The 55,773-nt window shown below is 70.6% G+C and carries 55 protein-coding genes and 3 pseudogenes (1 of these 58 only partly in view); 38 read left to right on the top strand and 20 right to left on the bottom strand.

Translation table 11 applies throughout. The annotated features are described in order from the left end of the window. The 6 genes and pseudogenes from ACVCAG_RS39595 to ACVCAG_RS39620 form a co-directional block, all read left to right on the top strand. Positions 1-829, top strand: a pseudogene (locus tag ACVCAG_RS39595) (phospholipid carrier-dependent glycosyltransferase); the annotation flags it as partial. 110 nt (positions 830-939) lie between these two features. Next, a complete protein-coding gene (locus ACVCAG_RS39600; RefSeq protein ID WP_440088225.1) occupies positions 940-2,154 on the top strand; it encodes a hypothetical protein in 1,215 nt (404 codons plus the stop codon). A 575-nt stretch (positions 2,155-2,729) separates the two neighbouring features. Continuing rightward, positions 2,730-3,752, top strand: coding sequence for an AI-2E family transporter (locus tag ACVCAG_RS39605; protein WP_440088224.1), 1,023 nt, complete (start codon positions 2,730-2,732; stop codon positions 3,750-3,752). Positions 3,753-3,908: 156 nt separating this feature from the next. Further along, on the top strand, positions 3,909-4,553 hold the full coding sequence (locus tag ACVCAG_RS39610) for a hypothetical protein (protein WP_447191346.1): 645 nt from the start codon (positions 3,909-3,911) through the stop codon (positions 4,551-4,553). 375 nt (positions 4,554-4,928) lie between these two features. Beyond that, positions 4,929-5,081, top strand: a pseudogene (locus ACVCAG_RS39615) (UTRA domain-containing protein); the annotation flags it as partial. Further along, a complete protein-coding gene (locus tag ACVCAG_RS39620; protein ID WP_440088221.1) occupies positions 5,078-6,076 on the top strand; it encodes an ABC transporter substrate-binding protein in 999 nt (332 codons plus the stop codon). The pseudogene ACVCAG_RS39615 and the gene ACVCAG_RS39620, both read left to right, overlap by 4 nt. A 58-nt stretch (positions 6,077-6,134) precedes the next feature. Here ACVCAG_RS39620 and ACVCAG_RS39625 read toward each other — a convergent pair whose 3' ends face one another. Continuing rightward, a complete protein-coding gene (locus ACVCAG_RS39625; RefSeq protein ID WP_440088220.1) occupies positions 6,135-6,587 on the bottom strand; it encodes an SRPBCC family protein in 453 nt (150 codons plus the stop codon). A 36-nt stretch (positions 6,588-6,623) separates the two neighbouring features. Further along, positions 6,624-6,944: a metalloregulator ArsR/SmtB family transcription factor gene (locus ACVCAG_RS39630; RefSeq protein WP_440088218.1), complete on the bottom strand. Its 321-nt coding sequence runs from the start codon at positions 6,942-6,944 to the stop codon at positions 6,624-6,626. A 100-nt stretch (positions 6,945-7,044) separates the two neighbouring features. On the opposite strand from ACVCAG_RS39630, the gene ACVCAG_RS39635 reads away from it, so the two are divergent. Beyond that, the gene (locus ACVCAG_RS39635) at positions 7,045-7,842 is read left to right on the top strand and encodes a MerR family transcriptional regulator (RefSeq protein ID WP_440088216.1); all 798 of its coding nucleotides are present in this window, start codon (positions 7,045-7,047) and stop codon (positions 7,840-7,842) included. Then, the gene (locus tag ACVCAG_RS39640; RefSeq protein WP_447191347.1) at positions 7,842-8,681 is read left to right on the top strand and encodes a hypothetical protein; all 840 of its coding nucleotides are present in this window, start codon (positions 7,842-7,844) and stop codon (positions 8,679-8,681) included. Before ACVCAG_RS39635 ends, ACVCAG_RS39640 begins: the two co-directional genes overlap by 1 nt. A gap of 96 nt (positions 8,682-8,777) precedes the next feature. Here ACVCAG_RS39640 and ACVCAG_RS39645 read toward each other — a convergent pair whose 3' ends face one another. Continuing rightward, a complete protein-coding gene (locus ACVCAG_RS39645) occupies positions 8,778-9,593 on the bottom strand; it encodes an NAD(P)H-binding protein (RefSeq protein WP_440088212.1) in 816 nt (271 codons plus the stop codon). A 132-nt stretch (positions 9,594-9,725) separates the two neighbouring features. Here ACVCAG_RS39645 and ACVCAG_RS39650 point away from each other — a divergent pair, with 132 nt between their 5' ends. From ACVCAG_RS39650 to ACVCAG_RS39720, 15 genes are all read left to right on the top strand, one after another. After that, complete coding sequence (locus tag ACVCAG_RS39650) at positions 9,726-10,706, top strand: cupin domain-containing protein (RefSeq protein WP_440088210.1); 981 nt, start codon at positions 9,726-9,728, stop codon at positions 10,704-10,706. Positions 10,707-10,788: 82 nt separating this feature from the next. Then, complete coding sequence (locus ACVCAG_RS39655) at positions 10,789-11,574, top strand: hypothetical protein (RefSeq protein ID WP_440088209.1); 786 nt, start codon at positions 10,789-10,791, stop codon at positions 11,572-11,574. 23 nt (positions 11,575-11,597) lie between these two features. Then, positions 11,598-12,752, top strand: coding sequence for a histidine kinase (locus tag ACVCAG_RS39660; protein WP_440088208.1), 1,155 nt, complete (start codon positions 11,598-11,600; stop codon positions 12,750-12,752). Next, positions 12,749-13,396 carry a response regulator gene (locus ACVCAG_RS39665; RefSeq protein ID WP_440088228.1) on the top strand — a complete coding sequence of 216 codons (648 nt, stop codon included), beginning with the start codon at positions 12,749-12,751 and terminating at the stop codon, positions 13,394-13,396. The genes ACVCAG_RS39660 and ACVCAG_RS39665 overlap by 4 nt, the downstream gene beginning before the upstream one ends. 167 nt (positions 13,397-13,563) lie before the next feature. Further along, positions 13,564-14,079 carry a hypothetical protein gene (locus ACVCAG_RS39670; protein WP_440088207.1) on the top strand — a complete coding sequence of 172 codons (516 nt, stop codon included), beginning with the start codon at positions 13,564-13,566 and terminating at the stop codon, positions 14,077-14,079. Beyond that, the gene (locus tag ACVCAG_RS39675; protein WP_440088205.1) at positions 14,079-15,485 is read left to right on the top strand and encodes a hypothetical protein; all 1,407 of its coding nucleotides are present in this window, start codon (positions 14,079-14,081) and stop codon (positions 15,483-15,485) included. The genes ACVCAG_RS39670 and ACVCAG_RS39675 overlap by 1 nt, the downstream gene beginning before the upstream one ends. Continuing rightward, on the top strand, positions 15,482-16,915 hold the full coding sequence (locus ACVCAG_RS39680; protein WP_440088204.1) for a vWA domain-containing protein: 1,434 nt from the start codon (positions 15,482-15,484) through the stop codon (positions 16,913-16,915). Before ACVCAG_RS39675 ends, ACVCAG_RS39680 begins: the two co-directional genes overlap by 4 nt. A gap of 10 nt (positions 16,916-16,925) precedes the next feature. After that, the gene (locus ACVCAG_RS39685; RefSeq protein WP_440088202.1) at positions 16,926-18,041 is read left to right on the top strand and encodes an AAA family ATPase; all 1,116 of its coding nucleotides are present in this window, start codon (positions 16,926-16,928) and stop codon (positions 18,039-18,041) included. Between the two features lie 8 nt (positions 18,042-18,049). Further along, a complete protein-coding gene (locus ACVCAG_RS39690; RefSeq protein ID WP_440088200.1) occupies positions 18,050-20,938 on the top strand; it encodes a DUF5682 family protein in 2,889 nt (962 codons plus the stop codon). A 288-nt stretch (positions 20,939-21,226) separates the two neighbouring features. Then, on the top strand, positions 21,227-22,417 hold the full coding sequence (locus ACVCAG_RS39695; RefSeq protein WP_440088199.1) for a histidine kinase: 1,191 nt from the start codon (positions 21,227-21,229) through the stop codon (positions 22,415-22,417). Next, the gene (locus ACVCAG_RS39700; RefSeq protein WP_440088197.1) at positions 22,414-23,082 is read left to right on the top strand and encodes a response regulator; all 669 of its coding nucleotides are present in this window, start codon (positions 22,414-22,416) and stop codon (positions 23,080-23,082) included. The genes ACVCAG_RS39695 and ACVCAG_RS39700 overlap by 4 nt, the downstream gene beginning before the upstream one ends. Positions 23,083-23,251: 169 nt before the next feature. Further along, entirely contained in the window at positions 23,252-24,559 is a 1,308-nt protein-coding gene (locus tag ACVCAG_RS39705) for a cytochrome ubiquinol oxidase subunit I (RefSeq protein ID WP_440088196.1), read from the top strand. Beyond that, entirely contained in the window at positions 24,538-25,488 is a 951-nt protein-coding gene (locus tag ACVCAG_RS39710) for a cytochrome d ubiquinol oxidase subunit II (protein WP_440088194.1), read from the top strand. Before ACVCAG_RS39705 ends, ACVCAG_RS39710 begins: the two co-directional genes overlap by 22 nt. Before the next feature lie 499 nt (positions 25,489-25,987). Further along, complete coding sequence (locus tag ACVCAG_RS39715) at positions 25,988-27,418, top strand: aldehyde dehydrogenase family protein (protein ID WP_440088193.1); 1,431 nt, start codon at positions 25,988-25,990, stop codon at positions 27,416-27,418. A 635-nt stretch (positions 27,419-28,053) separates the two neighbouring features. Further along, the gene (locus ACVCAG_RS39720) at positions 28,054-29,331 is read left to right on the top strand and encodes a glycosyltransferase (RefSeq protein ID WP_447191348.1); all 1,278 of its coding nucleotides are present in this window, start codon (positions 28,054-28,056) and stop codon (positions 29,329-29,331) included. A 141-nt stretch (positions 29,332-29,472) separates the two neighbouring features. Here ACVCAG_RS39720 and ACVCAG_RS39725 read toward each other — a convergent pair whose 3' ends face one another. The 3 genes from ACVCAG_RS39725 to ACVCAG_RS39735 form a co-directional block, all read right to left on the bottom strand. Continuing rightward, entirely contained in the window at positions 29,473-30,612 is a 1,140-nt protein-coding gene (locus ACVCAG_RS39725) for an FAD-dependent oxidoreductase (protein WP_447191349.1), read from the bottom strand. Positions 30,613-30,850: 238 nt separating this feature from the next. Next, positions 30,851-32,524 carry a hypothetical protein gene (locus ACVCAG_RS39730; RefSeq protein ID WP_447191350.1) on the bottom strand — a complete coding sequence of 558 codons (1,674 nt, stop codon included), beginning with the start codon at positions 32,522-32,524 and terminating at the stop codon, positions 30,851-30,853. Between the two features lie 237 nt (positions 32,525-32,761). After that, positions 32,762-32,980, bottom strand: a complete 219-nt coding sequence (locus ACVCAG_RS39735; protein ID WP_440088188.1) for a hypothetical protein — start codon at positions 32,978-32,980, stop codon at positions 32,762-32,764. Between the two features lie 218 nt (positions 32,981-33,198). On the opposite strand from ACVCAG_RS39735, the gene ACVCAG_RS39740 reads away from it, so the two are divergent. Beyond that, positions 33,199-33,369 (top strand): hypothetical protein, encoded by a 171-nt coding sequence (locus ACVCAG_RS39740; RefSeq protein WP_440088186.1) that lies wholly within the window; start codon positions 33,199-33,201, stop codon positions 33,367-33,369. A 653-nt stretch (positions 33,370-34,022) separates the two neighbouring features. On the opposite strand, the gene ACVCAG_RS39745 is transcribed toward ACVCAG_RS39740, so the two are convergent. Next, entirely contained in the window at positions 34,023-34,439 is a 417-nt protein-coding gene (locus tag ACVCAG_RS39745) for a nitroreductase family deazaflavin-dependent oxidoreductase (protein ID WP_440088185.1), read from the bottom strand. Beyond that, on the bottom strand, positions 34,439-35,062 hold the full coding sequence (locus ACVCAG_RS39750; RefSeq protein ID WP_447191351.1) for an NAD(P)-dependent oxidoreductase: 624 nt from the start codon (positions 35,060-35,062) through the stop codon (positions 34,439-34,441). The genes ACVCAG_RS39745 and ACVCAG_RS39750 overlap by 1 nt, the downstream gene beginning before the upstream one ends. A gap of 102 nt (positions 35,063-35,164) precedes the next feature. Here ACVCAG_RS39750 and ACVCAG_RS39755 point away from each other — a divergent pair, with 102 nt between their 5' ends. Then, positions 35,165-35,551: a winged helix-turn-helix transcriptional regulator gene (locus ACVCAG_RS39755; RefSeq protein WP_440088182.1), complete on the top strand. Its 387-nt coding sequence runs from the start codon at positions 35,165-35,167 to the stop codon at positions 35,549-35,551. A gap of 78 nt (positions 35,552-35,629) precedes the next feature. Here ACVCAG_RS39755 and ACVCAG_RS39760 read toward each other — a convergent pair whose 3' ends face one another. Next, the gene (locus ACVCAG_RS39760; RefSeq protein WP_440088180.1) at positions 35,630-35,839 is read right to left on the bottom strand and encodes a hypothetical protein; all 210 of its coding nucleotides are present in this window, start codon (positions 35,837-35,839) and stop codon (positions 35,630-35,632) included. A gap of 53 nt (positions 35,840-35,892) precedes the next feature. Between ACVCAG_RS39760 and ACVCAG_RS39765 the strand changes: the two genes are divergently transcribed. Further along, positions 35,893-36,087, top strand: a complete 195-nt coding sequence (locus tag ACVCAG_RS39765) for a CGNR zinc finger domain-containing protein (RefSeq protein ID WP_440088178.1) — start codon at positions 35,893-35,895, stop codon at positions 36,085-36,087. A 23-nt stretch (positions 36,088-36,110) separates the two neighbouring features. Here the strand turns inward: ACVCAG_RS39765 and ACVCAG_RS39770 are convergent, their stop codons facing one another. Then, positions 36,111-37,064, bottom strand: coding sequence for a LysR substrate-binding domain-containing protein (locus ACVCAG_RS39770; protein ID WP_440088177.1), 954 nt, complete (start codon positions 37,062-37,064; stop codon positions 36,111-36,113). A gap of 88 nt (positions 37,065-37,152) precedes the next feature. Here ACVCAG_RS39770 and ACVCAG_RS39775 point away from each other — a divergent pair, with 88 nt between their 5' ends. Together ACVCAG_RS39775 and ACVCAG_RS39780 are read left to right on the top strand one after the other, a co-directional pair. Beyond that, positions 37,153-38,283 (top strand): saccharopine dehydrogenase family protein, encoded by a 1,131-nt coding sequence (locus ACVCAG_RS39775; RefSeq protein WP_447191352.1) that lies wholly within the window; start codon positions 37,153-37,155, stop codon positions 38,281-38,283. Positions 38,284-38,294: 11 nt separating this feature from the next. Then, positions 38,295-39,125: a class I SAM-dependent methyltransferase gene (locus ACVCAG_RS39780; protein ID WP_447191353.1), complete on the top strand. Its 831-nt coding sequence runs from the start codon at positions 38,295-38,297 to the stop codon at positions 39,123-39,125. Between the two features lie 287 nt (positions 39,126-39,412). Here the strand turns inward: ACVCAG_RS39780 and ACVCAG_RS39785 are convergent, their stop codons facing one another. Beyond that, positions 39,413-40,771, bottom strand: a complete 1,359-nt coding sequence (locus ACVCAG_RS39785; protein ID WP_447191354.1) for a hypothetical protein — start codon at positions 40,769-40,771, stop codon at positions 39,413-39,415. A gap of 682 nt (positions 40,772-41,453) precedes the next feature. Here ACVCAG_RS39785 and ACVCAG_RS39790 point away from each other — a divergent pair. After that, positions 41,454-42,257 carry a hypothetical protein gene (locus ACVCAG_RS39790; protein ID WP_440088171.1) on the top strand — a complete coding sequence of 268 codons (804 nt, stop codon included), beginning with the start codon at positions 41,454-41,456 and terminating at the stop codon, positions 42,255-42,257. Between the two features lie 236 nt (positions 42,258-42,493). On the opposite strand, the gene ACVCAG_RS39795 is transcribed toward ACVCAG_RS39790, so the two are convergent. From ACVCAG_RS39795 to ACVCAG_RS39810, 4 genes are all read right to left on the bottom strand, one after another. Next, positions 42,494-43,198, bottom strand: coding sequence for a response regulator (locus tag ACVCAG_RS39795; RefSeq protein ID WP_447191355.1), 705 nt, complete (start codon positions 43,196-43,198; stop codon positions 42,494-42,496). Between the two features lie 11 nt (positions 43,199-43,209). Next, on the bottom strand, positions 43,210-44,412 hold the full coding sequence (locus ACVCAG_RS39800; RefSeq protein ID WP_440088168.1) for a histidine kinase: 1,203 nt from the start codon (positions 44,410-44,412) through the stop codon (positions 43,210-43,212). Between the two features lie 17 nt (positions 44,413-44,429). After that, a complete protein-coding gene (locus ACVCAG_RS39805; RefSeq protein WP_447191356.1) occupies positions 44,430-44,879 on the bottom strand; it encodes a transposase family protein in 450 nt (149 codons plus the stop codon). 343 nt (positions 44,880-45,222) lie between these two features. Further along, positions 45,223-45,648: a cellulose binding domain-containing protein gene (locus tag ACVCAG_RS39810; protein ID WP_440088166.1), complete on the bottom strand. Its 426-nt coding sequence runs from the start codon at positions 45,646-45,648 to the stop codon at positions 45,223-45,225. Between the two features lie 610 nt (positions 45,649-46,258). On the opposite strand from ACVCAG_RS39810, the pseudogene ACVCAG_RS39815 reads away from it, so the two are divergent. The 5 genes and pseudogenes from ACVCAG_RS39815 to ACVCAG_RS39835 form a co-directional block, all read left to right on the top strand. After that, a pseudogene (locus ACVCAG_RS39815) lies at positions 46,259-46,390 on the top strand (IS5/IS1182 family transposase); the annotation flags it as partial. Between the two features lie 4 nt (positions 46,391-46,394). Beyond that, entirely contained in the window at positions 46,395-46,787 is a 393-nt protein-coding gene (locus ACVCAG_RS39820) for a tetratricopeptide repeat protein (protein ID WP_447191362.1), read from the top strand. 73 nt (positions 46,788-46,860) lie between these two features. After that, positions 46,861-47,070: a hypothetical protein gene (locus tag ACVCAG_RS39825; protein WP_440088163.1), complete on the top strand. Its 210-nt coding sequence runs from the start codon at positions 46,861-46,863 to the stop codon at positions 47,068-47,070. Positions 47,071-47,111: 41 nt separating this feature from the next. Then, on the top strand, positions 47,112-48,080 hold the full coding sequence (locus ACVCAG_RS39830) for an ankyrin repeat domain-containing protein (RefSeq protein WP_440088162.1): 969 nt from the start codon (positions 47,112-47,114) through the stop codon (positions 48,078-48,080). Between the two features lie 83 nt (positions 48,081-48,163). Then, positions 48,164-48,757 carry a hypothetical protein gene (locus ACVCAG_RS39835; protein WP_447191357.1) on the top strand — a complete coding sequence of 198 codons (594 nt, stop codon included), beginning with the start codon at positions 48,164-48,166 and terminating at the stop codon, positions 48,755-48,757. Positions 48,758-49,087: 330 nt separating this feature from the next. On the opposite strand, the gene ACVCAG_RS39840 is transcribed toward ACVCAG_RS39835, so the two are convergent. Next, positions 49,088-49,675, bottom strand: coding sequence for a hypothetical protein (locus ACVCAG_RS39840; RefSeq protein ID WP_447191358.1), 588 nt, complete (start codon positions 49,673-49,675; stop codon positions 49,088-49,090). 759 nt (positions 49,676-50,434) lie between these two features. Between ACVCAG_RS39840 and ACVCAG_RS39845 the strand changes: the two genes are divergently transcribed. Further along, positions 50,435-50,686, top strand: coding sequence for a hypothetical protein (locus ACVCAG_RS39845; RefSeq protein WP_440088158.1), 252 nt, complete (start codon positions 50,435-50,437; stop codon positions 50,684-50,686). A gap of 77 nt (positions 50,687-50,763) precedes the next feature. Further along, entirely contained in the window at positions 50,764-52,455 is a 1,692-nt protein-coding gene (locus ACVCAG_RS39850; protein ID WP_447191359.1) for a YncE family protein, read from the top strand. A 64-nt stretch (positions 52,456-52,519) separates the two neighbouring features. Here the strand turns inward: ACVCAG_RS39850 and ACVCAG_RS39855 are convergent, their stop codons facing one another. Further along, the gene (locus ACVCAG_RS39855; RefSeq protein ID WP_447191360.1) at positions 52,520-52,702 is read right to left on the bottom strand and encodes a hypothetical protein; all 183 of its coding nucleotides are present in this window, start codon (positions 52,700-52,702) and stop codon (positions 52,520-52,522) included. 36 nt (positions 52,703-52,738) lie between these two features. Between ACVCAG_RS39855 and ACVCAG_RS39860 the strand changes: the two genes are divergently transcribed. After that, on the top strand, positions 52,739-52,909 hold the full coding sequence (locus ACVCAG_RS39860) for a hypothetical protein (RefSeq protein ID WP_440088154.1): 171 nt from the start codon (positions 52,739-52,741) through the stop codon (positions 52,907-52,909). A gap of 245 nt (positions 52,910-53,154) precedes the next feature. Here the strand turns inward: ACVCAG_RS39860 and ACVCAG_RS39865 are convergent, their stop codons facing one another. Beyond that, a complete protein-coding gene (locus ACVCAG_RS39865; protein ID WP_440088152.1) occupies positions 53,155-53,682 on the bottom strand; it encodes a hypothetical protein in 528 nt (175 codons plus the stop codon). Positions 53,683-54,144: 462 nt separating this feature from the next. Between ACVCAG_RS39865 and ACVCAG_RS39870 the strand changes: the two genes are divergently transcribed. Beyond that, positions 54,145-54,759 carry a hypothetical protein gene (locus ACVCAG_RS39870; RefSeq protein WP_440088151.1) on the top strand — a complete coding sequence of 205 codons (615 nt, stop codon included), beginning with the start codon at positions 54,145-54,147 and terminating at the stop codon, positions 54,757-54,759. Here the strand turns inward: ACVCAG_RS39870 and ACVCAG_RS39875 are convergent. Beyond that, entirely contained in the window at positions 54,723-55,406 is a 684-nt protein-coding gene (locus ACVCAG_RS39875) for a response regulator (protein ID WP_440088149.1), read from the bottom strand. The genes ACVCAG_RS39870 and ACVCAG_RS39875 overlap by 37 nt on opposite strands. A gap of 167 nt (positions 55,407-55,573) precedes the next feature. Then, positions 55,574-55,773: the 3' end of a histidine kinase gene (locus ACVCAG_RS39880; RefSeq protein WP_440088147.1), read on the bottom strand. 1,144 nt of this gene lie beyond the right edge of the window; 200 of the gene's 1,344 nt are visible here — the last part of the coding sequence; its start codon lies off the right edge, out of view; the stop codon is at positions 55,574-55,576.

The following is a 55,773-nucleotide window of genomic DNA, read 5'->3' on the forward strand; positions in this document are numbered from 1 at the left end:
CCTGGTCGCCTTCGCGGTGATGTCCCTGGTCTGGGACGCCGGGGCCCGCCGCGCGATCGGCCTGCGCAAGCCGTACGCCGGAACCTTCGGCAAGGATCTGCCGAGCGCCCTGGCGGCGATGGCCCTGCTGCCCGCGGTGACCTACGTCGTCTCCTGGGCCGGCTGGTTCGCCTCCGCCGGCGGCTGGGGCCGCAACTGGGCGCAGGCGACCTCGCAGGGCCCGGGGTTCTTCGTCTTCGACTCGCTCCGGTCGTGGCTGAGCTACCACTTCCAGGTGCTCGGCTTCCACAACGGGCTGGCGACGCCGCACAACTACGAGTCAGACCCCTGGAGCTGGCCGCTGCTGCTGCGCCCGGTGGCGTTCTTCTACGAGAGCCCCACGGGCGCCTGCGGCGCCGACAGCTGCTCTCAGGCGGTGCTCGGGGTGGGCACCCCGGTCATCTGGTACGGCGGCCTGGTCGCCCTCATCGCCATGATCGCCTGGTACGTCGCCACCCGCGACTGGCGAGCCGGGGCCGTGCTCCTCGCCTACGCCGCCGGCTGGCTCCCCTGGTTCTACTACGCCATCGTCCACAACCGGACCATGTTCCTGTTCTACGCGGTCCCCATGGTCCCCTTCATGATCCTGGCGATCGTGCTCGCGGCCGGGCTGATCATCGGCCCGGCGAGCGCCCCGCAGGGACGCCGGATCGTCGGCGCCGCGGTCGTGGGGGCCTTCACCCTGCTGGCGCTCGTCAACTTCTGGTGGCTCTACCCGGTGCTCACCGCCGAGATCGTCCCGTACGCCGAGTGGAGTTCACGAATGCTTTTCAAGAAGGGCTGGATCTGAGCGTCCGCATATGAGCCACTTAGAAGACATTTCCTAGGGTAGGCACCGTGCAGGATCCATTACGTCACGTCCATCGTCAGAGCAGGCCCGCATACGGCAGACTTCGAAGCATGCCTGCACCGGACGTGGCCGCACTCCTGTCGGAGCTGGAGCGTTCCGAGCCAGCCTCCGCCGAGCACGCCCGTAGCGCGATCGACTGGCTGACCGGCGGCGAGCCACTGGAAACGATCACCGAGCTCAACGTGTGCGAGTTCCTCTGGTACACCCTGCCCTCCAAGGTCGCCGGAGACCGCCCGGCGATCGCCCGCGCGCTGGGCCGGTTGCTGCGGCTGGGCGGCCTCGAGCGCTACGCCGCCCTGTGCTCGTCGGCCACGACGGCCCAGATCCTGCGCACCTACGCCCGGCTGGGCGAGGACGCGGGAATGGCCGCGTACCAGACCGCCCTGGACGCGACGGGCGTGCTCCCGCCCGACGTCCCCGAGCTGCGGTGGAGCTCGATCATGGGCCCCGAGGAGCTGGGCGCGCACGGCGCCTGCTCGGCCGCGCTGGAGCTGGCCATCGTCTCCGGTGAGCTCGTCCCCGGCCCCGAGGAGCGGCAGAAGCTCACCAGCCACTGGCTCACCACGCCCCGTCCCGAGCTGGGCGGCGACAACTGGCTGCACCGGGTCCAGGGCGAGCGGCTCAACCGCTGGGTCCTCGGCCGGGGCACCGCCTGGCGCGAGCTCGCCCAGCCCTTCGAGGTGCGGTTGCACGCGCCCATCCCCGCGCCGGACGAGGACCACCTGGGAGCGCTGCGCTGGCTGCTGACCGTGGGCCGCCGCCCTGGAGGCATCCCGCTGACCCAGCGGTACAACCTCGCCCGGTCCGTGCTCGCCGAGAGCACCTGGAGCGGCGCGGAGCTGGCGGCCGTCCGCGAGGTGGCCCAGGACCAGATGGGCGCGCTGCGCCGGACCGGCAGGCGCCTGGTGACCACCCCGGCCGGCGAGCGCCTGCTCGCCGACGCCGACCTGCTCTGGGAGACCGCGGCCGCCGCCCTGCTCGCCCCCGCGTCGGGGGAGAACGGCTTCCGCGCCTCGGCCAGGGAGGTGGCGCTGATGCTGCTCGCCGACGGCGCCCCCGCCGACCGCGACCACGTCACCGCCGTGATCGACTGCGCGGAGTGGCAGACCGTGGAGGTCGACGCCTCGCTCACCGAGCTGGGCAGGCGCCTGGACGCCTTCGGCCTCCGCGTCGACGGCCGCCTCACCCCGGCGGGCCGCTCCGCCGCCCTGGCCGCCCTGCGCAGCCACGCCCTGCGGCCCCGCCAGTACGTCAACATGCCCTGACGGCACCATCCGTCACTCCTGTGCCCCTCCCGTCCCCCCGGCGCTTCGAACCGTACGGTGACCAGGGAAAAGCAGGGTGACGGAAGCCGACTATCTCTCTCTGGAAAGGGCAGTGGCCGCTGGTGCCCGAGCCCATCTCCGCTGACCGCGCCACAGCGGCGGCAGCGTCCCCGCCCGCCCCCGGCGTCCCGTCCGCGGAGACGTCCGCACCGGCCGCATCGACCGGGCCGGCCTCACCGGACGGAACCACGGGACCCCTCACCTCAGCCGGACCGGCCGCGCCCGCCACGTCAACCGGACCGGCCGGTTCCGCCACCTCGGCCGCGCCGGCCGCCGAACCCGCGGACCCCACGGACCCCAAGGCGCCCGAGGCGCCCGCGGCGCCCGAGCCGATCCTGACCTCCGCGGGCCCCCTGGTCCTGCCGCCCACCCCGCCGGCGGACCCCGGCGGCCCCGCGAGCGGGGCCGTAGCCGCGAGCACGGCCACCGCGTCCTCCGGTGCGGCCCCGCCCTCGGGTGCGGCCTCGCCCTCGGGGGTGGCGCCGAACCTCCCGTTCGGCCGTCCAGGGCGCTCGATGAGCAACAACCCCTTCGTGTTCGGCTTCACCGCCGCCCTGGGCGTGCTCACCGCCTGGTGGCTGGTGCAGGCCGTCGCGAGCGCGAGCTCGGTGCTGATCCTCATCGTCGTCTCGCTCTTCCTGGCCATCGGCCTGAACCCGGCCGTCGAGTTCCTCCAGCGGCGCAACGTCCCGCGCGCGATCGCCATCACCATCGTCTTCCTGGGCGTCATCCTCGTCTTCGTCGTCTTCGGCCTGGCCGTGGTCCCCCCGCTGACCACGCAGTCCGCCCAGTTCGTCGACCAGCTCCCGCAGTACGTCCAGGAGCTGCAGAACAACCCGGTGATCCGTGACCTCGACCAGCGCTTCCAGCTGCTGGAGAAGCTCCAGACGTACGTGACGAGCGGCGACTTCGGCACCCAGATGTTCGGCGGCGTGCTCGGCATCGGGACGGTCCTCATCGGGGCGGTCTTCAACTCGCTGACGGTGCTGGTGCTGACCCTCTACTTCCTGGGCTCGCTGAAGTCGCTCAAGCGGATGGCCTACCGCCTCGTCCCCCGGACCCGCCGGACCCGCGCGACCCTGCTCGGCGACCAGATCATCGACAGCATCGGCGGCTACGTCGCCGGGAACCTGATCATCTCGCTCATCGCCGGCGTGACGACCTTCATCTTCCTGAGCATCATGCAGGTCCCGTACGCCCTGGCGCTCGCCCTGATCGTGGCGCTCACCGACCTCATCCCCCTGGTCGGCGCCTTCATCGGCGCGGGGGTCGCCTCCCTGGTGGGGTTCTTCGTCTCCCCGACCGTCGGCATCGTCTGCCTCGTCTTCTTCACGATCTACCAGCAGATCGAGAACTACTGGATCGCCCCGGCCGTGATGAAGAGCTCGGTCGACGTGCCGCCGCTCGCCACGATCGTCGGCGCCCTGCTGGGTGGCGCGCTGCTCGGCGTGGTGGGGGCGCTGCTGGGCATCCCGATGGCCGCGGCCATCCTGCTCATCCTGCGGGAGGTGGTCCTGCCCCGGCAGGAACGCGCCTGACCGTCACGGGACGGGACCGCGCCGGGCTTCTCGGCGCACCCATACGTACATAACGACATAAAAAGATTTTTTAGCCTCTTCGCCGCAAAAGTACCGAGATGACGACAACATGCGGTAAAAGATCACTTGTACTTACTGCCTCCCTTTGGGGTACACGTGAAGAAGCATCTCCGACTCCTCGCGGCCCAGCTGCTCGCTGCGGTCCTCGTCCTTACCGCCTTCTCGGGCTCGGCCGGCGCGGCCACCTCCGACACCGACCCCCAGCTCGCCGCCGAGTGGCAGTCCGCCTGGGACACCCACAAGTTCTACGAGAACATTCCTCCCCTCCCGGAATCGGGGCGGAGCCGGGCGCAGGAGAGCATCTCGATCACGATCGACGCCCCCGTCAGCCGCGTGTTCCCGGCGTACTCGAACATCAACAACCACCTCGGCCTGCACTCGTTCCTGAAGCGGGTCGTCACCCACAAGGACTGCTTCCAGGACGGTAAGCGCCACATCAACTTCACCGCGGTCGAGGAGATCCCCTACGAGGGCTCGATCGTCGTCAGCAACACGCACGCGCAGCAGCGCATCGACTACGCGGACCTCTCCTACGAGACCGACACCTGGTCGCTGCCCGGCGTCGTCACGCACCAGAAGATCGTCTTCAAGAGGCTGAGCACGGGGAAGACCCAGGTCACCGAGTACCTCACCTTCGACGCGGACACCACGCTGATCGACTTCGTCGTCGCGGGCGGCGTCTCCTCCCACCAGGCGACGCAGGCGGGCCTGAAGCAGGCCATCGAGAACGGCGACATCTGACCGCACCCCGGCCGGAGCCCGCTCTCACGGGCGGTGTTCCCGCCGGGGAATGTGGCGGGAACGCCGTGGTGACCGGATGACTCCTCGCCCGAGGCGTCATCCGGTCACACCTCGTCCCGCCGCGACCTTCCACCGGTAGGACCCGAGGCAGGTGTCCGGGGAGTGGCCCCGGCCGAGGGCGACGGCGGGCTCCGGCCGGAGGGTCTGGCGCCGGTACTCGGGAGGATCCGGCAGCAGGACGAGAGGCGACCGGGCGGGTAGAGAACCGGAGCATTAGGGTTGTTCACGGGGTCAGGAGAGCCTTCCTGATCAAAGGTCCGGTACGGCGTTCGCAGCGCCCGCCGTGCCCGGCCTGTTTCAGACCGGCCGACCGGGGAGGAAACGGCCGAACTCGGCCTCATGCCAGGCATGCCGGTGGTCCGGATCCCGCGGACGGTCTACGACTCCGAGAATCGGCCGCCGGAGGTTCAGGAGTCGATCGTGGCCGCGGACAGCCACGAGTTCCGATACGAGGTGAGGATGCGGTGACGACACTCACCATCGGTGCCTGCCTGTCCCTCTCCGGCAAGCATGCCCGCTTCGGCGAGCAGGCCCGTCTCGGCTTGGAGATCTGGCACGCCTCGAACAGCGCGCTGGACCTGGTGATCCAGGACGACCGGAGCGACCCCGCAGTCCTGCGGGCATCCCTCCGCGAGCTGTCGAATCGCTGCGACATCCTGCTCGGCCCGTACTCGACCCGGCTGATGCGCGGGGCCGGCGATGTCGCCGCCGAGCTCGGCCGCCTGATCTGGAACCACGGCGGATCAGGTGACGACGTCGAGGCGGCCCACCCCGGACACGTCGTCTCGATCCCGACGCCTACCAGCCGGTACGCGGAGCCGTTCCTGCGGCATCTGGCCGAAACCGAGGCGCTCCCCGTACGGATCGTCTGCGGCAAGGGCGGTTTCGGCCGGCAGGTGGCCGCCGGCGCCGAGGCGATCGCGCGTTCCCTCGGCATCGACACGGTCCGGTTCGGTCCCGGTGACGACCTACCACGAACAGCCGAAGGCGCTTGGGCCCTCCTGTGTACCGGCGCCTTCGAAGAGGACATCGAGACGATCAGCCGGGCCAGATCACTGCCCGCGCCACCGCGGACGGTGTGCGCGGTGGCGGCGGGCGTCCGCGAGTTCGGCCAGGTGCTCGATGCCCCCTACGGCGCCTACGGGGTCGGGCAGTGGTTCCCCGGCACCGGAGACTCGGCCGAAGTGGGCGTCCGCGAATCTGACCTCCTCGCCGCCTATCAAGATCGAATCGGGACGCTTCCCGACTATCCAGCCGTTCAGGCGGTGGCCGCCGCGATCATCGCGACCCACTGCGCGGCGGCGGCCGGTGGCACGGGACGCGACGCATTGTGGTCGGCTGCCGCGTCGTTGGAGACGACCACGCTGTTCGGCGCATTCAAGATCGACCCCCACACCGGTACGCAGCTCGGCCACCGATCGACGCTCATCAGGTGGGAGTCCGACGGGCCTGTGGCGGCCTGAAGCCCGACAGCGGGTGACCCGGCGTGGAGAACCGGATGCCGACCGGCCGTGCTCGTTGTCACGAGCCCGGCCGCAACTCCCCGTCCAGCGCGTCGAGCCACTCGCCGGTGCCCCGCTCCCGCCACTCCGGCTCCTCGTGGCCGTCGAGGAAGGCGTCGTGCTCGGTGAGGACCAGCCGGGTGCCCTCGCCCTCGGGGACGAACTCCACCGTGGTGAACGACACCGTGACCAGGTCATCCCCTGCGGAGAGGGTGGAGGTGTAGACGATCCGCTCGTCCGGGACGATGTCCTGGTACGAGGACTCGAACGTCATGCCCGGACCGTGCTCGGGACCGCCGCGGTTGACCTCCCTGCCGCCGACCTTGAAGTCGAGGTGGTGCTCCCCGCCGGGAACGGCGAACCACCGGGCCTTCGCCACGGGGTCGGCCCAGGCGGCGAACACCCGCGACGGCGGAACAGCGTACGCCCGCTCCAGGGTGAACGTGGCATGCCTGACAGAACGATCGGCCATGGTCTTCTCCTTGTTCTGGGTTCCGAACATCCCGGCTCACTCGTCCAGGAGGTCGCCGAGCCGGTCGAGCCGGTGCTCCCAGGTGGTGCGCTGCCCGGCGATCCAGTTCTCGGCCGCCCGCAGCGCGCCGGGCTCGATGTGACAGGTGCGGACCCTTCCCGCCTTCTCGGTCCTGACCAGGCCGCACGCCTCGAGCACCTGCAGGTGCTGCATCACCGCCGGCAGTGACATGTCCAGGGGCCGGGCCAGCTCGCCGACCGACGCGGGCCCGCGAACCAGCCGCTCGACCATCTCACGCCGCGTCGGGTCCGCCAGCGCCTGGAACAGCCGGTCCAGCGAACCACCTTGGTTAAGCATGTACTTAAGTATTGCGCGCAAGGCGCCAACAGTCAAGCATCCACTTAAGTATTGATCGCGGGTTTGACCTTGCCGTAGCGTCAACGTTTCTAATGAGGGCATGCGGATCGGCGAGCTTGCCGCGCTGGTCGGGGTGTCCGCCCGGACCGTGCGCCACTACCACCACCTGGACCTTCTCCCCGAACCCGTGCGCCTGGCCAACGGCTACCGGGAGTACGGGCTGCGCGACGCGGTCATCCTGGCCCGGGTGCGACGGCTGGCCGAACTCGGCCTGTCGCTGGACGAGATCCGCGACGTGCTCGCCGACGACCGGGGCAAGGAACTGCGCGAGGTGCTCCTGGAGCTGGACGCGGACCTGGCCAGGCAGCAGGAGGCCATCGGCGCCAGGCGGGACCGGCTGGCCGCGCTGCTGGCGGAGGCGGACCCGCACCCCGACTCGATGGTCTCCCCCGACATGGCGGCGGTGCTCCGCGACCTTCCCGCCACGGGTTCGAGGTTCGCCGAGATCGACCGCGAGCTGCTGGCGCTGCTGGACACCGTGGCCGACCCGTCCGGCCGGGCACAGATGATCGACCTGATGCGCCCGCTCACCGAGCCCGACGCGCTCGCGCGGGGACACGACCTCTACCGGCGGCTGGACGAGCTCGCGGACGCGGACCCCGGCGATCCCCGCGTCGCGGCGCTCGCCGCCGACCTCGTCGCCCACATCCCCGGCGAGATGGCCGCGGTGATGGTCGCGAACCTGGATCCGCCCCCCGACCCCTCGCGCCCGCCCGGACCCGGCCCGGAGGAGCGGCCGGACGGCGGGCGGTGGCTGGAGACGATGTACGCCGAGGTGTCCCCCGCCCAGGCCGAGGTTTTCCAGCTGGTCATGACGACACTCAAGGAGAGAGCCTGATGCTCAGGGCCGCCCGCGCCGCGCTGTTCGCCGTCATCCCCATGGAGATGCTGCTCGTGGTCCTGCTGGTGTCGGGGGTGCCGCTGCCCGGCCCGGTGATCGTGGTGGCGGAGCTGGCCGTCGCGTCGATGCTCGTCCTGGAGGCGGTGACCGCGTACCGGCTTTTCAGGGCCGAGCGCCGGGGCGGCGCCGACCGGCGGGCGGCGCTCGTGGCGACCTTCCACCTCCTGGTGCCCGTGCAGGTGCGCAGGCTCGTGGGATTCGAGCTGAAGGGCCTGGTGAGCATCGCCCTGTGGATCGCGCGCCGCGACGGCGTGCCGCCCGGCGCCACCGCCGCGCCGTACTCGCGGGAGCAGTCGTCGATCCTTCTGGTGTTCCTGTTCGTGATGGTCGTGGAGACGGTGGGGATCGATCTGCTGCTGAAGGCGCTCGACGTGCCGCACGGGGTGCGCCTCGCCGTGCTGGTGGCCGACCTCTACGGGATCCTGTACGTGTTCATGCTCGGCGCGGCCGGCGTCACCCGGCCCCACGTCGTGACTCCCGGGGAACTGCGCATCCGCTCCGGGGTGTACTTCGACCTGCGCGTCCCCCGCGATCTGATCTCCTCGGTACGGCTGTCGCGCGCCTACAACGAGAGCGGCATGATCACCCTGACAGGCTCGCGGCTCAGCGTGGTGGTGTCCTCCCAGACCAACGTGGTCGTCGAGCTGACCGAGCCGGTCACCGTGGTCCGCCCCCTCGGCGGCCGCGCCGAGGCCACCACGATCCGCTTCTTCACCGACACCCCCGACGCCCTGCTGAACGCCCTGCGATCCTCCCCGCACCACAGCGCACCCTGACACCCCGGAACCGCCGTCGCCCGTGACCCCCTGCCGGGTCCGGCCGGGTGCCGTGGCCGGACCCGGCCGGAGCCCACGACCGGGTCCGGCCTGGTGTCACGACCAGGCGCCGGTGGCGGCGATCCGGGTCGCGTAGTCCTCGAACGCGACCGGGGGGCGGCCGAGCACCCGCTGGACCCCGTCGGCGGGCTCGGCGGTGTGACCGGCGCGGTGCAGGGCGAACAGGGCGTTCAGCGCACTGACCGCCGCCCCCGGGTACCCCTGGGCGAGCAGCTCGGTCCGGTAGGCCTCCGGGGTCAGTTCGACGTACTCGACGGACCGGCCCGCGGCCCGTGCGACGACCTCGACGGCCGCGCCGAAGGTCAGCCCGCGCGGCCCCGACAGGTCGTACGTCCGCCCCGCGTGCCCGTCCCCCGTCAGCACCGCCGCGGCGACCGCGGCGACGTCGTCGACGTCGACGAACGGCTCGGGCACGTCGCCGATCGGCAACGCCAGCCGCCCCGCCCGCAGCGGCGCGTGCCACAGGTCCTCGTCGAAGTTCTGGTTGAAGTTGTTCGGCCGCAGGATCGTCCACTCCGCCCCCGAGTCGCGCACGGCCCGCTCCGCGGCGGCCATGCCCTGCCCGAAGTCCTCGCCGACCAGGTCCAGTCCCCGGCCGGACAGCACCACGAAGCGCCTGACGTCCGCGGCCCGCTTGACGAAGTCGTGAACCGGGGCGGGGTCGTCGGGCGCCACCAGGTACACCGCTTCGACGCCTCGCAGCGCGTTCTCCCAGGTGGCGGGCTCCGACCAGTCGAAACGCACCTCGCTGGAACGGGACGCGGGCCGTACCCGCTCTCCCTCCGCGCGCAGCCGCCGCACCACCCGGCGTCCGGTCTTGCCCGTCGCGCCCAGAATCAGGATCTCTCTCATGTCACAGAGCCAACCGCGCGGGGAGCCGGCCGCCCATGGCCGGGCGTACGCCGCGCCTGTCCGATCGTCCCGTTGTCGTGGCATTCCAGGCGTACGCCGCGCCTGTCCGATCATCCCGTTATCGTGAGCGGCATGGACCCGTACGACGACCTGTTGCGGGGGGTGCGCGGCGAGGGCTCCGTCTTCGGCGTCTTCGGCGTCTTCGGCGCGTCGGTGCTGTCGCCGCCGTGGGCACTCAGGTTCGCCGACGGTCCCTCCCTGACGCTCTGCGTCCCCCTGCGCGGCGAGGGGTGGATCGTCCAAGGGGACGACGCCCGGCGGGTACGGATGGGCGAGGCGGCGATCGTGCGCGGGCCGGAGCCCTTCGTGTTCGCGGACACCGACACGCCGCGTCCGGCGCGGGACGTCCGCCGCGACGGCGCCGTCGCCGGTGACCTGACCGGTCACACCATCCTGCTGGCCGGGTCGTACCGGGTCAACGGCGAGGTCGCCCGCCGCCTGGTCCGGGTGCTGCCTCCCGTGCTCGTCGTACCGGACGACCATGACTGCGCCACCATGGGCGCCTACCTCGAGGCGCAGCTCCTCTCCGGCCGCCCGGGTCACCAGATCGTGCTGGACCGGCTGCTCGACTGGCTGCTGGTGTGCACGCTGCGCGACTGGTTCGACCGGCCGGAGGCGGTCAGTCCCGGTTGGTACGCCGCCCTGAGCGACGACGTGGCCGGACCGGCTCTGCGCGCCATCCACGACGACCCGTCCAGGCCGTGGACGCTCGCCTCGCTCGCGACCGCCGCGAGCGTCTCGCGCACCACTCTGGCCAGGCGGTTCACCGAGCTCGTGGGCGAGCCGCCGATGACGTACCTGACGGAGTGGCGGATGGCGCTCGCCGCCGACATGCTGGCCGAGCCCGCCGCGACGGTCGCCACGGTGGCGCGCAGGGTGGGCTACTCCGACGCGTTCGGCTTCAGCTCGGCGTTCAAACGCGTCCTGGGCGTGAGCCCGAGCGCCTACCGCGACGGCACCGGCGCCGTCGCCACCAGCGACACCGGCGACACCGGCGACACCGGCGACACCGGCGACACCGCCCAGACCCGCCCCTCCCCGCGGAACGCCTGACGGGAACACCTCTCCAAAGAGACGTCCGGCCGTGTCCATCGGACGATGTGAGCCCGCCGGGCGCGCGGCGAGGATGCCCCGCATGACAAGGGAAAGACGAGCCACCGCCGAGGCGGTGCACCGTGACGCGTGGTTCCCGGGCCGCCTGATCGGAGGGGCGGCGCTCATCGCCGGGCCGGTCGTGTGGTTCGCGGGTCTGCTGCTGCGCCATCTGATCCTTCATTCGGGGGCCTTCACCTCCGAGCAGCTCGCCCGGTTCGACGAGCAGCCGTTCGCCGCCCCCGCGCAGCTGGCCGCGTACGCCCGCGACCCGTCGCTGGTCACGGCCGGTTACGCCGTTTTCTGCGCGGGGGCCGTGCTGCTGCTTTTCGCGATCATCACGTTCGCGCGCGTCGTCGCCACCCGGCGTCCCGGGCTCGCGTTCTGGGGTGCCGCGCTCTTCGTCCTCGGCCTGTGCGCGCGGCTGTACTTCACCGGAGTCGAGCAAACCCTGTTCCAGCTGACGGAGCGGCTGGGCCTCGACCAGACGACCAGGCTGGCGATGGACACCTATGTGGACATCTCCTACGGGCCGTGGCTGGTTCCCGTCCTCTGCTCCGCCGGGGCGTATCCGGGGACGCTGCTCCTGGCCGTGGGCGCCTACCGGTCGGGGACGTTCGGGCCGGCCCGGTGCCTTCTGGTGCTCGGGTGGGGGACGCTGTGGGGAGGGGTGCTCAAGGAGAGCCTTCTCTCCGACGTCGTCCTGGCCGGCCTCGCCTGCCTCGCGTTCGTCCCTCTCGGCGTCCAGGTGCTGCGCGACCGCCTGCCTGACGTCCGGACATGGACGGAGCGGGCCGACCGCGTGCCGTCGCGACCGCTGATCTGGTGACGGACCGGCCTACCCTGGACTCCGTGGTGGATACGTCATGGGTGTGGTCGCCACGCGATCGCCTGGCCCCTCGATCGCTGCCTGTCCTTGCCTTCTGCGCCGCGTTCTTCCCGGTTGTCAGCGGGTCGCGGTCGTACGTCCAGAACCTGCTGCAACTGTCCCTGGTCCATGACTACGCGCAGGCCGCGACGGTCGGGCTGCTGGCCGCGTTCGGGGTCGCGGTGGCGCCGAGGCGGATGTGGCCGCTGCTGGCGGTCACGGCCGTGGACGCGGCGGTGCGGTCGCCGGGCCTCCTGGTGGCGGTGACCTCCTACGTCGTGGCGACGACCTGCCGGCGTCGGTCCCATCTGGCGATCTACGCGATGTTCGCGAGCCTTCTCTTCGTGGTACCGCCGCCCGGGGCCGCCCTGGCCTCCTCGCTCGGTGGCGTCGCCCTGTTCGTCTGGCTCCCGATGGCACTGGGGCTGTGGGCCACCGCCCGCGAGCAGGTGCTGGAAGGGCTGCGCGAGCGGGCCGACCGGCTGGAGGGCGAGCAGTTCGTCCGTACCGAGCGGGCCCGCGCGCAGGAGCGGGCCCGGATAGCGAGGGACATGCACGACGTGGTGGCACACCGCGTCTCGCTGATGGTGCTGCACGCGGGAGCATTGGAGATAAACGCGGTGGAGCATGACACCGCGACGCGGGCGGAGCTCATCCGCACCACGGGAGTGGAGGCGCTCACGCAGCTCAGAGCGGTCCTCGGGGTGCTGAACGGATCCTCTGCCGAACACCCTCGTCCCGCCGGAGACCCCCTCGTCGAGCGGCCCTCGCTGGCGGAGCTCGACCGGCTGCTCGACCGGTCGAGGTCGGCGGGCGTTCCCGTCGAACGGCGGGACGAGGGCACGGCTCGCACGCTTCCCGCGATGGTCGAGCACGCCGCCTACCGTGTCGTGCAGGAGGCGCTCACCAACGTCCACAAGCACGCGGGCGCGGTCGCGACCCGGGTGACGGTACGGTTCCTCCCCTCCGCGCTGGAGGTGACGGTCGGCAACGCCCCGGGAGGCGACGGCCGCGTCCTGCCTGGTGGCGGGTTCGGTCTCGTCGGCCTGAGGGAGCGTGTCGAATTGCTGGGCGGGGAGTTCACGGCCCGGCGGGGGGCGGACGGGGACTTCCTGGTGCGGGCATGGCTTCCGGCGTGATCCGGGTTCTCGTCGTCGACGACGAGGCTCTCGTACGGGCCGGGCTCCGCCTGATCCTGGAGGCGGCCGACGACATCGACGTCGTCGCCGAGGCGGAGGGCGGCGGCCAGGCGGTGACCGCCGTCCTCGGGCACCGGCCCCAGGTCGTGCTCATGGACGTCCGGATGCCCGGCATGGACGGCCTGGCCGCGCTCAAGGAGATCAACCGGTCGCCGGGCGCGCCGAAGGTGGTGATGCTGACCACCTTCGACCTCGACGACTACGTCCACACCGCCCTGCGGCTGGGAGCGGCCGGCTTCCTGCTGAAGGACACCGCGCCTCGTGACCTGATCACGGCCGTCCGCACGGTGGCCGGGGGCAACGCCATGCTCGCCCCGACGGTCACCAGACGGCTGATCGACGCGTTCGCCGACCGGTGGTCACCGGACGCCCACGCCGCCCGGGAGCGGCTGGCCGTGCTGACCGGCAAGGAGAGGCAGGTCGCCGATGCCGTCGCCCGAGGGCTGGCCAACAACGAGATCGCCCGTGAACTCGCCATGAGCGAGACCACGGTCAAGGCCCACGTCAGCCGCTCGCTCGCCAAACTCCGGCTGACCAACCGCGTCCAGATCGCTCTCCTCGTCCGGGATTCCGGCGCCTGTTGACCCGTGAGCCTTTCGTCTCCCGACGAACGTCTCCCGACGAACCCGAGGGCATCCGGTGAACGCGAACGCTCGGGCCCGGCGCGCCCGGTGACCGCTTCGTCGCCCGCGCGGATCGGTTCCCGCCTTCGCGGTGTTTCTGTCGGTGTGCGGCGCTAGGTTCCCGATTCATGATCGACCGTTCAGCGGCCGGCAGGGCCGCATGGGAGCAGTGCAGCAGGGTGCGGGTGGTGCCACCCGTCCAGCCCCGCAAGCTGGCGAAGGTCCCCTTCGTCGAGCTGGCGGACGGACGGCTGCAGGGTGTCGTGTCGAGCGGCTCGGACATCAGCCGCGTCTACGTCTCCTCCATCGCCGCGGGCACCCACGCCTACAACTGCAGTACCAACAACAACCGCCCGTGCGGCGGCCTGTACGGCTCGCCGTGCAAGCATCTGCGGGCCCTCGCCGCCGAGGCCGTCCTGCAGTACGGCACCGACCGGGTGGCGCGCTACCTGCGGGCGGAGGTCTCCGAGGAAGCCGAGCTGATCGACTGCCTGCGAGGTGGCCACGAGCCCGCCCCGGCGGCCATGGTGTTCAGCCGCTTCCTTCGCCATCTGGCCTACCTGGAGCTGCCCGACACCACCGCGCCGATCCCCGAGCTCCACTGGTTCCCGGCCACGTTCCCGGCCACGGGGGTGGTGCGCTGATGCTCCCCGTGCAGCTGACCGAACTGCTCGACGGTGACCCGGCGGGTCTCGGGGAGGCGCTGGACCTGGTGACCGGCCTCGACGAGGCGCTGGTGCACGGGCTGGCCCGGCTCGCCGAGGAACGCGCCGCCGCGCTGACCGCGCTCGCCGACGCCTTCGCGCTCACCCCGCTGGGCGAGGGGCTCGCGGAGGCCACAGCCAAGATCACCGCAGGCTCGATCACCGAGGAGTCGCTGACGACGCTGGCCGGCGGCCGGGCCGCGCTGCTCGGCGCCGTGCACGACGCCCTGCTGGCCGACCTGGACGGGGCGCTCGGGCGCGAACGCGACACGTGGCAGGCCGCGCCCGCCCCCGAGACGGACTCCGGAAACCTGCTCGGCGCCGCCCGGTCCTGGCTGTGCGAGCTGGCCATCACCGGCTGGCGCGGTGTCGACCACGGTCTCGTCTCCGCCGCCGACCAGGTCATCGAGGCGCTGCTGGCCGTGCCGGGGCGGCGCAGGCCGGCGGTGCTGCTCGACGGCCTCGCGGCCGAGCTGCGTGCCTCCTGCCCGGTCGGCACGATGGAGCGGCTGCCGGTACGGCGCTGGGCCGACCTGTGGACCCGGGCCCTCCTCCTGACCGGCACGGGCGGCCGGACCGGCGAGTCCGCTCCGGCCGGCCGTCCGCCGGAACTGTCGGGACGGCTGCTGATCCTCGGCGTCGACGTGCACGAGCACTCCACCGCCGTCCAGGCGCAGGTGCACGGGGTGCTGGAACCCGCCGGCGGTGGGCAGGCCCGGCTGGTGCGCGCCACCGTCGCCGCCGCCAAGGTGGACACCATCGTCGGTCCCGCCGTGTGGAAGCTGCTGCACCGCCACCCCCTGCTGCTGGGCGCGCTGGCCGGACGGCGCAGCCTGGAGATCACCGACATGCCGGTGCTGGCAGGCGGCGACCTGCTGTGGGACGACGGCCGGGCGCGGGCCGGAGAACCGGCCGACCCCTTCGCCGTGGCCAGGCTCCGGCTCGCCGGCGTGCTCGCGCCCGCCGTGCCGCCCCTCGACCGCCACCCGGTGCGCATCGCCGAGCCCGTGCTGGTGGAGGGCTACAAGGTCACCGCGGACGGCTCGTTCGACCTGGGCGGCGCCGTGCTCACCGTCGACACCGGCCTGCTGCCCGCCTGCGGACCGCTCACCCCGAAGCTGGTGGCCGGCTCCTCGGCGTGCATCGGGCTGGTCCGCTGGGACGACGGCCGCTGGCTGCTGCAGCCGCTGGCCGTCCAGACCAAGGTCAAGCGCGAGACGCTCGACGTGCACACCGGCGACTGGGCGCTGGGGCCCACCGACCCCAAGGTGGTGAAGTCCGAGGCCAGGACCGGAGACGCGGTCACCATCCTGCGCGAGCGGGCCGGACGGTTGCTGCGACGATGAGCGAGAACAGCCACGACACCGTGACGAGTGCCGAGCAGAACCGCCGTCAGGTTCTCTACTGGCGGCTGCTCGCCCGCCTCTTCGACAACGACGAGCAGCCCGCGCTGGAGACCGCGAGCGCGGCCGTCCTCGACGACCTCGGCCTGCCGGGGGCATTGCTCGACCCCTCGGTGTCGGTCGACACCCTGGTGCAGCGCTTCCCCGAGCTGGCCGCCGACTTCCAGACCCTGACGACACCGCCGGAGCACGCGACCGGTGAATCCGATACGTCCGGCGCGGAGGTGCGCAGGGCGGCCCTGGTGTCGAAACTGCTGCTCAACGTCTTCGCCACCGGGACGGGCGAGGTCACCGCCACCCGGCTCGCGGCCTGGCAGCAGGACGCGGGCTGGTTCAGGCAGGCCCTGGGCGGTACGCGCGGCCACGGGACCGGCCCAGAAGGCGGTCCCGGGAACGGCCACGGAAACGACCCCGGGAACGGGAACGGGAACGGCCGCGCGGCGGGCGGCGAGAGCGGCCGTGGCGGCGGCACCGAGAGTGACCGCGAGCTGGCCGCGGTGCTGGCCGGCCTGGAGGCCGACCTGGTCAGCCGCATGCGGTTGCGTGAGGTGCTGGCCGACCCGGTGCTGGCCAGGCAGCTCACGCCGAGCATGTCGCTCGTCGAGCAGCTGCTGCGCGACAAGTCCAACCTCTCGGGGGTGGCGCTGGCCAACGCCAAGGCGCTGATCCGCAGGTTCGTCGACGAGGTCGCCGAGGTGCTCCGCACGCAGGTCGAGAAGGCCGGCGCGGGCGTCATCGACCGGTCGGTGCCGCCCAAGCGGGTCTTCCGCAACCTCGACGTCGAACGCACGATCTGGAAGAACCTCGTCAACTGGAATCCCGAGGACCAGCGGCTCTACGTCGACCGGCTGTACTACCGGCGCACCGCCAGACGCACCACCCCCGCCCGGATGATCGTGGTCGTCGACCAGTCGGGCTCGATGGTCGACGCGATGGTCAACTGCACCATCCTGGCGTCGATCTTCGCCGGGCTGCCCAAGGTGGACGTGCACCTGATCGCCTACGACACCCGCGCTCTCGACCTCACCCCGTGGGTGCACGACCCGTTCGAGGTGCTGCTGCGAACCCAGCTCGGCGGCGGCACCGACGGCACGGCCGCCCTGACCCTGGCCCAGCCGAAGGTCGCCGACCCGCGCAACACCGTGGTCGTGTGGATCTCGGACTTCTACGAATGGCGGTCCGAGGCCGTCTTCGCCGGCATGGAGGCACTGCACCGCTCCGGTGTCCGGCTCATCCCGGTGGGCTCGGTGAACAGCGGCGGCCAGCAGAGCGTCAATCCGTGGTTCCGGCAGAAGCTCAAGGACCAGGGCACGCCGGTGATCTCCGGCCACATCCGCAAGCTCGTACTCGAACTGAAGAACTTCCTCGCTTAGGAGACCCCCGATGACCAACGAGATGTTGCGCGCCCCCGCCGAGGTGAAGTACGCCGAGGAGCTCGACTGGCTGGAGTCGGTCGACGACGGTCCCAAGCCGTTCTCCTGGCGGCTCAGCCCCCGGATGGTGCGGCTGTTCGTGCTCGGCTCCGAGCGCGCCGACGGGCTGGAGCGGGAGATCCCGCAGAAGTGGTTCGGTGACCGCAGTTTCGTCGAGCGCAGCATCGTGACGCTCGCCTCCGACCGCGGTCTGCTCCTGATCGGCGACCCCGGGACCGGCAAGAGCTGGCTGGCCGAACTGCTCTCCGCGGCGATCTGCCGCAACTCCACCCTGGGCGTCCAGGGCACGGCCGGGACGACCGAGGACCACATCAAGTACTCGTGGAACGTCTCCATGGTGATCGCCAAGGGCCAGTCCCGCGAGTCGATGATCCCCTCGCCGATCATGACGGCGATGGAGCAGGGCGTGATCGGGCGCTTCGAGGAACTGACCCGCTCGACCAGCGACGTGCAGGACGCTCTGATCTCGATCCTGTCCGAGAAGTACATGTCCATCCCCGAGCTCGACACCGACAACATCGTGTTCGCCCGGCCCGGGTTCTCCATCATCGCCACGGCCAACAGCCGCGACCGGGGGGTGAACGACCTGTCCTCGGCGCTGAAGCGCCGGTTCAACTTCGTCAGGATCCCGGTCGTGACGAGCAAGGCCAGCGAGGCGGAGATCGTCCGTTTCCGCACCGAGGAGCTGCTGCGCCGCCACCGGATCGAGCTGGACCTGCCGCCCACGCTGCTGGACATCCTGCTGCAGAGCTTCGCCGACCTGCGCGCCGCGGCGGCCTCGGCCGGCAGCGAGGACGAGAAGCTGGAGTCGGCGCTGTCCACCGCCGAGCAGATCGGCGTGCTGGAGGACGCCATCCTGCACAGCAACTTCTTCGGCGACCGCACCCTGCGCGCCCAGACGCTGGCCGGCGCCCTGGTGGGCTCGCTGGCCAGGCGCGCCCCCGAGGACCTGGCCATCCTGAACAAGTACTGGCACGGGGTCGTCGAGCCGCGCAGCCAGCGGGAGGGCGGGGAGTGGACGGCCTTCCTCGAAGGCGGCCGCCAGGCCATCTCCACGCTGTCATGAACGCTGATATGAGCGCTGACACGAGCACCGCCACGAGCACTGCTGTGAGCACTGCTGTGAGCACTGCTGTGAGTACTGCCACGAGCGCCTTCACCGCTCTGCGCGAGCAGCTCCTCGGCGCCGCCACCGCGTTCGCCGGCGGCCCGGACGCGCTGTCCGGGATCCTGACGGGCCTGGTCGACGACGTCGACCGGGCGCTGGGCGAGGAGCTCGAGATCTTCCCGGTGTGCCACCACTCGCCGGCCTCCGCGCTGGCCATGACGCGGCGGCTGCGCGAGAAGCGGCCCAAGGTGATCTACCTGGAGCTGTGCGAGGACCTGCGGCCGCTGCTGGAGGAGCTGCGCAACTGCCGGTTGCCGGTGGCGCTGCAGGCGTTCGCCACCGAACTCGAGGGTTTCCCGCCCGGCTCCGGCCCGCTCAGCGTGGTGGCGCCGGTCACCGAGGCGTCGGCGGAGTACCAGGCCATCGCCTACGCGCTGGAGACGCCGGACGTCGAGCTGGTGCTGGTCGACCGCTCGTCGGACCACGTCTTCCAGTGGCTGCCCCGGGAACCGGCTGAACCGGCTGCACCGGCCGGACCCGGCCGGACCGGTGAAGGCACCGGCGAGGGTGCCGGTGACCTGCACGGCGACGCCGTGGGCGTGGAGGTGGGCGACCTGCGCCCGCGCTTCGCCGAGTTGGAGGAGCACCTGCTGCGCCACGGCAAGGTCCGGCACTGGTCGGAGTGGTGGGACCAGTACGTCGAGCAGCCGCTGACCGGCGCGGACCACGACACCTACCGGCAGGCCATGGCACTGGTCGGCAGCCTGTTCCGGCGGCTGGGTCCCGGGGGCGACCGGCTGGCCGACGACGAGGAGCGCGAGCGCTACATGTGGACCCGGATCCACGAGCACCTCGCCTCCTCCGGCGCCGACCCCGCGCACTGCCTGTACGTGTGCGGCGCCTTCCACGCGGTCAGCACGGTGCCCGAGTTCGGGCTGGCGTCCGGCGTGCGGGACTACGTCGTCACCCCCCGCACGGCCACCCGCTGGCTGTACGGGCTCATCCCCTCCAGCCACTCGGCCATCGAGGCCCAGTTCGGCCTGGCCCAGGGATCGGTGTCGATCGCCGCGGCGACCTGGGCCAAGGCCACGACGCGCGGCGGCGTCACCCCGTACCGGCTGGGAGGGCAGCAGGGCACGCGCTCGCGCGCGAAGACCGCACGGGCCGCGCGGGCCGGGGAACCGGTCCCGCCGGAGCCGGTGACCGACCGGCTGTCGGGATTCCTCGCCACCCCGCCCGCGCTGGACGGCCTGGACGAGGCCGAGCTGCGCGGATGGTGCGTCGACATCGTGCGGCTGGCCCGCCGCAACGGCTACCTGGCCAGCACGGCCGACGCCATCGCCGTGTTCGAGACCTCGATCCTGCTCGCGGGGTTGCGCAACCGGGCCAGGCCGACGCCGTACGACTTCCAGGACGCCGCCGTCACGTGCATCGAGAAGGACGTGGTGCCGGGCCGCCGCGACATCCGCCGCCTGTGCGAGATCCTGCTGGGCGGCGACCGGATCGGCCAGGTCGGCTACCACGCGCTCCCGCCGCTGGCCCGCGACGTGTACGACCGGCTGGAACCGCTCGGGCTGGACCTGAGCAGGCGCACCCTGCAGCGGGCGCTGCTCGACCTCACCGTCGATCCCGAGCTGGTGCCGTGCTCGGATCTGCTGTGGAAACTGCGCTACCTGCTGCCCGAGGACGCGGTCCGGCCCATCATGGGGACGCGCCGCCTGGGTGAGCGGCCGATCCAGGAGAGCTGGGACATCGCGATCGGCCGTCACCAGCGGTCGATCATCGAGCTGGGCTACGAGGGCGTCACCGTCGAGCAGGTGCTGGAACAGCGGCTGCGCCGCAAGGTGTGGGAGCCGCGGGCCACCGCGGGCACCGCCCTGGCGGCCGTGGAGGACGCCATCCTCTACCTGGGCGGCCGCCGCCTCACCGACGAGCTCGGCAACCGCGCGGTGGAACTGCTCGCCGCCGAACGCACCGTGGACGACGCTCCCGAGGTGCTGCACCGGATCCGCAGGTTGCTGGCCCACTACCGGGCCACCCAGCCGGACCTGCCGGCCTGGTGCGAGGCGTTCGTCACGGCCGGCTACGCGCACTACTGCACGCTGCTGCCGACCGCCTTCGTGGACGAGGACACCGGTGTCCGCCAGGTCGGCGCCACGCTGGGCTTCCTGTTCGGCATGGAGAGCCTCGCGCTGTCGCTGGGCTGTGACCGGACCCAGCTGGAGCTGGCGGTGCGGCAGTCGCACCCGGAGGCTCCCGCCAAGGTGGCGCTGCTGTGGGCGGCCAGGACCCAGCTGGGCCTGCTCCCGCAGGCCGAGCTGCGCGCCCGGTGTGACGAGCTGCTGGCCAACCCGCTCGTCATCCCCTCCTTCCCGCTCTACCTGAGCGGGTTCGTCCAGGCTCTGGAGCCGGTTCCCGCCCTCGCGCCGTTCGTGGTCGAGGTGCTGTCCAAGGCGTTCGCCCGGCTGCCCGACCCGGTCCTGCTGCCGTGGCTGCCGACGCTGATCACGACGCTGCGGCGGCACGCGCTGGAGCTGGTGCCCGTCCTCGTCCGCGAGGCGGGGCGGACCTTCCCCGGCGGGCTGGCCGAGCTCGACGCGTGGGTCCCGCCGTGGGAGAGATCGGCGCCCGCGCCCGCGAAGGCGGTCCGGCGCGCGCCGGGCGGGCCGGTGGCCGCCCTGCTGGCCGGACATCCGCAGGCGTGCGACGCCGTGGCCGCGCTGCTCGGCCACCCGGCGGAGTGGCCGGCATCCGGCGACGACACGGCGACGGGCGCCGGCGGCACGGCGGCGGGCGAGCTGCTCGCCCGGTACCCGGCGACGACCGGCGCGGTCGCGGCGCTGCTCACCGGCTGAGGGCGCGGGCGCCGGTGCGGGCGCGGTGCCGCTCACCGGCTGAGCGGCGCGGTCGCGGCGAGCGGCGCCGGCCGAGGGAACGGACGCCGGCGCGAAACGGCGAGATCCCGTCCGATCGACATGATCGAGCGGGATCTCACCGTTGCCAGGTCTCGCCCCCGGTGTCCCCGGCACAGGCCGGCCGACCGGCCTCGAAAGCGTCTTCGGGATGTCGAAAACATCGTTGAAGATGACGAAAGCGTCTTTGAGGATGACGCGGGAAAGGCGCAGCCGTCCTATGGTCACGCTATGCCGGTACGAGCCCTCCGGGCGCTGCTGCGAGGTGTCCCGCCCAGCCTGCTCGACGGGACGCTCGCCGTCCTCGTCGCCGTCGCCGCGACAACGATGATCGGCGTGTCCGCCGAGCCGGGCGCCAGGCCCCCGGACGCGGCGGCCTACGCCATCGGCGCGGGGATGGGCCTGGTCCTGCTCGCCCGTCGCGCCTGGCCGCTGCCGGTCCTGGTGGCCAGTTGCGCGCTGGTGCTGGTCTACCACTCCCTCGCCTACCCGAGCCTGTCCGTCGCGATCGTCCTGGGCGTGGCCACGTACACGGCCGCGGAGCGCGGACACTTCGGCTGGGCGGCGGTGGTCGTGGGCGCGCTCAGCGTCTACAGCGTCGGCTACCGCGCGATCGTCGTCCGGGACCCGGTGCTCAGCCTCCTCGTCGAGAAGGCGGCGCTCCAGGCGGCGCTGCTGGCGGCCGTGCTCTTCCTCGGCGAGGCGGCGCGGAGCAGGCAGGCGCTCGCGGAGGAGGTGCGCGAGCGGCTGCGGATCGCCCAGGAGGCCAGGGAGGCCGAGGCCGAGCGCCGCATCGAGGCCGAGCGGCTGCGGATCGCCCGGGAGCTCCACGACGTGATCGCCCACACCGTCACGGTGATCCAGGTGCAGGCCCAGGTGGCCCACGAGCTGTTCGAGGAGAGGCCCGAGCGGAGCCGGCAGGCGGTGGCGGTGATCCGCGAAGCAGGTGTCGAGGCCATGAGGGAGCTGCGGTCGACGATCGGCCTGCTGCGCCACCTCGATCCCGGCGGGGAGCCCCGCTCTCCCGTACCCCGTCTGTCGAGCGTGCGGGACCTCACCACGATGGCGGAACGGGCGGGACTCCACGTAGGCTGGAACACTCGCGGGGAGCCGTACGACCTTCCGGCGGCGGTCGACGCGAGTGCCTACCGGATCATCCAGGAGTCGGTGACGAACGTGATTCGGCACTCGGGGGCGAGCGTGGTCGAGATGACCGTCTCCTACGAGCCGTCGGGCGTCTCCATCGAGGTCGTCGACGACGGCGGAGGGCCGGGAGGGTCCGAGGAGGGGCCGCCCGGCCACGGCCTGACCGGGATGCGGGAGCGCGTCACCGCGCTCGGCGGCCACCTCACCGCGGGCCCCGTTCCCGGCGGGGGATTCCGCGTGCACGCCTGGCTGCCCACGAAGGAGGGGCCCCGGTGAGCACGCGCGTCGTCCTGGTGGACGACCAGACGCTGGTGCGCGCCGGCTTCCGCGCGCTGCTCGAACGCGATCCCGGCATCGTCGTCGTCGGGGAGGCGTCCGACGGGGCCGAGGCCGTCGAGCTGGCACGCGGGGAGCGGCCCGACATCGTGCTGATGGACATCCGCATGCCGGTCCTGGACGGCATCGAGGCGACCCGGGCCATCGTGGGCGACGCCTCGCTGCGGGACGTGCGGATCGTCATGCTCACCACCTTCGAGGTCGACGAGTACGTCTTCGACGCGTTGCGGGCCGGTGCCAGCGGCTTCCTTCTCAAGGACACCGACCCCGACGAGCTGCGCAGGGCCGTCCACGTGGTGGCCAGGGGGGAGGCGCTGCTCTCCCCCGGCGTCACGCGCCGCCTCATCGAGGGCTTCGTCACCGGAGAGCGCCCCCACCGGCTCGACGACACGCCTCTGGGCGTATTGACAGAACGCGAGAAGGAGATCGTGGGACTCGTCGGCGGCGGGCTGTCCAACGAGGAGATCTCCCGGCGCGTCTTCATCAGCCCGGCGACGGTGAAGACCCACGTGGGCCGTGCCCTGTTCAAGCTGGGGGCGCGGGACCGCGCGCAGCTCGTGGTGATCGCCTACGAGACGGGTCTGGTCGTTCCCGGCGTACGGTGAGCGGGCCGCGTACGCCCGGCGATGCTTCCCGGCCTGCGGTGAGCGGGCCGCGCACGCCCGGCGGCGCCTCCCGGCGTACGGTGAGCGGGCCGCATACGCCCGGCGGCGCTTCCTGACGCCCCCACGGGATGACGACCGGCCCCTGGACGCGCCTCTAGCGTGCGAGACCATGGAGCCACTCGACCTCGCCAGGCTTGAGTTCGCGCTGACGACGAGCCTGCACTTCCTCTTCGTCGCGCTGACCCTCGGTCTCGCGCCCCTGATCCTGTACATGCAGGCCAGATGGGTGTTCGGCGGCAGGCCGGTGTACGAGCGGATGACCCGGTTCTGGGGGCAGATCTATCTCGTCAACTACGCGCTCGGCATCGTCACGGGCATCGTGATGGAGTTCCAGTTCGGGCTCAACTGGAGCGGCCTGGCGAAGCTGACGGGGGACGTCTTCGGCGCGTCCATCGCGTTGGAGACCCTGGTGGCGTTCTTCCTGGAGTCCACCTTCCTCGGGTTGTGGATCTTCGGATGGCACCGGCTCCCCCGGATCGCGCACCTCGGCGCGTTCGCCGTCGTCACGCTGACGGCCTACGCCTCGGCGTTCTTCATCATGGTGTCGAACTCCTTCATGCAGCATCCGGTCGGGTACGAGAGGTACGGGGCGGGCATCCGCCTGACCGACTTCGGCGCGCTGGTGGGCAACCCCGCCCTGACGGTGGCCCTGGCCCATCTGCTGCCGGCCGCGCTCAGCGTCGGGGCGTTCTTCGTGGCCGGTGTCAGTGCCCACCACTTCGTCCGGCGCACGCGGGACGTCGACTTCTTCCGCCGCTCGATGCGCGTGGGCCTGGTGGTGGCGGCCGTGACCGCGCCACTGGTCATGGTCACCGGCATCGCGCAGTTCCCGGTGATCGGCGGCTTCCAGCCCGCCAAGACTGCGCTGACCGGCGGCAGCGCCGAGGAGCTCGCCAGGGCCCGGAGCCTGCTCGCCGCCCGGTTCGGGCCGGGCGACCTCACCCCTCCCGCGTGGATCCACGAGGTCAGCCAGGTCATGGTCTACATCGGCCAGATACTGGCGCTGCTCTCCCTGATCCTCCTCCCGCTGATGGTCTGGCGCTGGAGCGTCCGCCTGCGGCCGCTGCTGTACGTGATGGTGTTCCTGATCCCGCTCCCGTTCGTCGCCGTCATCTGCGGATGGGTGGTCCGGGAGGTGGGCCGCCAGCCCTGGGCCGTCTACGGCCTGCTGAGAACCGAGGAGGCGCTCGGCGACATCGGCACGGTGGCCATCACCGGATCGCTGGTCGCGTTCACCGCGGTCCTGCTCCTGCTGGCCGTCGTCGACCTCTCGCTCATCGCCCACCTCGTCCGGCGCGGCCCCGACGAGGACGTGCTCAGGCTCGGCGCCAGGACCCTGCCGGCGCCGGAGGCCGACGCCGCCACTCACCTGTCGCCGGAAAGGGAGGAAACGCCATGGACGTCGTCTGGCTACTGATCCTGGGGCTGATCCTGGTCGGCTACTTCGTCCTGGAGGGGGCCGTCCTCGGCGCGGGGCTGCTGCTGGGCAGGTACGGCACGCGCGACGACACGGACGTCTCCGTGGCCGCTTTCGCACCGTTCGTTCTGGCCAACGAGGTATGGCTGGTCGCCGTGGCGGGCGTGCTGATGGGCGCGTTCCCGCTCGTGGAAGGAGAGATCATCTCGGGGCTCTACCCGTTCGTCGTCACCGGCCTCGTCGGATGGGTCGTCCGTGACGCGGGGCTGTGGTTCAGGCTCCGCCGTACGGGGGGCGCCTGGCGGCGCCTGTGGGCGAGGGCGATCGTCGTCGGCAGCGGGTTGCTGGCCGTCGCGTGGGGGTTCGTCATCGGCAACCTGCTCCTCGGCCTGCCCGGGACGCCGCTGTCGACCGGCAGGCTGTTCGCCCCCTACGCGGTGCTGTGGGCGGTGACCCTGCCCGCGTTGCTCGCGGCGCACGGCACGGCCTTCCTGGCCCGCCGCCTGCCCGGCCGTCTCCGTCCCGACGTCCGGCGGCTCGGGGTCAGGGTCACGAGGCTCGCCCTGGCGCTCACCGCCGTGGCGACGGGCGGCGGCCTCGCGGTGACCGTCGTCACCCGGGGGCTCGGCGACGTCCCGGCGATGCTCCCCCTCCTCGCCGCCGTGGCGGCGCTGTGGTGGATCCGGTCCCGCCCGTTCGACGGAGGCGGCCGGGTCCTCGCGCTCAGCGCCGTGGCGGTGAGCGTCCCCGCCGCCGCGGCCGGGCTGGCCGTCGCGCCCGGCCTGCTGGCCCACCCGGCGAGCGGGCGGGCTCTGGCGGTGCTGACCGCCTACGGGCTCGGCGCGCTCGTCCTCGTCGTCGTCGCGCAGGTGTGGGCCTGGCGGCTGTTCGACAGGCGCGTCGAGCCGGACGCCCCGTCCTTCTTCTGACGTCACCTGCGTTTCTGCTCCCGCTCCCGCGGAGAGCACCACCCCTTGGCCGAGGGCACCACCCCTGAACGTCCCGCCTGGCGAAGACCGTCCAGGCGCCACCGACGGACAGGCCCGCCCAGGCGGCGAGCACGATCAGGGCCGGCGCACGGTTGCCGGGCGATGACCACGATGCCCTGTTCACATGCTTGTACTTAAGGTATGGCTCCGGGGATCGCGGATCACTTCGCGAGCCGGCGTGTTCAGCCGACGTGTCGGAAAGGACGGTCCGCGCCGTGCCGGGTGGGACCGGTACACGGTGGCAGGCCGTTCCGAGGTCGTTCGGCCGGCGCTTCCCAGCCGGCTCGCCGAACCACCGGACAAGCCTCGCGCTTCGCGGCGGCATCCGTGCCACCTGTGTCCGCGGACAACGTGTCCCCGCCCTGACCAGGGTCTTCCTCGTTATCCGCGGATCGTCTCGACCTGGATGTCGTCCTCCACGCGGTGAATCGTTGAGGCCATGACACCCACACATGAGCACCTGAGTACGACCGGTCACTGGATCGACGGCGCGATCGTCGACGCGAGCGGCGACACCATCGACGTCGTCAACCCCGCCACCGGCGACGTCGTCGCGACGATCCCGGCCGGCACCGCGGCCGACGTCGACCGCGCCGTCGCGGCGGCGCGGGCCGCCTCCCCCGGATGGGCGGCGACCGAACCGGCACAGCGGGCTTCGATCATCCAGCGGCTGGCCGACGAGCTGTCCGCGCGCAACGAGGAGATCGCGCAGGCCGTGACCGCCGAGATGGGTGCCCCGATCACCCTGGCCCGCCTCGGCCACGCGGGTTTCCCCGTCGCGGTCGCGTCCGCGACGGCCGGCCTCGCGGCCGGGTTCCCGTGGACCGAGGAGATCGGCAACTCCCTCGTCGTCCGCGAACCCGTCGGTGTCGTCGGCGCGATCACCCCGTGGAACTTCCCGCTCCAGCAGATCATGACGAAGATCGCACCCGCGCTGCTGGCCGGGAACACCGTCGTGCTCAAACCCGCCGAACTCGCCCCCCTGACGGCACGACTGTTCGCCGAGGCCGCGAGCGCCGCGGGTATGCCCGCGGGCGTGTTCAACGTGGTGTACGGATCCGGGCCCGTCGTCGGCGAGGCGATCGCCGCCCATCCCGACGTGGACATGGTCTCGTTCACCGGTTCCACGGAGGTGGGCAAACGCGTCTCGGTCGTCGCGTCGGCCACGGTCAAGCGGGTCGGGCTCGAGTTGGGCGGCAAGTCCGCCAACCTCGTGCTCGAGGACGCCGACCTGGACCACGCGGTCGACGAGACGCTCGTCTACGCCTGGACCAACAACGGTCAGGCCTGCGGAGCGTGGACCCGCATGCTCGTCCCGGCGGCCCGGCATGACGAGATCGTACGGATGCTCGTCACGGCGGCGAAGGCCTACACCGTCGGAGACCCCACCGACGAGGCCACCCGGCTCGGCCCCCTGGCGTCGGAGCGGCAGTGGAGCCGCGTCAACGGCTACATCGAACGCGGCATCGCGGACGGGGCGACCCTCGTCGTCGGCGGCCCCGGCCGGATCCCCGGCCTGGAGCACGGCGCGTACATCCGGCCGACCATCTTCGCGAACGTCGACCCGGACTCGGTGATCGCGCAGGAGGAGATCTTCGGACCCGTGCTGTCCGTCATCCCCTACGACGACGAGGACCACGCGGTCAAGATTGCCAACAGCACGATCTACGGCCTCAACGCCGCCGTGTTCGGCGAGGACGAGCACGCCCTGCGGATCGCCGGGCGGCTGCGGGTCGGGCAGGTGTACATCAACGGCGCCCGGTTCAACCCGCTCGCCCCGTTCGGCGGATACAAGCAGTCCGGCAACGGACGCGAGATGGGCCGCGCGGGCGTGGAGGAGTTCACCGAGCTCAAGGCCATCCAGCGCTAGCCCCGCGTTCCGCGCGTGACCCCGATCCACCTGGGGTGACCACCCGTCGCACCGGATCAGACGGAGCTGCCGGCCCGCGACGGTGCGACGGGTGCGGAAACCGGGATCGGTCGGCCTGCACATGAGAACGGCACCTCGCCCGGGACCAGTACCTCGGGACTTCCGAAACGCGTCGCCTGCACCACCCGCATGTCAATCGCTCCCCCGCACTCGGCCCACCCGTACACCGGCGCAGAGAAGTCTCCAACCTCAACCGGAGTCGAGGTCAAGCGACCACGAACGGCGGCACACCGCTCTCGACCCTCATGATCCAGGCCATTGCCCGTCTCGCCCGGCCGGCCTTCGGATTCCACCCGAACAACGCCGGTGTCCGTCAAGCCGACGTTTTCCACGAGGACACGTTCTCGTAATCCGCGTGAGGAGTACTTGAGGGGCCACCCGTGAACGCATCGCGCCTTTGCCGGGCGGCCTGCCGGCGAGACCGTTCACCGTGGACCGATACTGCCGTTCGTGCCCCAGGAGTTTCGAATACGCACGGGAAGAATGCACGATCCGGCCTTTACGTATTGTCGACTCGACAACTATCGTCCTGAACAGGGTGATATGTTGATGCTTCGCATCAATTGGAGCCTGGGATGCGCGTCCTCATCGTTACGGATTCGTTTTCGCCGAGAATGGACGGGGTGGCGGTCTCCGTCGACTCTCTGATTCACGGCCTTGTCTCCGCCGGCCATGATGTGGGAGTGGTCTTTCCGGGGCGGCGCTCGGAGTACAGGGTGGACGAAACAGGCACTCAGCGGTGGCGCGTGTCGTCGTTCAGGACGCCGTTGGACGGATATCCGCTCTCTCTGGCCTCCGCGAGGAGCATCGCACGAATTATTCGTGTTTTCGAACCGGATTTCGTCTCCGTTCAGACCATTGGCTCTCTCGGGGTGGCGTCTCTGCGCGCGTCGCACCGGCTGGAATCGCCTGTCGTGCTCTCCTGGCATACGGATTTCGAGTCCTACCTCAATAAATATCGGCTGGCGTGGCTGTTCATACTTCCCTCGTACGTTCTCCTGAGGGGAGGAGGTGTTCGGTTGTGCCGCGACGTGATGAGGAAGGCAGCCGGCGCCGGCAGGTCCGGTGTCATTCGGGAGATCCTCGCGTACGTGGCCGATTCCGCTGACCTGGTGGTCGCCCCGTCCGCCAAAACCGCTTCCTACCTGAAGGGCCTGGGAGCCGAGCGGCCTGTTTTCGTGCTGCCCACCGGCGTCGAGGAATCGGAGTTGAGGGGAGGAACACCGCCGGAGGGGCTGGTCGAGTCCATCGAAGCCACTCCGGAGGGAAGCCGCGTCGTCTACGTCGGCCGTCTGAGCCGGGAGAAGGGAATCGATTTTCTGGTGGAGGCGTTCGGGCACGTCATGAAGCACCGGCCACGAGCGGCTCTCATCCTCGTGGGCCCGTGCGAAGACCCGAGAACGTGGCTTCGACTGCGTGCGGCGCAGGCGCGTCTGGGAGCGAACCTTCTCGTGGCGGGCCCCGTGGAGCGTCGAATACTGTCGGACCTCTACCGTCGGGTCGATGTCTTCGCCACCGCCTCCGTCACGGAGACACAGGGAATCACGGTGTGGGAGGCCGCCCTCGCGGGACTACCCGTCATCGCCAGGGATGACTTTCTCGACGAGGAGGTCCGTGAGGAGGTCCTGGGCGGCCTGCGGACACCGGAGGAGTTCGGGAACGCGATTCTGGGTCGCATCGATCGGGACAGCCGGGCCGGGAAGGGCTGCAGGACGCGGGTGGGGCCCACCGGTACCGACAGGGCGCGACTGCTCGTGGCGGCGGTCGGCCATGTGCTGTCCGGTGAAACCGGCGGATCAGCCCGGCCTGGTCCGTGGTTTTCGCGAGACGGAGCCTGGCGCGAAGAACGATGACGTGCACGGAGCCTGGCCCGAGGGACGATGACGTGCGTGGAGGCGAATCAGATCGGCATGGTTCCGGCCTCGGCGTCCACCGCCGGGTGGGCGCCTGCCGCAGGGGTCATGACACCTCCGTCACAGGCGAGCCGGCCGGTGTCACCGGTGAGGATGGTCGATCGCCAGGTCCGCGAGCCGTGAGTTGACCTCGGGAAACGAGCCGTCGCCGAACAGGATCCGCGCCGCCAGGGCACGACCGGCACGACCGCGTAGCGCGGTCACCGCCGCCTCCGCCGCGGCGGGGGATCGGATGCCGGCGAACACGCGGCGCAGCAACAGCCGGCCTCGGAACCGGGTCCGCAACGCGTGCCCGTCGTAGCGGCCGAGCACGCGTCGGTCGCCGGTACGCAGGTACCCGGCGGTGACCGCCGCGGCCAGTTCGGACATGCGCAGGCAGGGGTCCAGCCCCCCGGCCGTCAGTGGCGACACCGCACCCGCCGCGTCTCCGACGAGCAGCCCGGCGGGGCACGCCAGCCGTCGCAGCACGCCGCCGACCGGGATCGGACCACCCCTGCGCTCGACCGGCCCGGCCGGCGGTGTGCCGCCGGGCGCGTCCGCGGCGAAGGCGTCCAGCAGGTGGCGGACGCCGGTGCGCATCGCGTTCGGGTATCCCGCGACGCCGACATGCGCGTACCGGCCGTCGTCGATGACCCATCCCAGGTACCCCGGAGCGATCCGGGGGTCCAGCACGCAGTGGAACGCCGGGATGGCCGTGCCCGGCGCGATCGGGTGGACGATCTCGGCACCGACGAGGAAGCGCCGGTTGACATCGAGGCCGAGATCACGGGCCACCCGGGAGCGGGCGCCGTCCGCGCCGACGACGAACCGGGCCGTCACCGGTTCCGCACCCTCGAACCGCACGAAACCCATCGACGCGTCGACGTACCGTACGCCCAGCAGGACCCGCGCCCCGGCCGACTCCGCCGCGCGGTGCTCGTGCTCGTAGACGGCCGCCATGTCGGCCACGCGGTACTCGTCCCGGTCGCTGGTGAGCCGGATCGGCGCCCGCCGCGACGGCGGATACAGCAGCACGTCCCGGATACCCGGTCCGAGCAGGTGATCCGGCACGTCGAAGTCCTCGAGGGTGCGGCGCACGAAGATCCCTGTCGTGCGGATGCCCGTCGACAGGGACCTGCGACGGTCGACCACCGTCACGCTCAGTCCCCGTCGCGCGAGCAGGCGGGCTGTGCGCAGGCCGGCCAGGCCCGCACCCACGACCAGTACATCCACTGTCTGCATACCTTGCGACGGTAGGGGCGACGCCTCATCCGTACGATGGTTTGCACGCTACCTGCCCCATACCTCCACACCGCCGCCACACTCGAGACCGTGGACCGCTCCTCTGGCGAGAGGTGGCCGCAGAACCGGCGTCGGGCTCCTCGAAAGCCCGCGCCGGGGAACTTCGGACGCTCGCTCAGGGTCACGCACCGACGTGGGCGGGGAGAACGTGGCGATCGGCGTAACCGGCCGGCCATCGCTACGCCGCTCTCCTGGCCGGGTAGATGAGGATGAGATCCACGCCGGGCCGGGTGTACAGGCGCAGCCGGTAGAGGCCGGGACCGCTGCGCGCGAGATCGGGGAAGCGCACCTTGCTCGCCGACAGCGTCTCCATCACCAGGCGACCCGATTCGCTGACGATGTCCGCCTCGACCACCGCGTCCCAGCCTTTGCGTCGCGGGGGTGGCGGGGCCGAGCGCAGCGCCTTCGCCGTCACACAGGTCGCCCAGTCCTGGCTGGGGGTGAAGATGAGGGCCAGCTGACCGCTGGTCGCCAGGGTGTCGACCGGTTTCGCGCTCCAGATCGCCGTGGAATCTTCCTCGGTGTCCGCTTCCGCGTCGTAGATGCCGTAGGGCTGAGTGTCCCAGTCGTAGTAGGACGCGGTCGCCTGGAACCGGGTACGCAGCGCGGGCCACGGGTCGCGGCACCGGGCGTCCTCCTCGCGCGCCTCGCGCGCCAGCCGCTCGCGCACGAGGTTCTCCTTCTCTGCCTTCTGCTGGTCCATCTGCGCGGACGACAGCAACAGATCCGGATGTTTCCGTCCGACCGCCTCCGGGCAGAGCAGCGCGAGCAGCGCGGGCCGAGCCTTGACCGGCTCCCCGGCCGCGAACCTGGCGCACGCGTCCCTGCCCCTGCCGAGCAGGGCCTGGTCCGAGACATGCCGGCCGGGCTTGGTCACGCTGCACAGGTAGGCCCGATCGCGCTTGTGGACCGGGATGTCCGCGACACGTGGCGGTTCCGACCACGCCCAACATTCCGCGAACTCATCGTCCTGCCGTCCCATGAGGCCATCGCCCTGCCAGCCCGTGAGCCCATTGCTCTGCCAGGTGTAGGTGAGATGTGGACGGCCCTCGGGTCCGACGACCACCAGCGGGAGGACGGCGGCCGCGGCCGCGACCGCCGTGGGCACTCGCAGAGGCGCCTTCCGCCTCGGCTCACGGCTCAGCTCATGGGCCGTGCGCGCCAGCCAGACGATGTAGAGCACGTTCATCGCCTCGGCGATCGACTCGATCGGGCCGCCGCGCGTCAGGGCGTCCACGAGCTCCACCAGGAACGCGCTCGCGAACGTGCCCGCACCGATGAGGAGCGTCACCCGGTTCCAGCGTCCGTCGCGCCGCTGGGCGAGCAGGAGCATCACCATCACGACGAACGTGGCCACCACCGCGGCCATGGCAGTCGCCCGGTAGGCCGAACTCACGAAGAACCGGAGCTCTGAATCGTCCGCCAGGCTGTTCGCGAGCGATATGGCCGGTTCCACCAGTCCGAGCAGGAGCAGAGCCAGCCGGAAGGACCGCCCCGACCCGGTGAGCACCACCGTGAACAGCACGAGCGCGGGCACCCAGAGCGCCAGCCCGATGACCGTCTCGACCAGGCCCGGGAGGAACGAGGGGATCAGCAGCCACACCACGTCGGCGTACAGCAGCAGCCGCAGCCACGTGGCCGCCCGGCCCATCGGCACGGCCGTGGGCGCGGGTCCCCGCAGAACCTGCCACAGCATCCACGCGTTCACCAGCCCGAGCAGCAGCAAGCCGCCCAGCACCAGAGGAGAACTCCCGACGCTCTCGCCGGGCGGGTACCACATGGTGACCAGCCATGCGGGTGTCGCGGTGCCGATCACCAGGCTGAGGATGATCGAACCGAGGGTGATGCCCAAGGAGGCAAAAGCCGCCAAACGGTGTATGCGCACGATGAAGCATGATCGTAGTACGACCGGGCGACGCTCTCGCGAAGGTCCGGTGAGGTCCCCCCGGAGCCGGTCGGCCCGCACGGTCCACGGCCGTTCCCGGCCCGGCGGCCCGGCCTTCCCCGTGGTGGCCGACCCGAAGGGTCGCGTCGTCGGCCGAAGCTCCACACCCGCTCCGGCCTGGCCACCGGCCGGCTTGAGGCGTGCTCACCGGTTGGGAGACTTGCGGTACGTGACCGGCTCGTCCCCCTTCCCGGGGAACGCCATGATCAGCAGACGTTGGCCGTTCTCCTGCTTTCCCTTCCACGTGAACCAGTCGTAGTGCACGCGGACGAAATACTCGATCGTGCCTCTGGGGCCGATCCAGAGGTACCTGCCGTGCGCGAGGTTGACGGCGGCGGGGATCAGCGGGAGCACGATCGCCACGGCGGGCAGCGGCCACCGCCTGGTCGCCGACCGCGCCGGCGCCTGCCTCGGGACCGGCCACGGACACCACCTGCGCGATGACGCCCATCCGGACGGTCGCCGCGCTCCAGCGGGGATCCCTGGCCTGGGCGATCAGGATCGACACGGACCACGCCAGCCAGACGTAGCCGTACCCTCCGGCAAGGGTGAAGATCCGCGCGACGGAGCCCAGGTCGAAGATGTCCGTGATTTCCTGGCCGACGCTGCTCACGCAGGCGACGACGCCGGCGACGAGCGAGAACAGCCGCAGCCTGCGGGAGACGATGTCACGGAGTACCAGGAAGAACAGCCAGACGATGGCCAGCTGCACGAAACCGGAGGTGATCGCCGTCACCGACCAGAACCAGTAAATCTCCAACGCCAGAATCAGCGGGACGCCGACGATGCTCGTCAGCCCGTAGCCGACGCTGACATACAGGGCGAGCCGCAGCAGGCCGACCTTCCTGCCCCGGCGTGTCAGCTCGCCGCGGGCGCGCCCGCGCAGCACCTGCCACAGGGCCCACGCCTGGAGCGCCCCGATGAGGACCAGGACGAGCGCCAGCCCCCACGGGACGGTGAACGTGTCTTCGTCCGGACCGAGGAACCAGCCCATGCTGGAGTCGCGGGTGACGACCTTCCAGAGGAGATCGCTCCGGTCGGTGGTCAGCGCGAAGCCGCCCAGCACGGCGATCGCGACGAGGTAGCCGAGCGCGATCAGGACGGCGATCCTGCCGAAACGGTAGCGACGCATGGCCATCTCTCGGGAGGGCGGAGCGGTCAAAGCGCCTAACCCTAGCGAGTCACCAGAAAGTTGATCAGGCTATGGCGAGTGCGGAGCTTTCGCGACCCGTTATCGCTTCTCGTCACGCCGCGGCGCCCGCCCACCGGGACGCCGGACCCCGCACCCGGTGGGCCCGAGGCGCCGCGCCGACGCGCTCGAGCCCGCCGTGAGCGTCAGGACGTGGCCACCGCCGCCCGGAAGCGTCACGAAAGCCCCGAGCCCCGAAAGCACTGTGCCCGGTCGTTACCGGCGTTCCAGGAGGACAACGGGGATCTCGCGGGTGGTCCGCTCCTGGTAGGCCGCGTACTCCGGCCTCGCCGACACCATCAGGCGCCATAGCGGCGGACGCTCCGCGGCCACGGCGGGACGCGCTCGCGCGGCGAAGGCCTCCGTACCGACCTGCACGGTGACGCACGGATCGGCGAGCAGGTTCAGATACCAGGCTGGATGGTGGTCCGCGCCGCGGTTGGAGGCCACCAGGACGTAGCGGTCGCCGTCGAGCCCGTAGACCAGCGCGGTGCGGCGCAGCGCGCCGGTTCTCCGGCCCCGGGTCGTCAGCAGTAGATCGTTCACGCCCGGCCGTGGCCGGCCGCCGGTCTCCCGGAAACGACGGATGTGCTCGGCGATCCAGGGATCCGGGCTGTCGTGGATCTCGGGCATCACGCCTCCCGGATGCTGACGGCGGCGCGGCGGTGGCGAGGGGCCTCGATCTCGTCGAGCAGCGCGATCGCGAAGTCCGCGTACGAGATCCTGGCGGCCGGGTCCGCATGATCGGCGATCCGGTACCGGCCGGTGCGCGTGTCGGCATGGTCGAAGTCGCCGGCCGGCGCGACGTACGTCCAGTCGAGGTCGCAGCCCTGAAGCACGGCGAGCCCCGCCGCGTGGCCGAGATAGAAGTCGCGGTACTCGTTGGGGTAACCGGGCTCTTCCATCAGGGGAGCACCCGACGCCCCGGGCATGATCGACGCGAGGCCGACCACCGCCAGCCGGCGCACGCCCGCCTCCGCCAGACCGGTGGTCAGGGCGCGAGCCGACGCGGTGAAGAACTCGTGAGGCGGCGCCGACAGGTCCGCGGCTGCGCTGACGGCCGCGTCATGCCCCGCGGCCGCGTGCGCGACGCTCGTCCCGTCCGTGACGTCGCCCGCCACCACCCGTACGTCGGCCAGGTCACTGTGGCCCGCGGGGTCACGCACCACGGCGGTGACCCGGTGCCCACGCCGGTGCGCCTCGGCGACGACCTGCCTACCGGCTCTGCCGCCCGCGCCGAAGACCACGATGTTCATCGCGAACCACCTTTCACCGGGGCCGGATCCCATCCGCCCGGCCGCTTCGCGGACGCTATCGAGGGCCGTGGTTACCGCTGGGATACCGGCTATCGTGAGGCCATGAGGGAACCCCTGCCCGCCGACATGTTCGACGAGCTGTGCCCGTCCTCGCTCAATCCGATCCGGTTCGGCGACAAGTGGGCGGCGCTCATCATCCGCTGCCTCGAACACGGGCCGCGCCGGTTCTCCGAGCTGCGCGTGCCGCTGAGCCGCGTCACTCCCAAGGTCCTCACCCGGTCACTGCGTTCCCTCGAACGGGACGGGCTGGTCAAGCGCACCGTCCACGCCGGCGCCACCCCGCGTGTCGAGTACGAGCTGACCCCGCTCGGCCACAGCATGCTCCGGCCGATGGCGATCGCCTGCGCCTGGACGCGGGAGCACTGGGACGAGTTGCTCGACGCCCGCGAGTCGTACGACGACAACGCCCGCCTCGACCGCGCCGGCTGACGCGCGTTGAGCCGCGACCCGTACGTGTCCACCGCCTCTGCCACCTGGTACGCCATCGGCCCGGGACGGATCGGACGCTTAACGATCACTTTCCGGAACAGGATGGATCGTTTCCCGCTCGTTCGGTGGCGTGTGGTGCGGGCGGTAGGCGACGGCCGCGACGATCGCGCTTGACAGGGCGACCACCGAGGCGGCCGTGAACGCCGCCGCTCCGCCGGTGTCCGACTCGCTCAGGTAGCCCGCGACGGCGGTTCCCAGGCCGTAGCCCGTCCACATGAAGGTGTTCAACCAGGCGAAGACCTCGGTTCGGTGGCGGGCAGGGCGGCACCTACGTGGAGGCGATGGGCGGTGAGTTCGCCACCGCCCTGGCGCTGATCGTGGACGGCTACGGGGCCGAGCGCTTCGGACGGTGCTCGGCCGATCGGTGCGACGCCGTCTACGTCGACCTCACGCGCAACGGATCGCGCCGGTACTGTGGCCCCGCCTGCACCGCCCGGGCCAAGAGCGCCGCGTACCGCAGCCGGCTGCGACGCTGAGAGATCCGCCCCCTGTCCGGTGATCAGGCCGGGGCCTGCTCCCGGCTCACGCGGGCGATCACGTCCAGCAGGGCGGTCACGGCAGGGAGGCGGAAAGGCGGCGCCAAGGAGGCCGCGTACAACCGGCGGGAGGGGAGCGAGGGAACGGTCGGCCTCCTCACCACCCCCGGGTGTACGGCGCCCCGCACCAGCGTGGGCACGAGCATGACGCCGGATCCGCCCGCGACCAGGGCTTGCCTGCCGTTCCAGTCCTCGCAGAAGAACCCGATCCGAGGGGGTCGGCCCAGGGCTTCGGCGAGCTGCGGGAGCGGGCCGAGGCAGTCGGGGTAACCGCCTTCGATCCACACCTCATCACACAGGTCAGGCAGCGGCACCTGGCTGAGCCGGGCCAGCCGATGGCCGGCGGGCAAGGCGACCTCGAACTCCTCATCCAGCAACGGCAGCAGATCGACTCCGGTGAGATCGGCGGGATCGAGGGGCTCGGCCGACGAGTCGTGCTTGGCCGCCGGCGGATCCGCGTACAGGTTCCAGGCGGTGACCAGGGTGAGGTCGATCCGGGCCTCTTTGATCGCGGCCATCGGCCCCGCGGCGTCCTCCCGCATCAGGCTCAGCCGCACTCCGGGGTGGGATCGGCTGAAACGCCTGATGACCTCCGGCATCAACCAGGTGTTCGCGCTGGAGAACGCCGACAGGCGCAGATGCCCGGTCTCGGCGCCGGTGAAGGCGTTCACCCGCATCTCCAGGGCCCGCAGGCGCGCCAGGACGTCCCGCGCCTGCTTGGCGACCATCTCACCGGCCGCCGTCGCCTTGACGCCGCGCGCGGTGCGCCGGAAGAGGGACACGCCGAGCCTGCGCTCCAGACCGCCGATCTGCCGTGACACGGCCGGCTGGGTCATCGACAGGGCTTCGGCCGCCGCCGAGAAGGAGCCGCGCTCCTCCACCTCGACCATCACCTGCAACGTCCAGGGATCGAGCATGTGCGAGCCACTCCCTCCGATCGGCCTGCCATGCGGACCACGCATGTCCCCCATAAGACATCCGCAGTGGTGTGCATATCACTCCCACGTGATCCTGGGAACCTCAGCGCTTCCCGACACCGAACTGCGAGGGCACAGCATGCACACAGGCTCCGGCGAACACCGGGAGTGGTCCGGCGCGGGCAAGTCGATCGTCGTCATCGGCGGGTACGGAGCGGTCGGCGGCGCGACCGCGCGACAGCTCGGCCTGTGGTTCCCCGGCCGGACCGTGGCGGCCGGGCGCGACCCGACGAAGGCGCGGACCTTGGCGCGATCCACCGGCGCCGCGGTCAGAGCGGAAGGCGTCGACGTCAGCGATCCCGCCGATGTGGATCGGCTGCTCGACGAGGCGGCCGTGGTCGTGATGTGCGTCGAGCGCGCCAACGCGGCACTGGCCGAGGCGTGTCTGCGGCGGGGGGTGCACTACGTCGACGTCAGCGCGTCCACCTCGGTGATCCGGGAGATCGAGTCGCTGGACGAGCTCGCGGCGCGGCACCGGGCGACGGCCGTTCTCAGCGTCGGCGTGGCCCCTGGGCTGACCAACCTGCTGGCCCGTCACTGTCTCGAGCGCCTCCCGTCAGGAAACAGGATCGACATCAGTCTCCTGCTGGGCCAGGGCGGCGACCACGGCGCGGACTCGGTGCGATGGATCGTCGCCGGCCTCACCCGCCCGGACGGGTGGCGGCGGCCCGGCACCCGGCGGGCACGCGTCCGGCTTCCTGGCTGGGGAACGCGGACCGTCCACCCGTTCCCCTTCTCCGACCAGCGGACGATCGGCGAATCGTCGCGGATCACGGCCACCACGCGGATCTGCTTCGACTCGGCCCTCGTCACCTCGGTCCTCTTCGGGCTCGCGACCATCGGATTCTTCACCCTGGCGGGCCGGTTGCGTGCCGAATCGCTGCTCACGTCAGCGCTTTCCCGGTGGCACCGCGGGTCCGACCGCTTCGTCGTCCACGTGAGGGCGTCGGACGCCGAGGGGAACGCGGTGTCGAGCACCGTCACGGGCCGCGACACCTGCCGGATCACCGGTGCCGTGGCGGCTCTGGTGGCTCGCGACCTGTTCACCGCCTCGCTTCCCGCCGGAGTCCTGCACATCGACGCGCTTCAGCCCTCCCGGCCTCTCCTCGACGAGTTGCGCGAGCACCTGACGACCGTCGATCACAACGCCCAGAACTGATTAGGAGACCCATGTCCCTCCCGAACGCCGCACAGGCGAACTCATGGAACGGGCCCGAAGGAGCCCACTGGGCCGAGAGCACGGACCGCACCACGGGCCGCAACACCGCCTTGCACCGGCTGTTGTTCGAGGCCGCGGCGATAGAGGAAACGGACAAGGTCCTGGACATCGGATGCGGCGCGGGCGAGACGACCATCCTGGCGGCTCGTCAGGCGTCCCGCGGATATGCCGTGGGTCTCGACCTCTCCCGGCCGATGCTGGAACGGGCCCGCGCCGACCAGGTCCGAACCGGGCTCGCCAACCTCCGGTTCGAGGAAGGGGACGCCCAGGTCCATCCCTTGGGCAACAGCGAGTTCGACGTGGCCATCAGCCAGTTCGGAATCATGTTCTTCGCCGACCCCGTGGCCGCCTTCGCCAATGTCGGCCGCGCCCTGAAACCCGCGGGCCGTCTCGTCTTCGTGTGCCCTCGGCGGATGACCCGATGCGAGTGGTACACCATTCCGATCTCCGCTCTGACCGGGCCTCCCGAGCCCTCCCCGAACGCGTACGAACCTGGGATGTTCTCGCTCGCCGACCGGGGGAGAATCGAGAACGTGCTCCACGGGGCCGGATTCCGGACGGTCACGGCGGCCTCCGCCGGCGTTTCCCTGTTCTTCGGCCAGGACGCCGCGAGCGCCGCCGGCTTCTTTCTCGGCACCGGCCCCGTTCGCGCGATTCTCGACGACGCGGTCATGACGGCCGACGCCGCCCGAACCGTTCTGGAGGATGCGCTGCGGCCTTACGCGGGTCCTGAAGGCGTCCGCCTGGGCGGAGAGCTTTGGGTGGTCACCGCCCGGCGGTGACTGTTCGAGGTCGCGCCGGAGGCCGCGCGCCCCTTTCCGTGGCCCACCGACCTCCTTACCCGTCCAGCGTCAGCTGTCTCGCCGGCTTTTCGCCGGCCATCGCGTCGTCCGATGATGAGATCGCTCTCCCGGTGCTCCGGCGCGGGCGACCGGCCGATCTCCGGCCCGTCCCCGACCAGGGCGCGGATCCTGTCACGCTTCAAGATCTACCTCAGGAAGGTCGATTCATTCGACCAGCCGGGACCAGGGGGTGAACCCCTTCACCTCTCCGGGTTCGCAGGGGCCGGTCACCAGGTGAATCCGCCGACGTAGGTTTCACCCCGCCAGACGACCCTGTGCGGGAAGGCGCCGGCGGCCGTCGGAGTGAGACCGACGCGGAGCAGTTCGTAGTCCTTGCCCCCGCACGGGCGGTTACCGGCCGTCGAATCGTTCTCGTTGTCCTTGCCGACCAGGAGATGCCGACCGGATCGGTCCAGCGCCATCGACACGATCTCGCCGCAACTCAAGGTGAGTACCGTGGTCACCTTCCGGTCCCCGTCGTAGAGGAGCAGCTCGGACGGCTGCTCGTAGCTGCCCTGGCGCACCCGCAGGGTCCGGCCGTCCGGCAGAGGATGAGGGAGAGTATGGCTGCCGTTGTCGCGGGGCGCCCGGACGAGCATCGCCGCGGACGGCGAATCCGACGCGGGCATCCGCACGTCAAGGGCGCCCTCCCAGGCCTTCACCAACTCCGGTCTCGGCGGGTATGTGACCCCGGTGAAGTGAAGGTCGCCGGGAAGCACCAGAGCGTGGGCGTCCCTCCAGTAGAACCCGTACGCGGCCGCCCGCCATTCGACGTCCGGGTCGAGGACGCCGACGTAGGTGGTCTGCTCGTGATCGCGGCCCTCGGTCCGGCGGCTGTAGGCGATACGGCCCTCGGGCGACAGCACGATCCGGTCGACGCTCCCGTTCAGCCTGCCCGACAGCGCCTGACCCAGCTTCGCCTGACCGTCGGCGTCCACCGTCAGGCGGTGGATGCGTGAGACGAAGCCGCGCGGCGACCAGGAGTCCTGGCCCTGCCGCAAGGTCACGCTCACCACGTACTCACCCGGCTCCCGGGCGGCGGCCACCGCGTTGACCGGGATGGCGCGCCTGCCCAGGTAGGGCATGTACTCATGGGCGATGCGGCCCGTGTCCAGGTCCACCGTCTCCAGATAGCCCGCGGTGAGCAGCGCGTACCGGGGAGTGCCGTCATCCGCGACCGGTGGCGCCGCCAGTCGCTCGGGCAGGATCCGTACGGCCTGCACGACGAGCACGATCACCCCGAGCGCCGCGACCAGCCTCAGCACTGAGCCCCGGTCCGGGCGCACGCGCGTCCCGGCGGCGCCCGCGAGCAGGATCATCGTCAGTGGCGAGATCACCCAGGCCAGAACCACCGGCAGGACGCGGAACGGCTCCGGGTCCGGCAGGCAGCCGGGCGGCGGCTCCACGGGCGGCCTGAGCACCTCCGCGGCGACCGCCAGCACCTCGGGCAACGCGACGATCACGAACCCGGCGACCGCGGCCATCAGGTGGACGCGGGCCTTGTCGCGCCTGGCCACGAACAGCGCGATCATCGCCAGGACGAACGGTCCCGCCAAATACAGTTCGCCCGACGCCACCTCGGCCACGTCGGCGATTGTGCGGCGGACAGGACCCACCGGGTGCAGGGTCGGTGGCCCGACACACGTGACGTGCCGCGGGGGCGTCAGCACATCCCAGACGATCTCCCATAACGCGTACGAGGCCGCCAGCCACCACCAGAACACCGGATGGCGCCGCCGCGGTCCGAGAGGAGACACGGAGAGCACAGCGGCCCACCCTTTCCGCATGATCGCCCAGAATGATCAGGAACCCTACCGGGCCGGACAAGCAGCGCGTACGGCCTTAATTGGGCACAGCAGGATCCGCGTATCAAGGGCGGACAACACTCGGGCGCGCGTCGGCGCGGCCGTAGACCAGGATGCGCCGCGACGCGTTCCTGAACTCCTCGATCGCTTCGTCGTCCGCCTCGCGGCCGCCGCACGCGCTCGGAGGAGCCCGCACCTCAGGCCGCCGGGCGGGATACGGCTCAGCGCGCCGGCCACGAGCGTCGACCGCTTCATGACGCGAAGTCATCGCCTCAACAGATCACTCGGCATCTGCCCACGGTCAGATACGCGCATCCGTCTGGGGTCTCACCACCTGCTCGTGCCCGCCCGCCAAGATGCGACCCGAGCCAGACGCGCGTCCCCCGCGTCGTCCCTCACCATTTCGGTGTGCCCGGACATACCGGTCCGGGAACACCGACACGGACAGGACGGGCAGCAATCCATGAGCACTGATCTTCGCGGGCGCGTCACGCGATGGCGGCGGACCGGCGCGGACCGGCGGGCCGCCAACGCCGCCGCCAACCTGGACCGCCAACCCCCGTTTCCCGGCCGATGGGTGAGCGCCGTCTCGCTGATCGGCGGTCCCGCCCTGATCATGGCCGGGACTCTCCTGCGCTCCCCGTTCTACTACTTCGTCCCTTATCAGCTCACCGCCTACACCCAGCATCCCGCCCTCATCACCGCCGCCTACGTCTGTTTCGCCAGCGGGTTCGTGCTGCTGTGGCCGGCGGTCATGACGCTGGCGCAGAGGATCGCCGCCACCAACCCGCTGTGGGGAATCTGGGGCGGTTGCCTGGTGATCGTCGGCCTGTTCACCCGGACCTTCCAGTTCGGCACCGATCACCTGGCCTTTCACCTGACCGACACCCTCGGCCTGCAGACCATGCTCACCGGCATCGACGGCTACTACCTGGCATGGCGGGACACGGTCTGGCACCCGTTCAGGTCCATGTCCGGGCCGGCCTTCTTCGGCTGGGTCGTGCTGGCCATCGGCGCCTACCGCTCCGGCGCCCTGGGGCTGGGCCGTTCGATCGCGCTCGGCCTGATGTCGGCGCTCGCGCTCGGGACGCTCAAGGGCACCGAGCCACAGTCCTTCATCGCCGTGGGCGGCCTCTGCCTCGCCTTCATCCCCCTGGGCATCTCGCTGCTGCGTGGCGGACCCCCGCCGACCAGGCGCGCCATGATCTGGGTCGCCGTCCTCATCGGCGTGCATGTCCTCATGACGGCCTTCGGCCCGAGAGGATGACGATCCGGACCGGTGATACGGCGGTGAGCCGGCACGTCACTTCCCTGGAACCCAGGCCAGGCCGAGAGACGGAACACGCGAATAAAGTCGATCAAGCGGCAGGGCTGCGGGCGAGCCGACTTCGATCCGCTCCGCGAGCGAATCCCGCCCCGGACCCGAAGCCGACCGTCCCGAAGCCGGCGACAGAGCCGATGAGCGTGCGGAGGCGTGCCCTCGTCCGGAGAAGGGCGGGCCGGTCACCGGCGACCGTCCGGGTTGGTGATGAGCCCGCCTTCGTAGGCGGCGATGACGAGCTGGGCCCGGTCACGGGCCTGCAGTTTGGCCAGGAGGCGGCCGATGTGGGTCTTGACCGTGCCGACGGTGAGGTGCAGGTGCTCGGCGATCTCGGCGTTGGACATTCCCCTGCCGATGAGGATGAGCACCTCGCGCTCGCGCGGGGTGACGTCATCGAGGCCCCGCACGACCTGGGCGGGAGGAGAGCCCTGCAGGAACTCGGTGATGAGCCGGCGGGTGACGGTGGGCGCGAGCAACGCCTCACCGGAGGCGACGACCCGGATGGCGGCCAGCAGCTCGGCCGCCGTGGCGCTCTTGAGCAGGAAGCCGCTCGCGCCCGCCTGCAGCGACGCGTACACGTATTCGTCCAGGTCGAACGTGGTGAGGATCAGTACGCGCGCGCCGGCACAGTCGGGGTCGGCACAGATGCGCCGGGTTGCCTCGATGCCGTCCATGTCCGGCATCCGCACGTCCATGAGGACGACGTCGGGCCGGCACCGGCGGGCCAGGAGCACGGCCTCGGCGCCGGTGCCCGCCTCGCCCACGGCGGCCAGCCCCGGCGTGGCGTCGATGAGGACCTTGAAGCTGTCGCGGATCAGGACCTGGTCCTCGGCGAGCAGGACCCGGACGGGCGGGGACGAGTCGTGCGGTGCGGCTCCGATGCTCATGTCGTCGATGCTCATGCCGCGGTGCCGTCCGGGTCGTAGGGCAGTCGAGCCAACACGCGAAAGCCTCCTTCTGGCCGGGGTCCCGCGTCGAACGCGCCTCCGTACATCTTGGTCCGCTCGCGCATGCCGACCAGGCCGTGTCCGCCGTGGCCCGCGCGCGGCGGCCGTCCGTGGCGGGGGCCGTCGTCGACGACCTCGATCACGGCCTCCTGCCCGTCGACGTCCACGGTGACCGCGCAGCGGGTGGGCCCCACGTGGGTGACGACGTTGGTCAGGGCCTGCTGCACGATCCGGTACACCGACATCGCGACCGCCGGAGGTGGCGCGGCCTCCTCGCGGACGGTCAGCTCCACCTCGACTCCGGCCGAGCGGGCGTGGGCGGCCAGCTCGGGCAGGTCCGCCATGCCGGGCGCGGGCACGGGGTCCTGCTGGGGATCGCCGTCGGAGCGCAGCAGGTCGAGCACCCGGTGGATCTCGGTGAGCGTGCTGCGGCTGGTCTGCTCGATGACGGCCAGCGCGGCGCGGACCTCCTGCGGGCGGGCGTCGGCGACGTGGTTGGCCACGGTGGCCTTGACGGCGATCAGGCTCATGCTGTGGCCGATGACATCGTGCAGTTCCCTGGCGATGCGCCTGCGCTCGTCGGCCACCGCGGCGTCGGCGAGGTGGCGGACGAGGCGGGCGGTCGTGTCCCGCTTCCAGCGCACGACCGTTCCGACAACCCACGCGACGGTCAGGAGCACGCCGATCGTACCGATCTCGATCGGCCAGGCCGCCGGCATCTCGCTGGGCGTCGCCGCGGGCGCGAGACCGGGGAACACCTGCGCGTAGAAGATCAGGATCGCGGTCACCGCGGCGGACAGGCAGACCGCCAGGCCCGCCGCGGACCAGGCGATCGAGGTGGTGGCGGCCACCAGGTACAGCACGAGCACGGTCGGCACGAAAGTCAGCCAGATCGCGCCCGCCGCGACGGCGCCGGCCATGGTCACTCCCGTGCCCGCGGCGCACGCGACAGCGAGCATGGCCCGCGGCCGGCGCCGCCGGAAGGCGATCGGAAAGCTCAGGACCGCCGCCACCGGCCAGGCCGACCACGCGAGCCACGGTGACGACGGCCCCGGCGGATCGACGATGGCGTATCTGATGAGCAGCGCCACGGCGACCGCCACCGCCGCGTCGGTGACGTCCCTTCCACTGCGCCGCCATCCGGCCCATCCCATGATGGGACGGTACCGCCTCACGGGATCACGCGATATCTGCCCATGGTCGGACATCCGCATCCGTCCGCGCATCCGTCTGGGGTCACACCAGTCCGGCGGAGAGGGATCGCATGCCGATCGGGGCGGCGTCGATTCAGCAGGAGGCCGACGGTCGCGGGCAGTGAGCTGATCTCAGCGAATTTCGGCTGGATGATCGTGCTCGGAATGGATGAGGACGAGGGCGGCGCGGGTGATGTCGCCGGTTTTGCTGGGGCCGCGGCCAGGTCGTGGATGGAGCCGGGTTCGACATCGGAGACCCACAGCGGCAGCCCGTCCGGGGCGGAGAGGGCTTGGACGTTGCCGGCGTGGTGGTGGGCTTTGCCGGAGTACCACCGGTCGATCTGCTCGCCTTTGACGCTGGTGGTCTGCTCGGCGCACCGGTCCATCGGCAGCAGGGTGACGTCGAGCGTGGCACGATGGGGAATCACGCGGAGCCTTCCGGCCGCGCAGGGTTCTTGTGGTGAGACCTCTTCTACCGGAGGCTCCACACCCAATTTCCGGCCGTCGACGGCCTCTCCTGATAAGCCCGGAATTCCACCATTCATGCCTCGGAAATTCCAGCTGTCGGAACTATTCCGCTGAGATCACCTCATTGACACCATCAGGTTCCTCGCAACGGCAAATACGTGAGCGCCGATCTGACCTACGCGGGCGACGGCTACGCCATGCTCATGGCCCGGGCGGACGTCGTCGGAGAATACGAGAAATTCCTCATCTCATGACACATCGAAAGCCGACGAACGGACGAGCCCCATGGACTCGCCCGTTTCATCAATAGGTGATGATGCACTGACTGGAAGTGGGAAGAGGCGGCGAGGTAGTCGTCATAGGCATGCGGATCTCGAACCCGAAGTTCGCGTACTGGTTCGGCAGGATGGCGCCATTCCACGACGCTGGTCTCCACACGTTCGTCGAGAACCTCTTCACGTTCCAGAACTGGTGAACGACCGCGCCCGCCGAGAAGGGGAAGTCGATGACCGCCTCCCAGGTGGTCGACGGTGTCGTGCCGGTGTTGGTCAGCCGCGCATCGACCTGCCACCTGTACTGCCCGCCGACGGTCCCCCAGTAGTTGGCTTGGAACGTCAGCGTGCAGGTGGTGGCGGCGTCGGCGGGTGTGACGACGGTGAACGCGCCGAACAAGGCGGCCACCAGCCACATGGTCAGGCGCCGTCGCCGACGGACGCGCCGTTCTGTCATGGGCCCCTCCTGTCTGGAAGTGCGCGCGATGAAAGACGCGCGCATAGGCGATGATCGAACGATACGATCGGCGTCGAATACCGTCAACGGCACTGAAAGTTTCAGCTATTCAATGAGGTGATCTCAGCGGAATAGTTCCGACAGCTGGGATTTCCGAGGCATGAACGGTGGAATTCCGGGCTTATCGGGAGAGGTCGTCGACGGCCGGAAATGGGTATGGAGCCTCCAATAGAAGAGGTCTCACCACAAGAACCCTGCGCGGCCGGAAGGCTCCGCGTGATTCCCCATCGTGCCACGCTCGACGTCTCCCGTGAGCTCGTCCGGCATCTCGCGCGACTGCTGCGGGCCGAACCCCGCCTGCGCGGAACCCCTAAAGGCAGCCGGGCATTGACACCGTGCTGGCACGCGATACTCATACTCCGCTGGTTTCGAGGCCAGACCGACATCCCCAAACCCGGCCGCGACCACAAGACCTCCCGTGCCACCGCCTACCGCTACATCGACGAAGGAATCGAGATCCTCGCAGATCAGGCCCTTGATCTGCGAGGATCTCGAACGGGCCCAGGCTGAGGGTCACGCCTACCTGACCCTCGACGTCACCCCGCTGCCGATGGACCGGTGCGCCGAGCAGACCACCAGCGTCAAAGGCGAGCAGATCGACCGGTGGTACTCCGGCAAAGCCCACCACCACGCCGGCAACGTCCAAGCCCTATCCGCCCCGGACGGGCTGCCGCTGTGGGTCTCCGATGTCGAACCCGGCTCCATCCACGACCTGGCCGCGGCCCGTGTTCACGTGCTGGGCGCTCTATACGCCGCAGCCGCACGCGGGCTCCTTCCTGACCCTCGCCATGGAGTCGGGACACCCGCAGGCCGCGCCGAAAGGGGCGTTCAATCTGGGAGGCCTGCTCGCCGGAGAGGGCCATGCCGAAGAGGCGATGCGCGCGTTGCAGCGCGCGGTGGATTCGGGTCATCCCGACGAGTCGCCGGGAGCACTGACCCAGCTCGGCGCCCTCTGGTTCACCGCGGGTCGCGTCGCGGACGCCGAGGCGGCATTCGAGCGGGTCATCGCGACACGGCACCCGGAGTTCGCGCCCATGGCACACACATGCCTGATGGACTCACGCCGCCAACGGGGCTGATCAGAACCGTACGGAACAACCACGCGGCAGGCTCTTCAAGCCGCGAACCCGAGAACGCCGTGGTGGCGGCGACTTGTCCGACGAGCAGTGGGCGCTGATCGAACCGGTCATCACGGCGTGGAAGGCCGCGCACCCGTCGGTCAAACGCGGCCCGGCCGTGGACACGTTCGGACCGGTCATCGCAGCGGTGGGGCTCGCCGCCTCAGCGCACGAGAACACCGCGGGATCGGCTCTGCTGGACCGCATCGCCGCGACCCGAATCTGTCGGCCCCGTACGCCATGATCGGCGGTCATACATCCCGTACATCCCCTTAAGGAGCGGCCATGGCCGTCAACGACGGATCCGGATGGTCCGGCATCGGCTGGGACGGCTGGACGGACCTCAGCCTGATCCGTGCCCGGCTCGACGCGGGAGCCGACCCGAACTCAGGGGTGTCCTTCCACGGACGACCGCTTCATGCGGCGGCCGAGCGCGGTTCATCCGAGGTGGTGGCGGAGCTGGCCCAGCGCGTCGACGACGTCGACGCGGAGCACGAAGGCCGTACCGCGCTCTGGGAAGCCGTCTTCAACCACCGCCCCGGCAACGCCCGCGCCCTGATCGCCGCCGGAGCGAACCCGTGGCGACCGATGATGAACGGCTGGTCCCCCGGACGGCTCAGCCTGGCCACTCCCACCCCTGACCTGTTCGCTCTTCCCGACGGCGAGGCCGGCCTGTCCGCCGCCGAGGCCGCCGCCGTGGCAGAGGCCGGACGTCTGATCGCCGCGTTGGGGCGTTTCGACGACGACGGCCACAGCCTCGCCTGCGTCGCCGATCTCACCGCCGCCGAGGCGGTACGGCGCCTGGAGGCCGTACCGGCCGATGACGCCGACGTTGAGAAGATCATGGAGGATCCCTGGACGGATGTCGACGCCACTCTGTCCGTCATCGGTGTCACCGACGTGCCCGGCGGATGCGTCGTCTTTCAGCCGTGTGGATACGCCGCGTCCAACCCCGGCGTCATGAAACGCCTGTCGGTGGGCACCGTCTGCTACGGGCTGTTCGCCAATCCCAAGAGCGGCAACCAGGGGGCCGTCGCCCGCGACGGCGCCATCGAGGAGTGGGACACCCACCCCGGCGGCGGCGGCGTCTACTCCGAAGAATCCGCGGAGGAGATCCTCGCCACCTACCTCTACCACCACCAAGCCGAGGCCTACTGCTTCGCCGGAGCGGGCCTCCGGCCGGCTGACGCCCGATCGGTCAACGGTCAGGCCGACATGTGGCTCAAGCTGCCCGAACAAGACTGGTGGGATTAACCGGAGATACAGCGAGAAAGCCCGATTCCGCTATCTGGAGTCGGGCCTTCGTCATGCGGCTCGACCTCCGCCACAATGATCATGTGATCGATTACTACCGCGATTTCTTCGAGCGGCATCAGTGGCTGGAGAACGGACTCTCCTGGACCGTCGTGCAACCCCTCAACGAAGAGATCACGGTGGACGACCTCCTGCGACGGCTGAACGGAGGCCGCGCCCCCGAGCAGCGCGTCATGGAGTATCCCCGGGAAGAGGCCGGGGAGGAGACCCGCCCCGCCCTCCTCGTCTCCGAGGGAGAAGGAACCTGGGGTTTCCTCGAACTCGCCTATGGCTTCGGCCTGTCCGACCGCGTCCTGATCGAGCTCAGCAGGGAATCACGCGTATGGATGGTGACCTGGCACTTCAACGGGGGATACACGATCCTCTATGCGGCCGGCGGCGAGATCAGGGCGTGGATGCGCGACTTCATCTTCACCGAGCACAGGGTGGAGAACGGTGACCCGAGCATCCTGGCCGGTTTCCGCACCATGCTCGACGCTCTCGACCCGGAGGACTACCGCGGCAAACGCGGTGCGGCGTTCGCCTTCATCGAGGCGGCCACCGGCATGTGCCTGGACAGCGAGTTGCCGGATGTGGAGGACGCCCCCGTCGTCATCCTCGACAACCCTGCCGCCTGACCGGTGGCCGGCCGGCCTCCTCGCCCCCGGTGGCAACTCGTCCACTCCGAAGACGTCCGCTGACTCCACCCCCGGAACCCCTCAACGGAAACCCCTGCCCGGTCATGACCGCTGACGAGCTGCACGTTACCTGAGCAGCAAAAGGCCCGGTTCCATGATCTGGAACCGGGCCTTCCGTCTTGTGGGGCGTTCACGAGGTGGGCCGGCCTGAAGTGCAGGAGATGTCGAGAAGATCGCTTCCCGAGGAGGCGATGATCGTTTCCCGCATACGTGTCCGAGCCCTGCCCTGGCGCGAAGAAGATCCGAACGCCGGCTGTTCTCCATCCGTGATCAACACGACCGCGTCGGCTGCCGGCCTCGCCCGTCTCCTCTTTCCGGCGTACCTGTCTCACCCCCTCGCCGGGCCGAAGCACGAAGGGCCGCCGCGATCCACGCGAAGAGCGCGGGACCCTCCTCGCCCGTATCGGGCGGCGTCCCGTTGATCACGGCCACCAGGGACAGGTACCTGCCATGAGTGGCGTCGTACCGGGCCTCCCCCTGGAAATCTTCGCGTTGGATCCTCTCGACGAGGAGGAAGGCCGCGGCCAGTCGGTCCCGCGACTCGGCCGTGGCCTGCCCGCCGAAGACCCCGGCGGTCGCGTTCGCCATGCGAACGACCAGCTCCCGTGCCCGGGGAGAGTCCGCCGGCAGCCCGGAACGATACGCCTCCAAGACCTCCTCCCCGGCCTTCGCCCCCTCCCGGTGGATGAAGTCCCACACCGGTGCGGCGGCCAGGCGCCGTCCCGGAAACATGCCGTAGGTGTCTCGGAGACAGGAACGGACCGCGCCGCGGAACTCCTCACCCCGTACCAGGTCGGCCAGCTCGATCCAGGCCTCGAGCTGGGCGACGGCGGGGTCCTCCGGCAGCCGCGGTCGCATCGTCGTCCTCGATCTTGAGCCACATGTGGCCCGCACCGACCCGGTTGTAGGTCCCGCCGCGCTGCGGTCGTCCTATCGAGCTGGTGAACCGAATCGCATAGCACCATCCGGCGTCGACGCGGACCGCATCCCAGTCCGCGAGATACGGCGTGCGTTGGCCCGCGTAGATCCACATGCGCGGGGACGCCGCGACACAACTGTCCGAGCCACCGGAGCCGGTGACGCCGCCGCAGGTCCAGTCGCGCCCGACGTACACGGACGAGCCGCTTTCGTTTCTGGTCGTGGAGCAGAGCCAAGACTGCGAACAGGAAGAGCCGGCTTGGGCAGCGGCGGGAGCCGGCGTCGATAAGGTGGCGATCACGGCGGACGTGCCGAGTGCCACCGCCGCGGTCCTGCGCTTCGAACGCCATTTCATTCGGCGATTTCCTTTCTTTTCGTGGCGCTGGACATGGGACGCGTTCGGGGGCGTTTTTTCGATCCGTTGCTCGTTCTTCGGTCGACGCCCCTCGCGAGGATTCCGGGAGCCTGACCTCGCCCTCCCCGTTCTAGCGATCCCAGTGTTTGTCCGGCAACGTCGGGCCGGTTGGACAAACAAGGCGCAATTCGGGTGGGGAATATGAACTGCGGCGGGATCTAATCCCGAGGTGTTGTCCCGCCCCCGCCAGTTCGCCGCCTACGGCGTGAGCGCCCGCCTCGACGGCTTCACCCTCCAGGCGTCCGGCGCCCCGGAGCGGCTTCGCCTCGGCGCTGCCCCGCCTGGTGGAGCCGGTCGAGGGCCACACCACGATCGTGATCTGCCACCACGGCCACTGGGAGCGTCACGTCAACGCCGCCCGCCACCTGGAAGGCCGCGGGCATCTCCCGTTCTCCCGTTCTCCCGTCGAAGCCGTTGCCGACGTCGCCCCCGAGACGTGGCGGCGGATGCTGGCGGTGAACGTGGCCCCCGCCGCCGATCTGACCGATGCTCTGGACGGCAATCCCACACTATGCGAATATGTGTTCGATTTATGAAGATCGTCAGTGGGAGCGGGTCCCGTAGTCATGCCGGGGTGCTCGCCCCTCCCCTTCTCCTCCAGAACGGAGTGCCCGTGCGCCCATCAACCTCTGCCCGTGCTCCTCTGTCCCGCCGATTAGTCGCCTGGGCCGGGCCCCTGCTCCTGACGGCGGCCCTGCTCGTCACTCAGGCGCCCACCGCCGCGGCCGCCGCGACCGCCGCGACCGTCACCGACCTCGGCGTCGCCGGGAAGGGCGGAGACGTGGTGGCGCGCAGCAGCAAGGTCTTCGTCGCCGCCGGCGACCGGATCGTGGTCGCGTCCATCGACGGCAAGGTCATCAACACGATCCCCGGCCTGTCCGGTGCTGTCGCCCTGGCCTCGCCGGAGACCGGCAGGAAGGTGTACGCGGCGCTGCGCGATTCGCATGAAGTGATCGAGATCGACACCACCACGCTCGCCGTCACCAAGCGCATCGACCTCACCGCGTACCCGTGCCCGTCGAGTCTGGCGCAGTCGTACGACCGGCTGTGGATCGGATTCGGTTGCGGCGAAGCGGGAGAGGGAGGGGTTCTCGGCCTCATTCTGGCGGCGGCGACACCCGCCCCCGTCCGGGTCGGGCCGGCCACGACCCAGGCTCCGCTCGTCGCCGTCGCCGGGAACACGCTGGTGGCCGGGGAGCCGGGAGTCAGTCCCGCCACAGTCAAGGTGTACGACATCAACACCACGCCTGCCACTTCGCGCGGCGAGATCCGCGGAGTGGCGAACGAGCTGCCGGCCCTGCGGGATCTCGCACTCGCCGAGTACGGATCGGCGGCGCTGTCGGCGTTGGACGATACCCGCCGGTTCGACGCCTGGGACACGACAGCCCTGACTCAGGGCCGCGCCTACGACAGCAGCGGATTCGGCGAGCACGGCCTCCCCACCGCTGTCGCGGCCAGCCCGGACGACGCCTACGTCGTGGGCGGCTGGAACTCCTCCGCGGACGACGCGGCGGAGCTCGTGGTGTACGACGCGACCACCGCGGAGGTCATCTACACAGCCGCCCACCAGGGGAAGGCGGTGGTGGCGGGCAGCATCGAGTTCTATGGCACACTCACCTTCGCGGTCTTGAAAGAGCCCGGCACCGGGCGGATGCACCTCTGGCGGCTGCCGCCCTCGCCCTACCACTCCTCCACGCTGACCTTGACGGCTCCCTCCGAGGTGACCGCGCTCAAGCAGTCGACTCTCAGCGGACGACTCACGCTGAGCAGCGGGCTGCCACCCGGCGTGCAGACGCTCGAACTGCACAGCCGGCTCCCCGACGGCACCTCCAGGCCGTTCCAGGAGATCACCACGGCGGCGGACGGGACCTACCGATTCACCGACGCCCCACCGTCCATCGGGGCGTTCAAGTATCAGGTGTACTGGCCGGGCAACTCATGGTTCCGGGGTAGCGGCTCCTCGGTGACCGTCACAGTGGCCTTGTACGAGCCGACGCTCACCGTGACCGGACCGGCGGCGGGCAACGTCGGCGAGCGACTCGACTTCAACGGCACCTTCGGCGCCGACGGCATCACCTTCCCGCGGACGATCATCACCGTCTCGCGCAAGGTCGTTGGCCCGGATGGCACCGTCACCTCGAAGGGCCTGGTGAAGTTGATCCCCGCCGCCGACGGGTCGTTCAGCTTCTCCGATACGTCGACCACGGCCGGCGAACACACGTACACCGTCAACCTGCTCGGCAACTCGACCATCAAGTCAGCGAGCACCACCCACATGGTCACCGTCCTCCAGCCGCCCGTGTAGCATCCCGACGCCCGGGTGACGGTGACCCGACTCGCCGTCACCCATGCTTTCCCACGCCAAGGGACTACAGCTCGCCAAGGCAGCCATGGGGGTCCGCCTGAGCGCCGGCGGAACGACACCGTCCATCGACGAGATCGCGGCCGCCGCCGACCGGCAGCAGCCACAGCTCCTGGAAGGAGCCGAAGTCATGAATCGGCTCTTCCCGGACCGATCCCGGCATGCGATCATCGTCCAGCTTGGTCCGCACGAAGGATGATCAGCGAAACCTCGGCCTCGCCCCCACATGCTTCCGCTGACCCTCGGGTGGGCGATTCCCGTTCTCGGCGGATGCGGAGCGGTCGCCACCGGCGCCGACAACGACGCCGCCCCCTTCTTGATCGCTCATTCCGCTGCCGGGCTGGCCTGCATCCTGACCGCCGCCGTGATGGCGATCTCAGGACGCGACTCCCAGTAGCGGGGCTAGTCACTCAGTTGGTCACTCAGCAACGCAGAAGGCCACTCCCGATCTCTCGGAAGTGGCCTCTGACCTGGTGGGGTGTTCACGAATGGGCGTGACCTGCACCGAGTCGGTCACGGTGATGATCGCTTCCCGCAAAGCAACTGATCGTTTCCCAGCCGTTCGGTGCCTTCAGGTACTGACAGCGCTCTGCGCGCGGCACACATCGGCGAGGAACCGGGAGGTCATGCATCACGTGAGGTTCAGGGGCCGTCAGACCAGATGTACCAGGGGCCCGCGAAGTGCTCATACCTTCCCTCTTCTGGATCCGGTGCCCGATCCGGGATGTAGGCGAAGCCGTAGCTCTTCCAATCCATCGTGAGCTCGGTGACCATGAACCTCGCTCCCCCGGGGATCTTCTCCACTTCGTCCACCCAGTACAGGCCCCACCATCGATCGCTGGCATAGTCGCTGTGCACTGACCGGGCGTAGCGCTCCAGGCTCGGCTCCGACAGGGCGAAGCGCGCGTGAAGGGGCGCGTCGGTCTTGACGAGCAGCACGGTGCCCAGCACCAGTGCGAGCGGGACGAACATCCAGGGCGCCCACCCCCGCCGACCCGGCCCGCGACCCAACATCCACGACCAGGCAATGGCGAGCGCCAGCCAGTACGACACCAATGCCAATGCCCAGACGGACAGGCCGGGAGTGCTCACCTCAAAGAGCGTCAGGAGCGAGGCGAGTCCGATCGCCCCGGTGAAGAGCAGAGCGCGGCGGTTGCGAGTCAGACCCATAGGGCGATCTTGCCCAACACCAGGATCAAGCGCAGCAGATCATCTCCCTGCACCCGCCCGATCTCGGCCACCTGGACAAGTTCGGCCGGGACTGTCCTGCCCAAGCCCACACTGCCGGAGCGTGTACTTGCGGCAATCCGCATCCCGGTGTAGCCCACCTCGAAGAACTCAGATACGCCATCCGCGCTTCCTAGACGACGGGCACCCGTCGACCGGCGCGTACATGTCCGCTAACGCCTCCGGCGGGAACAACCCCTTGCCGATGCTCGACCAGGAACGCGAACACGCTCTCGGCCGGGATCAACTCCCGCCTTTCGACTGTTCCACCGTTGACGATGCATGGCCTGAAAGATCTCAAGCCCCGTGGTGGCTGCCAGTGCTTTGCCGTTTGCAGTGCGGAGTTGTTGGACTGCATGGCGTGAATGCGGCAGGCGGGTACGACTGCTTCCCCTCTGGGAGGCGATGGTGACGTCACTGTTGGAACGCGTGGCCCTGGCAGAGACGGCTGCGCTACGGCAGGCCGAGGACTTGCGGGCACAACTGGTCGCGGTCGAGGAACGACTGCAGCGCCTGGCCATTACGCGCGAGACGCTGACAGAGTTCGCCGGCGATCACCTCAGCGACGCCGACATGCCTGAAGACGACGCGGGCGCGGAGGAGGAATCGTCGCAGGCGGCTCACCTCGACCCCGCAGAGGAGCCGTCACCGCTACCGCCGTTGCGGGGGTTCCGGCAGCAGGTGGTGGCGTTGCCGGCCACGGCCGATGAGCCGATGCGGACACGGGAGATCGTGCAGGCCATCGGCAAGCCGGACACCCGCTCCCAGGTGGAGGGCATGCGTTCACGACTGCAGCGGCTGGTGACTGATGGATGGCTGCGCCGTCGTCATGCAGATCGGCTGACAGGCACTGAAGCCTGTCATGGGACGAAAGGAGCAGAAGCCGCACGCGGCGCATCGGGCGCCGCAACGTGCCCGGGCGACGTCGCGCCGATCGACGCCGGCCCGATCCGGGCGTCGGGGAGGGCATGCCGGTCGTCACGTCATGGCGCCGCCCGGGGCACCAGCCCGCACTCGTAGCCGAGGATGACCGCCTGCACCCGGTCGCGCAGCTGCAGCTTGGCGAAGATGCGGCCGATGTGGGTCCGTACGGTGCCGGCCGACAGATGCAGCTCCGCCGCGATCTCACCGTTGGTGCGGCCTCGCGCGATGAGGGTCAGCACCTCCCGCTCGCGCCGGGTGAGCACGGCGAGCCGGTCGGGCACGGGAGAGGCCGCGGGCCGCGGCTCCGGCTCGGCGCGGTCGAGATAGTGGGCGATGAGCCGGCGCGTCACGCTGGGAGCGGTGACCGCCTCGCCGGAGGCGACGGCCCGGACGGCGGACAGCAGGTCCTCGGCGAGGGCGTCCTTGAGCAGGAAGCCGCTGGCACCGGCGCGCAGGGCCTCGTAGACGTACTCGTCGAGGTCGAACGTGGTGAGGATGAGAATCCTCGGCCGGACCGCCGTGGAACGGCCGCCGTCGAGCGCCCGGATGCGCCGGGTGGCCTCGATGCCGTCCGTGCCGGGCATGCGGACGTCCATCAGCACGACGTCGGGTCCGGTGCGTTCCACCACGGCGACACCGCTGTCGCCGTCCGCCGCCTCGCCGACCACGACGATGTCGTCCGCCTGGTCGAGGATCAGCCGGAACGCGGTGCGCAGCAGCGCCTGGTCGTCCACGAGCACCACCCGCACGATGCGCGGGGGCGTCCCACCGGCCGCGGCACCGGCCGCATCCGTCCCAGGACCACTCCCCGCGGCGGAACCGGCGGAGCCCCCGGACGCTCCGGGACCACCCGTTGCCGTGAAAGCGCCCGTCCGCCTGAGAACGCCCGCGGCCGCGCCCCCGGAGCCGGTCACGCCCGATCGCCCGCCGTCTCCACCGTCTCCCCTGTCTCCACCGGGTCGGCCGCGTGGCCGCCGACGGGCAGCCGCGCCCGGACGCGGAACCCGCGCCCACCGGCCGGCCCGGTCTCCAGGTGCCCGCCGAGGAGGTGGACCCGCTCGGCGATGCCGCGCAGCCCGTTGCCCTCGCCGTCGTCCGTCCCGTCGGCGG

The sequence above is a fragment of the Streptosporangium sp. G12 genome (genome assembly GCF_052983175.1).

What these genes read in the sequence shown, in the direction of transcription:
- ACVCAG_RS39600 (WP_440088225.1), top strand. Translation starts at nt 940, where the DNA reads ATGCCTGCACCGGACGTGGCCGCACTCCTGTCGGAGCTGGAGCGTTCC.
- ACVCAG_RS39605 (WP_440088224.1), top strand. Translation starts at nt 2,730, where the DNA reads ATGAGCAACAACCCCTTCGTGTTCGGCTTCACCGCCGCCCTGGGCGTG.
- ACVCAG_RS39625 (WP_440088220.1), bottom strand. Translation starts at nt 6,587, where the DNA reads ATGGCCGATCGTTCTGTCAGGCATGCCACGTTCACCCTGGAGCGGGCG.
- ACVCAG_RS39630 (WP_440088218.1), bottom strand. Translation starts at nt 6,944, where the DNA reads ATGCTTAACCAAGGTGGTTCGCTGGACCGGCTGTTCCAGGCGCTGGCG.
- ACVCAG_RS39635 (WP_440088216.1), top strand. Translation starts at nt 7,045, where the DNA reads ATGCGGATCGGCGAGCTTGCCGCGCTGGTCGGGGTGTCCGCCCGGACC.
- ACVCAG_RS39640 (WP_447191347.1), top strand. Translation starts at nt 7,842, where the DNA reads ATGCTCAGGGCCGCCCGCGCCGCGCTGTTCGCCGTCATCCCCATGGAG.
- ACVCAG_RS39645 (WP_440088212.1), bottom strand. Translation starts at nt 9,593, where the DNA reads ATGAGAGAGATCCTGATTCTGGGCGCGACGGGCAAGACCGGACGCCGG.
- ACVCAG_RS39650 (WP_440088210.1), top strand. Translation starts at nt 9,726, where the DNA reads ATGGACCCGTACGACGACCTGTTGCGGGGGGTGCGCGGCGAGGGCTCC.
- ACVCAG_RS39655 (WP_440088209.1), top strand. Translation starts at nt 10,789, where the DNA reads ATGACAAGGGAAAGACGAGCCACCGCCGAGGCGGTGCACCGTGACGCG.
- ACVCAG_RS39670 (WP_440088207.1), top strand. Translation starts at nt 13,564, where the DNA reads ATGATCGACCGTTCAGCGGCCGGCAGGGCCGCATGGGAGCAGTGCAGC.
- ACVCAG_RS39675 (WP_440088205.1), top strand. Translation starts at nt 14,079, where the DNA reads ATGCTCCCCGTGCAGCTGACCGAACTGCTCGACGGTGACCCGGCGGGT.
- ACVCAG_RS39680 (WP_440088204.1), top strand. Translation starts at nt 15,482, where the DNA reads ATGAGCGAGAACAGCCACGACACCGTGACGAGTGCCGAGCAGAACCGC.
- ACVCAG_RS39685 (WP_440088202.1), top strand. Translation starts at nt 16,926, where the DNA reads ATGACCAACGAGATGTTGCGCGCCCCCGCCGAGGTGAAGTACGCCGAG.
- ACVCAG_RS39690 (WP_440088200.1), top strand. Translation starts at nt 18,050, where the DNA reads ATGAGCGCTGACACGAGCACCGCCACGAGCACTGCTGTGAGCACTGCT.
- ACVCAG_RS39695 (WP_440088199.1), top strand. Translation starts at nt 21,227, where the DNA reads ATGCCGGTACGAGCCCTCCGGGCGCTGCTGCGAGGTGTCCCGCCCAGC.
- ACVCAG_RS39705 (WP_440088196.1), top strand. Translation starts at nt 23,252, where the DNA reads ATGGAGCCACTCGACCTCGCCAGGCTTGAGTTCGCGCTGACGACGAGC.
- ACVCAG_RS39710 (WP_440088194.1), top strand. Translation starts at nt 24,538, where the DNA reads ATGGACGTCGTCTGGCTACTGATCCTGGGGCTGATCCTGGTCGGCTAC.
- ACVCAG_RS39715 (WP_440088193.1), top strand. Translation starts at nt 25,988, where the DNA reads ATGACACCCACACATGAGCACCTGAGTACGACCGGTCACTGGATCGAC.
- ACVCAG_RS39720 (WP_447191348.1), top strand. Translation starts at nt 28,054, where the DNA reads ATGCGCGTCCTCATCGTTACGGATTCGTTTTCGCCGAGAATGGACGGG.
- ACVCAG_RS39725 (WP_447191349.1), bottom strand. Translation starts at nt 30,612, where the DNA reads ATGCAGACAGTGGATGTACTGGTCGTGGGTGCGGGCCTGGCCGGCCTG.
- ACVCAG_RS39740 (WP_440088186.1), top strand. Translation starts at nt 33,199, where the DNA reads ATGTCCGTGATTTCCTGGCCGACGCTGCTCACGCAGGCGACGACGCCG.
- ACVCAG_RS39745 (WP_440088185.1), bottom strand. Translation starts at nt 34,439, where the DNA reads ATGCCCGAGATCCACGACAGCCCGGATCCCTGGATCGCCGAGCACATC.
- ACVCAG_RS39750 (WP_447191351.1), bottom strand. Translation starts at nt 35,062, where the DNA reads ATGAACATCGTGGTCTTCGGCGCGGGCGGCAGAGCCGGTAGGCAGGTC.
- ACVCAG_RS39755 (WP_440088182.1), top strand. Translation starts at nt 35,165, where the DNA reads ATGAGGGAACCCCTGCCCGCCGACATGTTCGACGAGCTGTGCCCGTCC.
- ACVCAG_RS39765 (WP_440088178.1), top strand. Translation starts at nt 35,893, where the DNA reads ATGGGCGGTGAGTTCGCCACCGCCCTGGCGCTGATCGTGGACGGCTAC.
- ACVCAG_RS39770 (WP_440088177.1), bottom strand. Translation starts at nt 37,064, where the DNA reads ATGCTCGATCCCTGGACGTTGCAGGTGATGGTCGAGGTGGAGGAGCGC.
- ACVCAG_RS39780 (WP_447191353.1), top strand. Translation starts at nt 38,295, where the DNA reads ATGTCCCTCCCGAACGCCGCACAGGCGAACTCATGGAACGGGCCCGAA.
- ACVCAG_RS39790 (WP_440088171.1), top strand. Translation starts at nt 41,454, where the DNA reads ATGAGCACTGATCTTCGCGGGCGCGTCACGCGATGGCGGCGGACCGGC.
- ACVCAG_RS39795 (WP_447191355.1), bottom strand. Translation starts at nt 43,198, where the DNA reads ATGAGCATCGGAGCCGCACCGCACGACTCGTCCCCGCCCGTCCGGGTC.
- ACVCAG_RS39800 (WP_440088168.1), bottom strand. Translation starts at nt 44,412, where the DNA reads ATGGGATGGGCCGGATGGCGGCGCAGTGGAAGGGACGTCACCGACGCG.
- ACVCAG_RS39810 (WP_440088166.1), bottom strand. Translation starts at nt 45,648, where the DNA reads ATGACAGAACGGCGCGTCCGTCGGCGACGGCGCCTGACCATGTGGCTG.
- ACVCAG_RS39820 (WP_447191362.1), top strand. Translation starts at nt 46,395, where the DNA reads ATGTCGAACCCGGCTCCATCCACGACCTGGCCGCGGCCCGTGTTCACG.
- ACVCAG_RS39830 (WP_440088162.1), top strand. Translation starts at nt 47,112, where the DNA reads ATGGCCGTCAACGACGGATCCGGATGGTCCGGCATCGGCTGGGACGGC.
- ACVCAG_RS39840 (WP_447191358.1), bottom strand. Translation starts at nt 49,675, where the DNA reads ATGCGACCGCGGCTGCCGGAGGACCCCGCCGTCGCCCAGCTCGAGGCC.
- ACVCAG_RS39860 (WP_440088154.1), top strand. Translation starts at nt 52,739, where the DNA reads ATGCTTCCGCTGACCCTCGGGTGGGCGATTCCCGTTCTCGGCGGATGC.
- ACVCAG_RS39865 (WP_440088152.1), bottom strand. Translation starts at nt 53,682, where the DNA reads ATGGGTCTGACTCGCAACCGCCGCGCTCTGCTCTTCACCGGGGCGATC.
- ACVCAG_RS39870 (WP_440088151.1), top strand. Translation starts at nt 54,145, where the DNA reads ATGGTGACGTCACTGTTGGAACGCGTGGCCCTGGCAGAGACGGCTGCG.